The organism is Kitasatospora sp. NBC_01266, from assembly GCF_036242395.1.
Lineage (GTDB): Bacteria > Actinomycetota > Actinomycetes > Streptomycetales > Streptomycetaceae > Kitasatospora.
In genome coordinates, this window is record NZ_CP108458.1 from 5,717,698 (window position 1) to 5,775,368 (window position 57,671).

Below are 57,671 nucleotides of genomic sequence, written 5' to 3' on the forward strand. Positions count from 1 at the left end.
GTCGGCATGCTGGCCCGCCGCGGCTATCCGGAGGGCCTTGCCTTCCGGGTGGTGCGCGAGGTGCTGGACGCCGAGGGGGAGAGCGCCGAGGAGCTGGAGGACTGGTCGCTCGGCAGCGGCTGACGGCGCGCCGCGAGCCGGCGACCGGGCAGCAGCCGACGGCGTGTCAGCCGACGGTGTGCCGCCCGCCGCCCGCCGGCCGGCCTCAGGCCGACTGCTCGGCGCCGGCCAGCGGGGTCGGCCCGCCCCGGGCCCGGTCGGCCAGCGCCAGCAGGTCCTCGGCCTGGCAGCCCTGGGTGATCCCGACCAGATGCCCGTCCGGGCGGACCAGCAGCACGGTGTGCGCCCCGGCGCCCGGGTACTCCTCGGTGATCAGCACCTCGGTCGGCACCGGCAGCGCCGCCGCCACCTCCGCCAGCCGGGGCATCAGCCCCGCGCCCATCCAGCGCTCGGCCGACCAGACCGCCGTGCCCGGTGCGACCAGCAGCAGCAGGAAGGTCGCGCCCAGTCGCGCGTACAGCTGGTCGGGGGCGCCCTCGGTGGTGACCACCGGGAGGTCGGGGACCAGCACCCCGGGCGCGGTGGCCGGCAACTGCTCGCTCAGCGCCGTCCCCCGCCCCGGTCCGCGCTGTACCGGCACCGCGCCGACCCGCCCCGGCACCCCCGAGGGCGCTGCCGGGTAGGCGGGGGCGCCGCCGAACCGCCCGGTGCCGAGCAGCCCGTCGGTGAGCAGCGGCGCGTGCTTGCGGAACGAGCCGGTGAGCAGCGAGCGCCGGGTCTGCTGCCAGCCGCGCAGCGGGCGCAGCAGCGGCATCGCCTGGTCCACCGCGCGCAGCCGGGCGCCGACCGCCCCGCGCCGCTCCGCCTCGTACCCGTCCAGCAGTGAACCGCCGGACTGCGACCCGCCGGAGATCGGGGGAAGGTGCCAGGCGACCGCCAGGCGCCAGGCGAGGTTGTCCACGTCGCGCAGCCCGTCGGCCAGGTTCTGCATGCCGAGCGCGCCGTGCAGGTGGGCGGCGTCGCCGGCCAGGAAGCAGCGACCGCTGCGGAACCGGGCGGCGAGCCGCTGCTGGGCGGTGTGGTCGGCGGCGGCCAGCAGCTCGTAGCGCGGCAGTTGGCCGCACCAGCCGGTCAAGGTCGATTTCACCCGGGTGAGCAGGGTGTCCCCGGTGACCAGACCCGGCCAGGTGGCATGCGGGTCGACCGGCTCGCTGGGCACCGGCCGGCCGAGCGGCAGTCGCCAGTCCAGGCGCCACAGGCCGTCCGGCAGAGGTCGGGCCGAGGCCTCGCGGTCGCCGCGCCAGGGCGGTTCGCGGTGCAGCCGGGCCTCGCCGGGGAACGGCAGATCGACCCGGACGGTGGCGATCGCGTGCCGGTCCACCGCCGGGCGACCGGGGAACCGGATGCCCAGCAGCTTGCGCACCGCCGACCTGGCCCCGTCGCAGCCGACCAGGTGGCTGGCCCGCCACCAGGTGTCCGTGCCGTCCTGCGGGTGCCGGCTGCGCACGCTGACGCCGTCCCGGTCCTGGTCGATCTCCTCCACCCGGGAGTGCGGCACCAGCTGGATCAGCCCGGTCGCGGTGGCCGCGTCCCGCAGGCCGCGCTGCAGCCGGTGCTGCGGCAGGTGCAGCACCGGATGGTCCGTCAGATCGCGCTCCAGCACCTGTTGCCGGCGTCGCCAGACGGTCAGCCGCTCCCAGCGCGCGGCGTCCGAAGCGGCCCGCAGATAGCCCAGCCGCTCGAGGAAGGCGGTGGTATCCGCCCCGAGCACGGTGCTGCGCGGCCCTTCGGGGCAGACTCCGCTGCCCTGGTCGAGCACGATGCTCGGGACCTCGTGGCGGGCCAGGGCCAGCGCCATCGCCAGGCCCACCGGACCGGCGCCCACCACGATCACCGGGTCCACGGACGGCCTCCGCACCGCAGCTGGGGGAAGGTCGCAGGCGAACCGATGGCGAGGGGAGCGTCGCAGGTCCCGGGTGGTGTCACGAAGAGCAATGCAACAGAGTGCCTGGGAGTCCGTCAAGCAGCGGCCGGTGTGCGCCGGTTCGTGCCGCAGCGCCAGGATGGCTCGATCCGGTGGGCGAGCGCGGTGCGGCGGGGGCGCGGCAGGGGTGCGGCAGCGGGGCACGCGGATCCCGGCGGGCCGAATATCGGGGGCTGGGGCCGGCGGAGCCTGCAGCCCCCGACGGGCAGACCCTAAGTCGGCCGGTCGGCGGCCGCCAGGTGATCTGAGCGGAACTTGAGGATCACGAAAGGGCCACGCGCCCCGCGCCCGCCCCCGTGGGGGCTGGCCGCGACGGTGGGCGGTGGGGGAGGATGGCCGCTTCGCCGACAGCCGGGGGCTGCCGGAGGTGGATCTGACCGGGAAGGATGTGGGATGCGGCTGCTCCTCGTCGAGGACGATGACCGGGTCGCGGCGGCGCTGGTCGCCGTCCTCAGCCGGCACGGCTTCCAGGTGCGGCACGCCCGCAGCGGTCATGAGGCACTCGACGCGCTGGTGCCCGACGGCAGCGACCCGTACCGGGTGGTGCTGCTGGACCTGGGCCTGCCCGACCGGGACGGCTTCGAGGTGTGCAGCCGGATCCGGGCCGGCAGCGGCGTGCCGGTGATCATGGTGACCGCCCGGGCCGACATCCGCTCCCGGATCCACGGCCTCAACCTGGGCGCCGACGACTACATCACCAAGCCCTACGACATGGGCGAGCTGCTGGCCCGGATCCACGCGGTGGCCCGGCGCTTCCAGCCCGCGCCGCCCGCGGCGGCGGCCGACGGCCCGGCGGCGCCGGTCGGCCCCGGCTCGCTGGAGTCCTGGGGGGTCAGCATCGACCGAGAGCGCCGCCGGGTCAGCGTGGCCGGCCGCGACGTGCCGCTCACCCGCAAGGAGTTCGACCTGCTGGCGCTGCTCGCGCAGAGCCCCGGCGTGGTCTACCGGCGCGAGCAGATCTTCAGCGAGGTCTGGCGCAGCGGCTGGGAGGGCAACGGACGGACCCTGGAGGTGCACATCGGCTCGCTGCGCACCAAGCTGGCGCTGCCCGGCCTGGTCGAGGCGGTGCGCGGGGTCGGCTACCGGCTGATCCCGCAGTCGCCGACCCAGCAGGGCGGCGCGAGCGGAGCGGGCAGCGCGACCTAGTCATGCGTACCCGCCTGCTCGGCATCCTGCTGGCCCTGATGGTCGCCGTGCTGGCGGCCCTCGGCGTGCCGCTGGCCGCCGCCATGGCCGCGGCCGAGCAGAGCCGCACCGTGGTCGACCGGATGGACGATGTGGCCCGCTTCGCCCAGGAGCTGCCCACCCAGGGCCTGCCCGCGCGCGGCGCGGTCGGCTCCGATCCGGCCGTCCCGACCGATCCGAGCGCCATCCAGCTGCACGAGCTGCAGTTGGAGGCCTCCCGCTACCAGGAGCTCTACGGGGTGCGGATCGGCCTGTTCATGGCCGACGGCCGGATGCTCGCCGTGGCTCCCGCCGACTGGCACCTGCCGACCAGCGGCAACGGTGCCGAGGCGGTCCAGGAGGCCAGGGACGGCCGACGCAGCCACAACCCGCCGCAGGTCTGGCCCTGGACCCCGGACCGCACCCTGACCGTCGCCTCCCCGGTGGTCCGCGACGGCGACGTGGTGGCGCTGGTGGTCACCGAGTCGCCGACCGCCGCGCTGCGCTCGCGGATCCTGCACCGCTGGCTGCTGCTGGGCGGCGGCGAGGCGGTCGCGATGATCGCCGCCGTGCTGCTCGCGGTACGGCTGACGGGGTGGGTGCTGCGTCCGGTGCGCACCCTGGACCGGGCGGCCCACGACATCGCCACCGGACGGATGAACGCGCGGGTCGCGCCGGCCGGCGGCCCGCCGGAGCTGCGGCGGCTGGCCGCCTCGTTCAACGACATGGCCGACCATGTGGTGCTGGCGCTCGACCAGCAGCGGGCCTTCGTCGCCGACGCCTCGCACCAGCTGCGCAACCCGCTGGCCGCGCTGCTGCTGCGGGTCGAGCTGCTCGGCCTGGAGCTGCCCGAGCAGCACGAGACGGAGCTGGCGCAGGTCCGCGAGGAGGGGGTCCGGCTGGCCCGGGTGCTGGACGACCTGCTGGGCCTGGCCACCGCCGAGGGCGCTCGCCCCGAGCCGGAGCCGGTGGACCTGACCGCGCTGGTGCTGGCCAGGGTGGACGCCTGGCAGCCGCTGGCCGCTCGGCGCGGCGTGCGGCTGGCCTGCGGGACGCCGCCGCCGGCCCGTGGCTGGGCGGACCCGATCGGGGTCGGCAGCGCGCTGGACGCGGTGCTCGACAACGCGGTCAAGTTCAGCCCGGCCGACGGCACGGTCGCGGTCACGCTGCAGGTGCGCAAGCACGAGGTGGCGATCACCGTGGCGGACTCCGGGCCGGGGCTGACCGAGGAGGAGCTGGCCCGGGTCGGTGACCGGTTCTGGCGCAGCGCCCGGCACCAGAACGTGGACGGCTCGGGCCTGGGCCTGTCGATCGCGCGCACCCTGCTGCTGGCCGGCGGCGGCTCGCTGGAGTTCGCCGCGGCCGAGCCGACCGGGCTGGCCGTCACCCTGATCGTCCCGCGCGAGCACTGACCAGCCACCGGACGGGCTTCGAGGCTCAGGGCTTGACGGACCGGTAGTACCGTTCGGCGCCCTCGTCCAGCGGCAGCGGGTCGGTGTAGACGGCGGTGCGCAGGTCCACCAGCTGGGCCGCGTGCACCTGGGTGCCGATCGGGTCCCGGCTGTCGATCACGGCCCGGGTGAGCCCTTCGACGAGCCCCGGGTCCACGTCGTCGCGGGTGATCAGCAGATTGGGCACCGCCATGGTGAGCACGGCCTGGGTCTTCGGGTAGACCCCGGCGGGCAGTACCGCGGTGCGCCAGGCGTCGGTGTCGCTGCTCGCCTGGTGCAGCTTGTCGGTGAGGTCGCCCAGCGGCACGATCCGGATCGGGAACCTGGCCGCCAGGCCGGTCAGCGCGGAGGTGGGCAGTCCACCGGACCAGAAGAACGCGTCCAGTTGGCCGTGCGCCAGTTCGGTGCTGGCGTCGCCGACGCCGAGCGGGGCGGGGGTGATGTCGGTGTCCGGGTTGATCCCGGCGGCGAGGAGCAGTTCGCGGGTCACCAGTTCCACCCCGGACTTGGGTTCGCCCACCCCGACCCGCTTGCCCTTGAGGTCGGCCACCGACTGCACCGGGGAGTCGGCCGGGACCACCAGCTGCAGGTAGTCGTCGTAGAGCCGGGCGATCGCCCGCAGCTTGTCCTTGCCGGGGCCGGGGAACTCCGCCACCGCGTCGGCGGTGGCTATCGCGAAGGAGTCCTGGCCGGAGGCGACCCGCTCCAGGTTGTCCACCGAGCCCTGGCTGGGGTCGAGCCGCAGCTCCACGCCGGGCATCGCGGTGTGCAGATAGGACTGCAGCAACTCCCCGTACTGGGTGTAGACCCCCTCGGGTACGCCGGTCGCGAAGCCGTCGACCCCCTTGGGATAGCCGACCGGCCGACCGGCGGTCAGCCACCAGCCGCCGACCGCGCCCACCACCAGCAGCAGCGCGGCCAGCAGCGGCCAGAGCCGCCGCCGGGCGGCGGTGCGCGGCCGGGCCGTGGTCGAGGTCATGCGGGGGATCCTGCCAGGCGAAGCCGTCGGACGGGAGGGGGGTGGGCCCATCTCGCCGCAGCGCGCCACCGGAGCGCGCCGCGCTGCCCTTACCCTTGCTGCTGTGGGTATGGGAGAGAGCTTGCGAACTTACAAGGTCGTCACGCACGGCTGTCAGATGAACGTCCATGACTCCGAGCGGCTGGCCGGGCTGCTGGAGGACGCCGGATACGTGAAGGCCGACCAGGGCGGCGAGCCGGACCTGGTGGTCTTCAACACCTGCGCCGTGCGCGAGAACGCCGACAACAAGCTGTACGGCAACCTCGGTCAGCTGGCCCCGGCCAAGGCGAGCCGGAAGGACATGCAGATCGCCGTCGGCGGCTGCCTGGCCCAGAAGGACCGCGACACCATCGTGCGCCGGGCGCCCTGGGTCGACGTGGTCTTCGGCACCCACAACATCGGCCACCTGCCCGCGCTGCTGGAGCGCGCCCGGATCGAGCAGAGTGCCCAGGTGGAGATCCTGGAGTCGCTGGAGACCTTCCCCTCCACGCTGCCCACCCGCCGTGAGTCGGCCTACGCCGCCTGGGTCGCGATCTCGGTCGGCTGCAACAACACCTGCACCTTCTGCATCGTCCCGGCGCTGCGCGGCAAGGAGGAGGACCGCCGCCCCGGCGATGTGCTCGCCGAGGTCGAGGCGCTGGTCGGCGAGGGCGTCATCGAGGTGACCCTGCTCGGCCAGAACGTCAACGCCTACGGCTCCGACCTGGGCGACCGCGAGGCCTTCTCCAAGCTGCTGCGCGCCTGCGGCCAGATCGAGGGCCTGGAGCGGGTGCGCTTCACCTCCCCGCACCCGCGCGACTTCACCGACGACGTGATCGCCGCGATGGCCGAGACGCCGAACGTGATGCACCAGCTGCACATGCCGCTGCAGTCCGGCTCGGACACCGTGCTGCGCGCGATGAAGCGCTCCTACCGCCAGGAGCGGTTCCTCGGGATCATCAAGAAGGTGCGCGAGGCGATGCCGGACGCCGCGATCTCCACCGACATCATCGTCGGCTTCCCCGGTGAGACCGACGAGGACTTCGAGCAGACCCTGCACGCGGTCCGGGAGGCCCGCTTCACCAACGCCTTCACCTTCCAGTACTCCAAGCGCCCCGGCACCCCGGCTGCCGAGATGGCGGACCAGGTGCCCAAGGCCGTGGTCCAGGAGCGCTACCAGCGGCTGGTCGCCCTCCAGGAGGAGATCTCCTGGGAGGAGAACAAGAAGCAGGTCGGCCGCCGCCTGGAGGTCCTGGTCGCCGAGGGCGAGGGCAAGAAGGACGTCAGCACCGACCGGCTCTCCGGCCGCGCACCCGACAACCGGCTGGTGCATTTCAACCCGAGCATGCGAGGGGTGAACGACCAGCACAGCAGCCGGCCGACCGAGCCGGTGCGCCCGGGCGACATGGTGACCGTCGAGATCACCTACGCCGCCCCGCACCACCTGCTGGCCGAGGGCCCGACGCTGGGCGTGCGGCGCACCCGGGCCGGCGACGCCTGGGAGAAGCGCAACGCCGCCCCGGCCGCCAAGCCGGCCGGTGTGATGCTCGGGCTGCCCGGCATCGGCGCTCCGGTGCCGCTGGCGGCCGCGCCCGGCGACGGCTGCGGCTGCGACTGATCCCGGGCCCGGGGGCAGCCGGTTAGAGTGATCGACATGCTGGTCGCCGCTGCCGTCTGCCCCTGCCCCCCGCTGCTGGTTCCCGAGGTCGCCGCCGGTGCGGCCGCGGAGCTGGACGGTCTGCGGGCGGCCTGTACCGAGGCGGTCGGCGAGCTGCTGGCCGCCGACCTCCAGCTGCTGGTGCTGGTCGGTGACGGCCCGCAGGCCGAGGTCTGGACCGAGGGCGGGGCCGGCTCCTTCCACCGCTACGGCGTGCCGCTCGGCGTGCGGCTGCCCTCCGGCGGGGTCGACGGACCCGAACTCAGCCCCTCGCTCACCGTCGGCGCCTGGCTGCTGGAGCGGGCCGGCGCGGCCCTGCCCACGCACGCCTGCGCGGTGCCCGGCGACGCGCCGGCGGACCGGATGCTGGGCCTGGGCCAGGGGCTGGCGGGACTCGCCGACCGGGTCGGACTGCTGGTGCTCGGCGACGGCAGCGCGCGACGCTCCGTCAAGGCGCCCGGCTACCTGGACGAGCGGGCCGAGGGCTTCGACGCCGAGGTGGCCCGCGCCCTCGGTGCGGCGGACACCGCCGCGCTGGCCGCGCTGGACCCGCGGCTGGGCGCCGAACTGCTGGCCGCGGGCCGGGCCCCGTGGCAGGTGCTGGCGGGGGCGGCCCGGGGAGCGGGGCTCGGCGGGCGGCTGCGCTACCAGGACGCCCCGTACGGGGTCGGCTACTTCGTGGCCTCCTGGAGCTGAGCGGGACACCGGCACACGCGGCGGGGCCGGACGGATGATCCGTCCGACCCCGCCGACCCCGCCGACCGTGCCGATCAGCTCCTGATCAGCCCTGCGCGCGCTGCCCGCTGCCCGGCTCGTCGGCCTCGCCCGGCTCGGCGTGGCCCTGGTCCGGCCGGCCCTTCTCCGCGAAGCCGTCCACCGCGCCCTTGGCCTTCTCGGCGCCGGTGGCGATCCTGTCGCTGTACTTCCCCTTGGTGGCCTTGTCGATCGCGTCGCCGGCCTTGTCGACCAGCTCGTCGATCTTCTCGCTGTGCTGGCCGGCCAGCTGGCCGGCCTTGTCCTTGAGCTCCTCGGCCCTGCCCTTGAGGTTGTCCATCAGGCCCATGCCTTCGTCTCCTGTGTCAGGCCGCTCGGGTCGGCTCTGCGGAAGGGTGTCCCCGGCCGGTTCCGCGCTCTGCGCGGCTGCCGCCAGCGCTGCGGCCAGCAGCTCGGCGACATCCGGCGTGAGGACGCCCGCCGCGTCGAGGAGCGTCGCCCCGACCTCGGCGCTCGGGTCCCCGGCCACCACCTCGCCCCGTTCGGCCTCGGGGGCCGTCCGGGCGGCCGGGACGCCGGGCGGCGACTCCTGTCGCTCTCCGTCGGTCGCCTGCGGCCCCGCCTGCTCGTGCTCCTGCTGCTGCTCCTCCTGCGGAACCAGCACGGCGACCGAACCACCGCCCGCGGCCTGCGGAACCTCGGCGGTGCGGCGACGGAACCAGCTGAAAACACCCATATCTTCTCCCAACCTACGCGGTCTGCGGCGGCCCCGGGGCCGGTTCAGCGCGAGCCGGTGCAGGGTGCCGCCCATCCGGGGAACGAGTCGGCCGGTGGCCGGTCACGTCCCCCGTTCGGGTGGGGGTGCCGCGCTTTGCGAGACTTGACGGTGTGAGCAGCTCTCTTTCCCGTATCCCGGTGGTCTCGGTGGTCGGCGCGACCGCGGCCGGCAAGTCCGATCTGGCCGTCGCGCTGGCCCGCGCGCTCGGCGGCGAGGTGATCAACACCGACTCCATGCAGCTCTACCGGGGCATGGACATCGGCACCGCCAAGCTCACCCTCGACGAGCGTGGCGGCATCCCGCACCACCTGCTGGACATCTGGGAGGTCACCGAGACCGCCAGCGTCGCCGAGTACCAGCGGCTGGCCCGGGCCGAGATCGACCGGCTGCTGGCCGCCGGGCGCCCGCCGGTGCTGGTCGGCGGCTCCGGGCTGTACGTGCGTGCGGCGATCGACGAGATGGAGTTCCCGGGGACCGATCCGGCGGTGCGGGGCCGGCTGGAGGCCGAGCTGGCGGAGCACGGGCCGGCCGTGCTGCACGCCCGGCTGGCCGGGCTGGACCCGGCCGCCGCGGCCGCCATCCTGGTCGGCAACGGGCGGCGGATCGTGCGGGCGCTGGAGGTGATCGAGCTGACCGGGCGTCCGTTCACGGCCAACCTGCCCAGCAACACCGCGGTCTACGACGCGGTGCAGATCGGTGTCGCGGTGCCCCGCCCGGAGCTGGACGAGCGGATCACCCTGCGGGTGGACCGGATGTGGCAGGCGGGGCTGCTGGACGAGGTGCGGGCGCTGGAGGCGCGGGGGTTGCGCGAGGGGCTGACGGCCGGTCGGGCGCTCGGTTACCAACAGGTGCTGGCGCACTTCGCCGACGAGTGCACCGAAGAGGAGGCGCGGGCGGAGACGGTGCGCGCCACCAAGCGGTTCGCGCGCCGTCAGGAGTCCTGGTTCCGCCGGGACGACCGGATCCACTGGCTCGACCGGCCCGCCGGAGCGGACCCGGCCGACCTGCTGGAACGCTCGCTGAAGCTGGTCGAGCAGGCGGGCTGAGCAGCGGATTCCGGCCGGTCGGCGCACCGGATCCGGCCATCTGCCGGTGCACCTGCGCCCGCACGTGCAGGTGCAGAAGGAAGCCGGGATCACGACCGGATCACGTCATGGCCACGGATCACCCGGTGACCCGCGTTACGCGCTGTGAGCGCGTTGGGACATGCCATTATCGAGGCAAGAGGGGCCGGTCGCGCGGGCCGGGCCCATCCGTTCGCGGGCTCCGGCTCGTGTCGAACTGTCAGGGGAGGCCGCGTGTCCACGGGTCCCGGCCCCGAAACCGAGCAGTTCCCGCACCATGCCCTGGACCTGTCCGGGGCGGCGCACGGCCTCGACGAGCCGGAACCCGCCCATGACCCGGTCACCGACCTGGCCGAGGAGGCGTTCGCCCTGCCGCCCGCCGATCTGCTGACGCCGGCCGCACGGCCGATCGAGGACCTGCTGCCGCTGAGCGTGCTGCCGTCCGCCGAGGACCTGCTGCTGGCCGCCGATCCGGACGTCCCGCTCGGCCCGCCGGCCGACCAGGCGGTGCTCGAACGCGAGATCCGACCGCGCCGCCGGCTGCGCTGGTGGCAGCTGCTGCCGATCGTGCTGATCGGGGTGGGCGGCTCGCTGATGTTCGCCTTCCCGCTCGCCTTCGGCTCCGGCAACGGCGGCTCGATGGTGGCCATGCTCGGCCTGCTGCTCACCGCCGCCTCGATGGGCTGGGGCGCGATGGCGGCCCGCAAGGCCGGCTACGCCTGGCCCGGTCTGCCCCGCCGCGGCTCTGGCCGGCGCGCGGCCTGGCAGGCCATCGCCGGCTACACCCTGATCGTCTGCGCGGCCTTCGCCCTCGCCGTCTGGCGGGTCGTCCAGCTGCGCGGCTGATCGCCGCCGCTGCCCGGTCAGTACGATCGCAGCATGAGCACAGCGACCCCGCAGGGCCTGCCTTTCCTCAAGGGCCACGGCACCGAGAACGACTTCGTCATCCTCCCCGACCTGGACGGCGCGCTGCGCCTGGGACCGGCCGAGGTGGCCCGGCTCTGCGACCGCCGGGCCGGGATCGGTGCCGACGGCGTGCTGCGGGTGGTCCGCTCGGCCCGTGACGAGGCCGCGGCGGCGCAGGCCGAGCAGGCCGAGTGGTTCATGGACTACCGCAATGCCGACGGCAGCATCGCCGAGATGTGCGGCAACGGGGTCCGGGTCTTCGCCCGCTACCTGGTGCACGCGGGGCTGGCCGAGCCCGGACCGCTGGTGATCGCCACCCGGGCCGGGCTGCGCCGGGTGCTGATCGCCGAGGACGGGCCGGACGGCACGCCCGGTGACATCACCGTGGACATGGGCCGGGCGGTGCTGCCGCCGACCGAGGGCCTCGAGGTGGCGGTGGGGGAGCGGCGCTGGCCGGCCCGCAACGTCAACATGGGAAATCCGCACGCGGTGGTCTTCGTGGCGGACCTCGCGGAGGCGGGCAACCTGTTCACCGCGCCCGCCGTCAGCCCGGCCGAGGCCTACCCGCACGGTGTCAACGTGGAGTTCGTGGCGGACCGCGGCGAGCGGCAGGTCGCGATGCGGGTGCACGAGCGCGGCTCCGGCGAGACCCGCTCCTGCGGGACGGGCACCTGCGCGGTGGCGGTGGCCGCGGCCCGGCGGGCCGGGATCGACCCGGCGGTCACCGGGGAGCCGGTCACCTTCACCGTGGACGTGCCCGGCGGGCGGCTGGTGATCACCGAACACCCGGACGGGCGGGTCGAGATGACCGGGCCCGCGGTGATCGTGGCCGCCGGGATGATCGAGCCCGGTCTGCTCCGATAGCGCGTCACGGGGTGCGGTGCCGTGCGGGGATGAGGCCGCGTCAAGGGGCGAGCCCCGGGGCGGGCCACCCTTTCCCCGTTCCGCGAGGCGCTGAATCCGCCCGTTCGAGTGATCCCGCTAACAGAGCGGAAGCAGGGCCTCGCGGAACGTGGTGTGCTCGGTAGCATGGACCACCGGGGCAGCCACCGCTCCGGTGCTCGCTGCCGGAGGTTGCCATGACTGTCGAGACCGGCCGGCCAACCGGCCAGGCCCTGTCACCTGGGACATCTGAGGCTCCGTCACCTGTTTCCGATCGGCCCGGGGGGCGGTCGGCGCAGGTGCCGCCGGCCGGTCCGGCCGCGTCGCCCGCGGCACCGCCGTCCGCGCCGACATCACCTGAGTCGCCGTCACCCGGTCGGCGGCTGCTCGGGCGAGCGGCGCTCGGCCGGGCCGGGCGCGCCGCCCTGCTGGCCACCGGGCGCCCTCCGGTGCCGGACGCGATCGAGCCGCTGGTGCAGGCGCACCGCCGCCACCACCCGCAGTCCGACCTCGCGCTGCTCAGTCGCGCCTACCGGACGGCCGAGGAGAGCCACCGGGGGCAGAAGCGCAAGAGCGGCGAGCCGTACATCACCCACCCGCTCGCCGTCACCATGATCCTGGCCCAGCTCGGCGCCGAGACCACCACCCTGGTCGCCTCGCTGCTGCACGACACGGTCGAGGACACCGAGGTGACGCTCGATCAGGTAGCCGCTGCCTACGGCCCCGAGGTCGCCTACCTGGTGGACGGCGTGACCAAGCTGGAGAAGGTGGACTTCGGCGCGGCGGCGGAGGCGGAAACGTTCCGCAAGATGCTGGTCGCCACCGGCGACGACGTGCGGGTCATGGTGATCAAGCTGGCCGACCGGCTGCACAACATGCGGACGATCCGGCACATGAAGCCCGCCAGCCAGATCCGGATCGCCAAGGTCACCCGGGACGTGCTGATCCCGCTGGCCGAGCGGCTGGGCATCCAGGTGGTGAAGACGGAGCTGGAGGACATCGTCTTCGCCACCCTGCACCCCGAGGAGTACGCCAGGACCAGAGCCCTGATCGCCGCCCAGGAGGCGGCCCAGGACGCGCTGCTCAGCCCGTTCGCCGCGGCACTGCGCCGGCAGCTGGCCGAGTCCGGGGTGTCGGCCGAGGTCACCGTGCGGCCCCGGCACTGCGTCTCGGTGCACCGCACGATGCTGCGCCGCGGCCAGGGCGGGCCGACGGGGCGCCCGTACCCGGCCGACCTGGCCCGGCTGCTGGTCGTGGTCGAGGAGACCGCCGACTGCTACGCGGTCCTCGGCGAACTGCACACCTGCTGGACTCCGCTGCCCGGCGAGTTCAAGGACTTCGTGGCCGCGCCCAAGTTCAACCTCTACCAGTCGCTGCACACGGCGGTCTCGGTGGACGGCGTGCTGGTCGAGGTGCTGGTCCGCACGCCCCGGATGCACCAGATCGCGGAGTTCGGGGTGGTCGCGCTCGGCAGCCCGCAGGCCCTGGGCACCCAGCCGGCCGGTGCCGAGCAGGCCGGGCGCGACGAGCTGGACGGCACCGACCCGGCCCGTCCCGGCTGGCTCAGCCGGCTGCTGGAGTGGCAGCAGGAGACGCCGGACCCGGACGCCTTCTGGTCCACGCTGACCGCCGACCTGTCCGATGACGGGGAGATCACCGCCGTCACCGAGGAGGGCGCCACCCTGGTGCTGCCGGTCGGGGCCAGCTGCGTCGACGCCGCCTACCAGCTCGGTGAGGAGATCGGGCACCGATGTATCGGTGCGCGGGTGAACGGGCGCCTGGTGGCGCTGGCCACCGCGCTGGCGGACGGCGATGTGGTGGGCATCCTGACCGAGTCGGGGGGCGGCCCCGGTGGGCCCGAGCCGACCGGGCCGAGCCCGCAGTGGCTGGAGTTCGCGCACACCCCCGGCGCCCGGATCGCGATCGAGCGCTGGCTGGCCGGGCACCCTGGGCCGGGGGTCCCGGCGGGCCACGGTGTCGTGCAGGGGGGCTCGGCCGCACCCCCGGCCGTGCCCGCGCCGCACCGCCCGGCCGCGCGGTCGGCACCCGCGCGGCCGTCGGGTGGCCACGGTCGGCTGGTGATCGCCCCCGGGCACCCGGGAGCGGCCGTGCGGCTGGCCCGCTGCTGCACCCCGGTCCCGCCGGACCAGGTGACCGGTTTCCAGATCCGCGGTGGTTCGATCGCGGTGCACCGGTACGACTGCCCCACCGGCGAGCGGATGCGCGGCTCGGGGCGCGGTCCGGTGCAGCTGGACTGGGCGCCGGAGGCCGGGGCGGCGGCTGCCGCGCCGGCCCCGTTCCGGGTCACCCTGCAGGCCGAGGCGCTGAACCGCAACGGCCTGCTGGCCGACCTGACCGCCGCGATGTCGGCCACCGGGCTCGACATCGTCTCCGCGGTGGTGGAACCGCCCGAGGAGCTGCGGGTGCGGCACACCTACACGGTGGAGCTGCCCGGCGCCGCGACGCTGCCCGTGGTGATGCGTGCCATGCTGCGGGTCTCCGGGGTCTACGACGTGCGCCGCCCCGGCCTGGAGGCCCCGCGCCCGCCCCGGCTGCGGCCCAACGCCCGGCCCGCCCGAAATGATGGTGACCCGGCCCCCGGGCCCGTGCGACCATCGAAGGGAATGCGGGACCGGTCCGCTGCGTTGAGCGCAGTGGACGGGCAGCCCGAAGAGAGCTGATCCGTACCTTGCCGCGAGCCCCGTCGAGACCCTAAGGACACGATGACCTCCACGTTCGAAGACCGCGATTTTTCCAGCGCGACCACCGGCCGCAGCGCCCGCGGTCCCGCTGGCCTCCGGGCCGAAGCCCTGATGGACGAGGACCTCGCGGCGATCGACGAGGACTTCGGCCGGAACTACGACGGTGACCAGTACGACCGCAGCGAGCGCGCCGCACTGCGCCGCGTGGCGGGCCTGTCCACCGAACTCGAGGACGTCACCGAGGTCGAGTACCGCCAGCTGCGCCTGGAGCGCGTGGTGCTGGTGGGCGTCTGGACCGACGGCACCGTCGAGGAGGCCGAGAACTCGCTGGCCGAGCTCGCCGCGCTCGCCGAGACCGCCGGCTCCCAGGTGCTCGACGGGGTGATCCAGCGCCGCGACAAGCCGGATGCCGCCACCTACATCGGCTCCGGCAAGGCCAGGGAACTGCGTGACATCGTCGCCGCCACCGGCGCCGACACCGTGGTCTGCGACGGTGAGCTGACCCCGGGTCAGCTGATCCACCTCGAGGACGTGGTGAAGGTCAAGGTGGTCGACCGGACCGCGCTGATCCTGGACATCTTCGCCCAGCACGCCAAGTCCCGGGAGGGCAAGGCCCAGGTCTCGCTGGCGCAGATGCAGTACATGCTGCCGCGCCTGCGCGGCTGGGGTCAGTCGCTCTCCCGGCAGATGGGTGGCGGTGGCTCCGGCTCCTCGGGCGGCGGGATGGCCACCCGTGGTCCCGGTGAGACCAAGATCGAGACCGACCGGCGGCGGATCCGCGAGAAGATGGCGAAGCTCCGCAGGGAGATCGCCGACATGAAGAAGGGCCGGGACACCAAGCGCCAGGAGCGCAAGCGCCACCAGGTGCCCTCGGTCGCGATTGCCGGCTACACCAACGCCGGCAAGTCCTCGCTGCTCAACCGGCTCACCGGCGCCGGCGTCCTGGTGGAGAACTCGCTGTTCGCCACCCTGGACCCGACCGTGCGGCGGGCCACCACCCCGGGCGGGCGGCTCTACACGCTGGCCGACACGGTCGGCTTCGTCCGGCACCTGCCGCACCACCTGGTCGAGGCCTTCCGCTCGACCATGGAGGAGGTCGCCGACGCTGACCTGATCCTGCACGTGGTGGACGGCTCGCACCCCGAGCCGGAGACCCAGCTGGCGGCCGTCCGCGAGGTGATCGTCTCGGTCGACGCGCAGCACGTGCCGGAGATCGTGGTGATCAACAAGGCCGACGCCGCCGACCCGCACGTGCTGCAGCGGCTGCTGCGCCGCGAGCCGCACGCGATCGTGGTCTCGGCCCGCTCCGGGCAGGGGATCGCGGAGCTGCTGCAGCTGATCGACCAGGAGCTGCCGCGCCCGGCCGTCGAGGTCCAGGCGCTGGTTCCGTACACCCGGGGCGACCTGGTCTCCCGGGTGCACGCGGAGGGCGAGCTGCTGGAGACCGAGCACACCGGTGAGGGCACGCTGCTGCGGGCCAAGGTCGAGGCCGAGCTGGCCGCCGAGCTGGAGCGCTACGCGGTGGCCGTGCAGCACTGAGCGGCTGGACCGAGCGACGAACGGGAAGGGCCCCGGCTGGTGCCGGGGCCCTTCCCGCTGTCCCGGGCCGGCTCAGGGCAGCTGCGTCATGGCGGTGAACATCTGCTTCGCCTGGTCGTCCAGCTCGGGCCCGGCCACCCAGGCCGCCGGGCTCGGGCCGATCGAGGTGTTGCTGACCAGGGTCGGCCTGCCGTCGGGGCCGAGTGCCAACCAGCCGCCGCCGCTGGCGCCGGCGGTCATGGTGCAGCCGATGGTCAGCATGGTCGGCCGGGTCGGGTCGTAGGAGAGCCGGCCCGGCTGGCCGCCGGCGCAGGACTCCAACTGCTGGCCGTCGAACGGCAGGGCGGCCGGGAACCCGTAGGCGGTGACCGAGGTGAGCCGGTCGCGCGGGGCGTCGAACCAGATCGGTACCGAGCCGCCGACCTCCTCCTCCAGTGACCTGCCCGGCAGGTCCGGGTCGGTGACCCGGATGACCCCCGAGTCGTCCTGGTTGACCGCGCCGCCCGAGTCGCCGCCCTGGGCCATCCACTGCGGCGCCACCATGGCGTCGTTCGCCCACCAGCGGCCGTAGGGCGCGACCTGGGCCAGCGTGGCGGCGCGGCCGCCACCGGCCGCGTCCGAGCTGTTGTAGTCCGGGACGAAGGCGATGTTCTTCAGCCAGTCGCCGCCCTTGCCGCTGTGCAGGCAGTGTCCGGCGGTCCACACCAGGTTGCTCCTGCCCGGGTGCTGCGGGTCGCTCACCACGGTGCCGGAGCAGACGTAGGTGCCCCGCGGGCTGGTGGCGAAGATCCTGCCGAAGACCGCCAGGTCGGGCGGGTAGGGATGCGGGGCGGCCTGCGCCGGGACGGCGGCGGGCAGCGGGTCGTTCTGGGGGTCCGCCACCGTCGGGGCGGTGCTGGACGGAATGGCGGTGGGTGCGGCGGTGCCGGCCGAGGCGGTCGGCGCGGGGGTGGTGGGCGTGGCGGTGGGCACGGCGGGCGGCTGCGGAGCGGCGACCGGCGCGGCCGGGGCGGCCGGAGTGGCCGCCTTCATCGCGGCGGGTGACCAGAGGTCCTTGGCGATCTCGTTCTTCAGCAGGTGCTGCCGCGCCCACCGGGACCAGTCGGCGGCGCTCCAGCTCCGCGGGTCGCGCAGCGCGGCGGCGTCGGCCCTGGCCCGGTGCTCACTGCCGCCCGCGCCGCACCCGGCGGTGAGGGCCAGGACGGTGGCCAGGGCGGCGGCCGCCGCCGCCCTGGTGATGGTCCGTCGCACCGTCAACTTTTCTTGCTGATGTAGTCCAGCGCGCTCTGCGCCACGTCGTCCAGGTAGGGGCCGGCCAGCCAGCCGCTCTCCTGGGGGCCGATCGAGGTGTTGCTGACCAGGGCCGGCTTGCCGCCGCGGTCCGCGAACCAGCCGCCGCCGCTGGAGCCGGCGGTCATCCCGCAGCCGATCACGTTCATCGCCGGGCGCGAGGTGTCGAAGGAGATCCGGGAGGCCTGGCCGCCCGCGCAGCGCTCCATCTGGGTGCCGTTGAAGGGCGGGGCGGCCGGGTAGCCGACCGCGGTGATCTTCAGCTGGTCGCGCGGAGCGTTGAACCAGACCGGCACCGAGCCGCCGACCGTCTCCTCCAGCGACTTCCCGTTGCCGTTCTCGTTCTGCACTCGGATGATCGCGAAGTCGCACTGGCTGGCCGGGCCGCCGGTCTCGGAGCCCTCCGCGTACCACTGCGGCGAGGAGATCGCCTGGGTGGCGTCCCAGACGCCGAACGGCGCGAACTGGCTCTGGCTGGTCGGCTGCTGGCCGCCGCTGACCGCGCCGGAGCTGTTGAAGGCCGGGACGAAGGCGAGGTTGCTGTACTGCTGGCCGCTCTTCCCGCTGGTGATGCAGTGCCCGGCGGTCCAGATCAGGTTGCTCTTGCCCGGGTGCTGCGGGTCGGAGATCACGGTGGCCGAGCAGACCGCGTGCTGGGAGGAGCTGATGTCGAAGAAGAGCTTGCCGTCCACCGCGTTCTGCGCGTACGGGTGGGGCACCGCCTCGGCCGCGATCGGGGCGGGCAGCGGGTCGGTGTCGCTGCTGCCGCCAGTGCTGCTGCCGGTGCCGCTGCTGCTGCCGCCGGTGGGCTGCTGCGGCGGGACGACCGGGTCGTTCGGCTTGGCCTGGAGCATCTTCTGCAGGTTCCAGAAGCCCTTGACCGCCTGCGGGATCGCGTGCTGCTTGGCCCAGCTGTCCCAGTCGGAGAGCTTCCAGTGCTTCAGGTCGTTCAGGCTGGGCAGGCCCAGGCCACCGGGCAGCGCGAGCGCGCTCGACGGCGACGCGGTGACCGCGGTCGGGCTCGGGGCGGGCGCCGCCTTCGGGGTGTCGCTCGACCCGCAGGCGGCCGTGGCGAAGAGGGTCAGGGCGGCCACGGCGCCGGCTGCCGCGGTGCGTCGGCGGGTTCCGCCGTTCATCGGTGACATCTGTTCAGTTCCCCCAGGTGGAGTATGGCGGCGGGGCCTGCGGGCCGTCCGCCGGGCACCCATGGAGTTTCCCATGCGGCCAGGACAGGCGGGTCCGCACCCCGGTGGCGACAGGTGATGGGGGGTCATCGATCGGTGACCGCAGGACCGTAGGGCGTGATTACCCGGCGCTCCGCTCGTTGGACCAAGTGGATGTCCTCCGCCGGGGTGTACGCGCCGGCGGTGCCCTCCCCAAGCGCACCGAGGAGCAGTCTTGAGCACCGCCCTGACCGGAGCCCCGGCCACCGTCCCGCGACAGCTGGACCAGTTGGCCGAGTCGGATCCGCTGCTGCACCAGGACCCCTCGGTCGCGGCCGAGCAGGCGGCGATCGAGGGGCTGCTGCGCTGCTGGTGCCGGGAGACCGGGGCCCGCCCGGATCAGGACGGCGTGCTGCGGGTTCCGGTGCTGGGCGGGGCGGCCCGGCTGCTGGCGGGCGTGCGGTACTGGTCGCCGTGCGGCTGGCACCGGTTCGGGCCGGCCGTGCTGGCCGCCGGCCGGGCCGAGACCGGCAACCCGCTGGACGCGGTGACCGCGGCCGCGTTGCTGGCCCGCTCGGCCGACGCGCACCCGGGCGCCGAGCAACTCGCCGACATGGTCGGCAGGGTGGCCGACTCCGTCCGGCGGACCGCCGACGTGCTGCGCCACCGGCGCGGGAACCCGGGCCCGGGGCCGGACTCCGCCTTCCTGCGGGCCGAGCAGTCGCTGCTGCTCGGGCACCCGCTGCAGCCCGACCCGAAGAGCCGCGACGGCCTCGGGCCCGCCCAGAGCGCGGCCTACTCGCCCGAGCTGCGCGGCTCCTTCGCGCTGCACTGGTACGCCGTCGACCGCGACCTGCTCGCCGCCGGCTCGGCGCTGGCGGTGCCCGCCGAGCAGCTGACCGCCGAACTGCTCGGCGCGCCCGAGCTGTTGCCGCCGAACACCGCCGCGCTGCCGCTGCACCCCTGGCAGGCGCAGGAGTTGGAACGCCGACCGCAGATCGCCCGGCTGCTGGCCGACGGCGCGCTGCACGACCTCGGCCGGCACGGCGCCCCCTGGTTCCCGACCTCCTCTGTGCGCACCGTCTACCGCCCGGGCACCGCCTGGATGCTCAAGCTCTCGCTCGGCCTGCGGATCACCAACTCCCGCCGGGAGAACCTGCGCAAGGAACTGCACCGGGGCCTGGAGGTGCACCGGCTGCTGGAGGCCGGGCTGAGCGCCGAGTGGCGGGCCGCGCACCCCGGCTTCGACATCATCCGCGACCCGGCCTGGATCGGGGTGGACCTGCCGGGGCTCGGCGCGCACAGCCCCGGCGGCCTGGACACCGTGCTGCGGCAGCAGCCGTTCGCCGACACCGACCGGGCGATCTGCGTGGCCGCGCTGGTCGCCGAGCGGCCACTGGGCGAGCCGGTCCTCGACGTGCCGTCCGAACTCGGCGACCTGCTGCGCTCGTTGGCCCGGCGCAGCGGTCGGCCGCTGCCGACCGTGGCAGCCGAGTGGTTCCTGCGCTACCTGGACGCCGTGGTGCTGCCGGTGCTCTGGCTGGACGGGCGGGCCGGCATCGCGCTGGAGGCCCACCAGCAGAACAGCCTGGTGCTGCTGGACGCCGACGGCTGGCCGACCGGCGGCCGGTTCCGCGACAACCAGGGGTACTACTTCCGCGCGTCGCACGCCGAGCGGCTGGAGGCCCGGCTGCCCGGTCTCGGCCGGGACAGCGACACCTTCGTCGAGGACGCGGTGGCGGACGAGCGCTTCGCCTACTACCTGGGGATCAACCACGTCCTCGGCCTGATCGGCGCGTTCGGCTCGCAGCGGCTGGCCGACGAGCGGGTGCTGCTCGCGGCGCTGCGCCGGTTCCTGGCCTGCCCGGCCGTCGCCGCCACCGGTTCCACGCTGCCCGCCCACCTGCTGGCCGCCCGCGAACTGCGCTGCAAAGCCAACATGCTCACCCGGCTGCACGGGCTGGACGAGCTGGTCGGCCCGGTGGAGACGCAGTCCGTCTACGTCACCATCCCCAACCCGGTGGCGGCCGGATGACCGCGCTGACCACGCCGGTGGGGGGTTTCCGGCTGCGGATCGTGCGACCCGAGGACCTGCCGCTGATCACCGGCTGGATGAACGACCCGGCGGTGGACGCCTTCTGGGAGCTGGCCGGTCCGCCCGAGCGGACCGAGCGGCACGTGCGGGCCCAACTGGAGGGGGATGGCCGCAGCGTTCCCCAACTCGGCCTGCTGGACGGCGTGCCGATGAGCTACTGGGAGGTCTACCGGGTGGAGCGGGACCGGCTGGCCGAGTACTACCCGGCCGAGCCCGGCGACATCGGCTTGCACCTGCTGCTGGGCCCGCCCGAGAGCCGCGGGCGGGGGCTGGGCGGTGCGCTGCTCGCGGCGATGGCCCAGCACCTGCTGCGGACCAGTCCGCGGGTGGTCGCCGAGCCCGATGTCCGCAACACCGCCTCGGTGCGGGCCTTTCGCCGGGCCGGCTTCAGCACGGTGGGCGAGATCGAGCTGCCGGAGAAGCGCGCGGCACTGATGATGCGTGAGAGGGAGGCCTGATGGATGATCAGCTCGCTGTGCTGGAAACCCCGTTCGACGTGGCGGCCGACGGCCCGCTCGATGTCCTGGGCGTCGGCATCGGCCCGTTCAACCTCTCGCTGGCCGCGCTGGTCGACCGGCAGCCGCGGCTGCGGGCGCTGTTCTGCGACCGCCGGCCCGAGTTCCGCTGGCACCCCGGGATGCTGGTGGACGGGGCCAGGATGCAGGTGCCGTTCCTGGCCGACCTGGTATCGCTGGTCGATCCGACCAACCCCTGGTCCTTCCTCAACTACCTGCGCGCGCACGACCGGCTCTTCCCGTTCTACTTCGCCGAGCGGTTCCAACTGCCGCGCCGGGAGTACGACCACTACTGCCGCTGGGTCGCCGAGGGGCTGGCCGACTGCCGGTTCGGCACCGAGGTCACGGCGGTGGGCTGGGCGGACGGCGCCTTCACCGCCACGCTGCGCGGGCCGGCCGGCCAGCAGCGGGTGCGGGCCCGCAACCTGGTGCTCGGGGTCGGCACCGAGCCGGTCCGCCCGTCGGCCTTCGCCGCGCTGTCCGGGCGGCCCACCGTCTTCCACTCCGGCGAGTACCTGCAGCGCCGGGCGGCGCTGACCGGCGCCCGGGACATCACCGTGGTCGGCTCGGGGCAGTCCGGCGCCGAGGTCTTCCTGGACCTGCTGCGCACCCTGCCGACGGGTGACGGCACCCGGCTGCGCTGGCTCACCCGGAGCAGGGCGCTGGCCCCGATGGAGTACTCCAAGCTCGGCCTGGAGCACTTCACCCCTGACTACACCCGCTACTTCCACGGCCTGCCCGCCCCCGTCCGCGACCGGCTGGTGGCCGAGCAGTGGCAGCTGCACAAGGCGGCGAGCGCCGAGACCCTGGCCGAGATCCACGACCTGCTCTACGAACGCACCATCGGCCGCCCGATCGGTGCCCCCGACGTCGAGATCGTCCCCGGCACCGAGGTGACCGAGGCGCTGCCCGGTCCCTGCGGCGGCCTGGAACTGCGCTGCCTGCACCGGGACTCCGGGCTGCGGCGGGTGGTCCGCACCGATGCCGTGGTGCTGGCCACCGGCTACCGGGCCGGGCGTCCGGCGGCCGTGGAACCGCTGGCCGAGCTGATCGACTGGGACGAGCAGGGCCGGTTCCGGGTCGACCTGGACCACCGGGTGGCCACCGCGGCCGAGCTGACCGGCGGCCTGTACGTGCAGAACGCCGAGCTGCACACCCACGGTGTCGGGACGCCCGACCTCGGTCTCGGCGCCCATCGTGCGGCGGTGATCCTCAACGCGCTCACCGGCCGCACGGTGCACCGGCTGCCCGCCAGGACCGCCTGGACCAGCTTCGCCCCGGCCGCCCTGCCCGCCCAGGGGGCCGCCTTCCCCGAGGAGTGGAACAGTGCCCCGTCCGCCCGCCGATGACCCGCTGCCCCGAGGTCCGCTGCCCCAGGACTCGCTGCCCCAGGACCCGCTGACCCGCCCGCGCTGGCGTGCGGCCTGCCGCGCGCTGCTGGCCAAGCTGCTCGCGGAGTTCAGCTACGAGGAACTGCTGCGGCCCGAACCCGTCCCGGGCGGCTACCGGCTCGCCCTGCCCGACGGGCCCGAGTACCGGTTCGCGGCCCGGCGCGGGGCGTACGGCAGTTGGCAGGTCGACCCGGAGTCGATCCGGGCCGGTGAGCGCCCGGCCGACGACCCGTTCGAGTTCGTGCTGGCGGCCCGCCGGTTACTCGGGCTCGCCGGGGACACCAGCGGCCACCTGGTCCGGGAGCTGACCGCCACGCTGCTGGCCGACGTGCGGCTGGCGGCCGACGCGCTGAGCGCGGCCGAGCTGGCCGAGCTGGACCACACCGCGCTCGAGGGCCGGCAGAGCGGCCACCCGTGGCTGGTGCTCAACAAGGGCCGGCTCGGCTTCTCCGCCACCGATGCCGCCCGCTGGACGCCCGAGGCCCGCACGCCGCAGCCGCTGAGCTGGCTCGCCGTCCACCGCGACCTGGCCCAGTACCGGGGCGTCGGCGACCTGGCCGAGGCCGAGCCGCTCTACCGCGCGGAGCTGGACGGCGAGGTGCTGGCGCGGTACCGGCGGCTGCTGGTCGACCAGGGCCTGGACCCGGCCGGCTACCTGCTGCTGCCGGTGCACCCCTGGCAGTGGGACGAGACGGTCCTGCCGCTCTTCGCGCCCTGGATCGCCGAGGGCCGGATCGTCCTGCTGCCCGCCGACCGCGACCTGCGGCTGCCGCAGCAGTCGATCCGCTCCTTCTTCAACGTCACCAGCCCGCACCGGCACACCGTCAAGCTGCCGCTCTCGGTGCTCAACACCCTGGTCTGGCGCGGGCTGCCGACCGAGCGCACGCTGGCCGCGCCGGCCGTCACCGCCTGGATCCACGGGCTGCGCGACGGCGACCCCTTCCTGCGCGAGGAGTGCCGGGTGGTGCTGCTCGGCGAGGTCGCCTCGGTCACCGTCCAGCACCCCTACTACGCGCGGCTGCCGGAGGCGCCCTACCAGTACAAGGAGCTGCTCGGCGCGATCTGGCGCGAACCACTGGGCGGCTACCTCGCACCGGGGGAGCGCGGGCGCACCCTTGCCGCGCTGCTGCAGGTCGGGACGGACGGCCGGGCCCTGGTCGAGGAGCTGATCGCGCGCTCGGGACTGTCCGCGCGGGACTGGACGGCCCGGCTGCTGCACGTGATGCTGCCGCCGCTGCTGCACTTCCTCTACCGCTACGGCACGGTCTTCTCCCCGCACGGCGAGAACGCGATCCTGCTCTTCGACGAGCGCGACGTCCCGGTCCGGCTCGCGATCAAGGACTTCGTCGACGACGTCAACCTGAGCGACCAGGACCTGCCCGAACTGCGCGAGCTGCCGCCCGCGGTGGCCGAGGTGCTGCTGCGCGCGGAGCCGGCGGGGCTGTGCCAGTTCCTGCACGCGGGCCTGTTCATCGGCGTCTACCGCTACCTGGCCCCGCTGCTGGAACGCCGACTCGCCCTGCCGGAGGCGGAGTTCTGGGGCCTGCTGCGCGCCGAGATCCTGGCCCATCAGGCGCGCTTTCCCGAGCTGGCCGAGCGCTTCGCGCTCTTCGACCTGTTCACCCCGACCATCGACCGGCTCTGCCTCAACCGCAACCGGCTGCTGCTGGACGGCTACCGGGACCGGCCGGCCCGCCCGCACGCGGCGGTGTACGGGCAGGTGGTCAACCCGCTGGCCGCTGCCCGGGTGGGGCTGCCCGGTCCGCGCGAGGGTGTTGTCAGTCCGGCCCCGTAGGCTGGAAGGGCCATGACGAACGACTCCGCACCCCAGCTGCTGCCCGCCGAGGGCGCACCCACTTCGGGCCCCGGCCCCGTGCCGACCGGCCGCATCCCCGAGCTCCTGCACGCCGCGGTCACCGCGGTCGGCGGAGTCGAGCGCCCCGGTCAGCTCCAGATGGCCCAGGCCGTGGCCGAGGCCGTCGACAGCGCCGAACACCTCCTGGTCCAGGCCGGCACCGGCACCGGCAAGTCCCTCGCCTACCTGGTCCCCGCGCTCGCCCACGGCGATCGCGTGGTGGTCGCCACCGCCACCCTGGCACTGCAACGCCAGCTGGTGGAGCGGGACTTGCCCCGCACGGTGGAGGCGCTGCAGCCGATCCTGCGGCGCCGCCCGCTGTTCGCGATGCTCAAGGGCCGCTCCAACTACGTCTGCCTGCACCGGGCCAACGAGGGCACCCCGAGCGAGGAGGGCGAGGGCCTGTTCGACCCGGTGGAGGCGCTCGGCGGCCCGAGCGGCAAGCTCGGTCAGGACGTGCTGCGGCTGCGCGACTGGGCGGGCGAGACCGAGACCGGCGACCGCGACGACATGAGTCCCGGCGTCTCCGACAAGGCCTGGGCCCAACTCTCCGTCAGTTCCCGGGAGTGCCTGGGGGCCAGCCGCTGCGCGTACGGCCAGGAGTGCTTCGCGGAGAAGGCCCGCGAGCGGGCCAAGCTCGCCGACGTGGTGGTCACCAACCACGCGCTGCTGGCGATCGACGCGATCGAGGGCGCTCCGGTGCTGCCCGAGCACGAGCTGCTGATCATCGACGAGGCGCACGAGCTGGTGAACCGGGTGACCGGCGCGGCCACCGCCGAGCTGACCGTCGGCGCGGTCAACCGGGCCGTCAAGCGGGCCGCCCGGCTCGCCAACGAGAAGGCGGTGGACGCGCTGCAGGCCGCCGCCGAGAGCTACCACGGCCTGATGGAGACGGCCCAGCCCGGCAAGGTCGACGAGCTGCCCGAGTACCTCGGCTACGCGGTGGCCGCGATCCGGGACGCCAGCCGCCTGGTGATCACCTCGCTCGGTGAGACCAGGGACAAGGGGCTCTCCGACGAGGACGCGGTGCGCAAGCAGGCGATGGCCGCCGCCGAGACGCTGCACGACACCACCGAGCGGCTGCTCTCCGAGTCGCCCTACGACGTGGTCTGGATCGAGCGCAACGACCGCTACGGGCTGGTCCCCGCCTCGCTGCGGGTGGCGCCGATGAGCGTCTCCGGGCTGCTGCGGGAGAACCTCTACAAGGAGCGCTCGGTGGTGCTCACCTCGGCCACCCTGAAGCTCGGCGGGGACTTCACCGGCGTGGCCGCCTCGGTGGGCCTGCCGGGCGAGGGGCGGCTGCCGGACCAGCGGGCGGCCGGCGAGCCGGAGCGGGCCGAGGGGGAGGACGCCCCGCCGTACTGGCGCGGGCTCGATGTCGGCTCGCCCTTCTCCTATCCGAAGCAGGGCATCCTCTACGTCGCCAAGCACCTGCCGCCGCCCGGCCGGGAGCCGGACCGGCCGCAGATGCTGGACGAGCTGGCCGAGTTGGTCGAGGCGGCCGGCGGGCGCACGCTGGGCCTCTTCTCCTCGATGCGGGCCGCCCAGACGGCCGCCGAGCAGCTGCGCGAGCGGCTGGACTTCCCGATCCTGCTGCAGGGTGAGGACACCCTGGGCGAGTTGATCCGGGCCTTCGCGAGCGATCCGGGGACCTGCCTCTTCGGCACCCTCTCGCTCTGGCAGGGGGTGGACGTGCCGGGTTCCGCCTGCCAGCTGGTGGTGATGGACCGGATCCCGTTCCCGCGTCCGGACGATCCGCTGATGAGCGCGCGGCAGAAGGCGGTCGAGGAGGCCGGCGGCAACGGCTTCATGGCGGTGGCGGCGACCCATGCCGCGCTGCTGATGGCGCAGGGTGCGGGCCGGCTGGTCCGCGCGGCCGACGACCGCGGCGTGGTCGCGGTGCTCGATCCGCGGCTGGCCACGGCCCGGTACGGCGGCTTCTTCCGGTCCTCGATGCCGGACTTCTGGTACACCACCGACCGCAACCAGGTGCGGCGCTCGCTGGCGGCGATCGCGGCGAGCGCGCCGCCGCCCAGGCCGGTCGCCAAGCGCGGCTGAGCACGGTCGCCGCTGGACGGGCGCCACGCGCGAGGGCCCCTGCCGATCTTCGTCGGTAGGGGCCCTCGCGCATGGCGCCGCGGCGTCACAGGCGCCGCAGCACCGCCACGACCTTGCCCAGGATGGTCGCGTTGTCGCCCGGGATGGGCTCGTAGGCGGGGTTGTGCGGCAGCAGCCAGATCCGGCCGTCCTCGCGCTTGAGCCGCTTCACCGTGGCCTCGCCGTCGATCATCGCGGCCACGATGTCGCCGTTCTCGGCGACCGGCTGGCGGCGCACGGTGACCCAGTCGCCGTCGCAGATCGCGGCCTCGATCATCGAGTCACCGCGCACGGTCAGGGCGAACAGCTCGCCCTCGCCGACCAGCTGGCGGGGCAGCGGGAAGACGTCCTCGACGGTCTGCTCGGCCAGGATCGGCCCACCGGCGGCGATCCGGCCCACCAGCGGGACGTAGGAGGTGGACGGACGCCCGGCGGCCTCGGCGGTGTTCGGCCGGGTCACCTCGACACCGCGGACCTCGTAGGCCCGCGGGCGGTGCGGGTCGCGGCGCAGGAAGCCCTTGCGCTCCAGCGCCATCAGCTGGTGCGCCACCGAGGAGGTGGAGGAGAGGCCGACGGCCTGGCCGATCTCCCGCATGCTCGGCGGGTAGCCGCGACGCTGCACGGAGTCCCGGATCACGTCGATCACCCGGCGCTGGCGTTCGGTCAGCCCGGCCTCGTCGGTGCGGATGCCGGGTGGGCGGCCCGGCAGCGAGCGGACCGTGCCGTTCGGCAGGCCGAGCGGCACGTCCTGCACCGAGGCGTGCTCGACGCTCTGGTCGGGGAGGTAGCCCGGGGTGGCTCCGGGGCGACTGTCGCTGCGGTCCATGTTCTGGTCCAAGCTCTGCTGGTCGGTGTGGGGTCGCTCGGTGGCGACCCGGCCCGCGTGCTGCTGGGTGCGGTCCTGCACCGGGATGCCTCGGCTGTCGGCGACGGTGTTCGGGAGGTTCTGGATAGCGGTGGAACTGCTGGTGCTGCTCTGTACGGCGCTCACGGCGGCCCCTCTCGTCGGGCGTTCTCCCTTGCCTGCCCAGCCCAACGGCAGCACCTATCGAAAGGTTGCGCCAAACACACGTTCGAGTGAATTATCGAGGAGTCGGCTGACTTGATCAAGGCATTCGGTGTATGTCGATTAAATGTTCGATCGAGTCGATTCTAGGGGCGCCGGGCGGGTCGATGGGGCAAGGGGGTGATGTCGCCGACAGTCGACCGGAATCCGCTGCTCGGCTGTCCGGGTGAGTCGGGTCCGAGGTCTCCCCGACTGACCAGCGTCGATTGCGGCGGGTGAGCCGAGTGATACCCGAATCGGGTGCGAGTCGGGCGTGTCCGCTCGGGACAGCGGCCTAGATCTAGTGGTTACATAGGTGCTCGCAGCCCACAGGTTGTGGTCCCCGGTTCTTGATCATGGTGGACGTCGCCTAGACTGAACGCTGCTCGCCCGCCAGTCACACCCCAGAAGGGAGCCGGTTCCGTGCACTGTCCCTTCTGCCGGCACTCCGACAGCCGCGTGGTCGACAGCCGCGCCGCCGACGACGGCAGCTCGATCCGTCGCCGCCGGCAGTGCCCCGACTGCGGTCGTCGATTCACCACGGTGGAGACGGCCGCGCTGATGGTGATCAAGCGCAGCGGGGTGACCGAGCCGTTCAGTCGGGAGAAGGTGATCTCCGGAGTCCGCAAGGCCTGCCAGGGCCGACCGGTCACCGAGGACGCTCTCGCGCAGCTCGGCCAGCGGGTCGAGGAGTGTGTGCGGGCCTCCGGCTCGGCCGAGCTCTCCACCCACGACGTGGGACTGGCCATACTCGGCCCGCTCAAGGACCTGGACGTCGTCGCGTACCTGCGGTTCGCCTCGGTCTACCAGGCCTACGACGGCCTGTCGGACTTCGAGGCCGCCATTGCCGAGTTGCGTGGCGCGGAGCAGCCGGCGGCAGCCCGGGACGACGACGGCGCCACGGTCGCCGTCCCCGCCGCGGCACCCTAGGCGACAAGCAGCACCACGGCAGCCCGGCAGGGCTGCGGCGTGCCCGAAAACGGCGCGCGAACCCCCATAAACCGTGCGAACCGGTCGGCGTCCCCGGCCTGCCCGCACACCAGGAGAAGCGAAGAAGCAGCGATACCCCGCTGCGCCGAAAGGCGACAATTGGGGTATTCGGGGCGCAAGCCCAGGAGGAGGAGAAGCAGTGACTGACACGACGAGCGGTTCCGCACGCGGGTCGAAGTCCGAGAAGGCGGCGAAGGGGTCCGGTAAGGCCCCCAAGGGCGGTCTGCGGATCGAGCGCATCTACACCACTCCTGGGGTGCACCCCTACGACGAGGTCAGCTGGGGGCGGCGCGACGTCGTCATGACCAACTGGCGTGACGGCTCGATCAACTTCGAGCAGCGCGGCGTCGAGTTCCCCGACTTCTGGTCGGTCAACGCGGTGAACATCGTCACCTCCAAGTACTTCCGCGGCGCGGTGGGTACCGAGCAGCGCGAGTGGAGCCTCAAGCAGATCATCGACCGCGTGGTGCTCACCTACCGCGCGGCCGGCGAGAAGCACGGCTACTTCGCCTCCCCGGCCGACGCCGAGGTCTTCGAGCACGAGCTGACCCACGCCCTCCTCCACCAGGTGTTCAGCTTCAACTCGCCGGTCTGGTTCAACGTCGGCACCAAGCAGCCCCAGCAGGTCAGCGCCTGCTTCATCCTGGCCGTCGACGACTCCATGGACTCGATCCTCGACTGGTACAAGGAAGAGGGGATGATCTTCAAGGGCGGCTCCGGCGCCGGCCTGAACCTCTCCCGGATCCGCTCCTCCAAGGAGCTGCTCTCCTCCGGCGGCAACGCCTCCGGCCCGGTCTCCTTCATGCGCGGCGCCGACGCCTCGGCCGGCACCATCAAGTCCGGTGGCGCCACCCGCCGCGCGGCCAAGATGGTCGTGCTGGACGTCGACCACCCGGACGTCGAGGCCTTCATCGAGACCAAGGTGAAGGAGGAGGAGAAGATCCGCGCGCTGCGCGACGCGGGCTTCGACATGGACCTCGGCGGGGACGACATCACCTCCGTCCAGTACCAGAACGCCAACAACTCGGTCCGGGTCTCCGACGAGTTCATGACGGCGGTCGAGAACGGCACCGAGTTCGGCCTGCGGGCGCGGATGACCGGCGAGGTCATCGAGACCGTCGACGCCAAGAAGCTGTTCCGCAAGATGGCCGAGGCCGCCTGGGCCTGCGCCGACCCGGGCATCCAGTACGACTCGACCATCAACCACTGGCACACCTGCCCCGAGTCGGGCCGGATCAACGCCTCCAACCCGTGCTCGGAGTACATGCACCTGGACAACTCCAGCTGCAACCTCGCCTCGCTGAACCTGATGAAGTTCCTGCGCGACGACGACACCTTCGATGCCGAGACCTTCGCCAAGGTCGTCGAACTGGTCATCACCGCGATGGACATCTCGATCTGCTTCGCCGACTTCCCGACCGAGAAGATCGGCGAGACCACCCGCGCCTACCGCCAGCTCGGCATCGGCTACGCCAACCTCGGCGCCCTGCTGATGGCCACCGGCCACGCCTACGACTCGGCCGGCGGCCGTGCCCTGGCCGGCGCGATCACCTCGCTGATGACCGGCACCGCCTACCGCCGCGGCGCCGAACTGGCCGGCGTGGTCGGCCCGTACGACGGCTATGCCCGCAACGCCGCCCCGCACCAGCAGGTCATGCGCCAGCACGCGGACGCCAGCAAGGCCGCCGTCGCGCTGGACGACCTGGACGCCCCCGTCTGGGCCGCCGCCACCGAGACCTGGCAGGACGTGCTCCGGCTCGGCGCGCAGAACGGCTTCCGCAACGCCCAGGCCTCGGTGCTCGCCCCCACCGGCACCATCGGCCTGATGATGGACTGCGACACCACCGGCGTCGAACCCGACCTCGCCCTGGTCAAGTTCAAGAAGCTGGTCGGCGGCGGCTCGATGCAGATCGTCAACAACACCGTGCCGCGCGCGCTGGCCCGCCTGGGCTACCACCGCGAGTCGGTCGAGGCGATCGTGGCCCACATCGCCGAGCACGGCAACGTGCTGGACGCTCCGGGCCTGAAGCCCGAGCACTACGAGGTCTTCGACTGCGCGATGGGTGAGCGCTCGATCTCGCCGATGGGGCACGTGCGGATGATGTCGGCGATCCAGCCGTGGATCTCCGGGGCGATCTCGAAGACGGTGAACATGCCGGAGAACGCCACCGTCGAAGAGGTCGAGGAGATCTACTTCGAGGCCTGGAAGCTGGGCGTCAAGGCGCTGGCGATCTACCGCGACAACTGCAAGGTCGGCCAGCCGCTCTCGGCCAAGACCAAGACCCCGGCCGCCGCCGAGGTCGCCGTCGCGCCGGCCGCGGTCGAGAAGGTCGTCGAGTACCGCCCGGTCCGCAAGCGCCTGCCCAAGGGCCGTCCGGGCATCACCACCTCCTTCACGGTGGGTGGCGCCGAAGGCTACATGACCGCCAACTCCTACCCGGACGACGGCCTCGGCGAGGTCTTCCTGAAGATGTCCAAGCAGGGCTCGACCCTCGCGGGCATGATGGACGCCTTCTCCATCGCCGTCTCGGTCGGCATGCAGTACGGCGTCCCGCTGGAGACCTACGTCTCGAAGTTCACCAACATGCGCTTCGAGCCGGCCGGTCTGACCGACGACCCGGACGTGCGGATGGCCCAGTCGATCGTCGACTACATCTTCCGCCGCCTGGCGCTGGACTTCCTGCCCTTCGAGACCCGCTCGGCGCTCGGCATCCACTCCGTCGAGGAGCGCCAGCGCCACCTGGAGACCGGCTCCTACGAGCCGCTCGAGGAGGACGTCGACGTCGAGGGCCTGGCCCAGTCCGCCCCGCGCACCATCGAGCCCGCCGCCGGCAAGCCCGAGCCGGTCGCCAAGCCGACCGCCAAGGCCCCGCACAACTCGACCGAGCTGCTGGAGATCCAGCTCGGCCTGAACGCGGACGCCCCGCTCTGCTTCTCCTGCGGCACCAAGATGCGCCGCGCGGGCAGCTGCTACCTCTGCGAGGGCTGCGGGTCGACCAGCGGCTGCAGCTGATTTCGGCCAACGTTTCTCCCGCCGAGCGGTGAGGAGCGGTGACGCGGGGCGGGAACCCACGGGTTCCCGCCCCGTTCGCGTGCGCGGGCACGGTGGCTTCGGACACATCGCGTCAACTCGCCGTTTGAGCGGCTTATCTGAATCGATATGATCTGGTGACCGCGTCAACTGATCTTGGATCTCCCGGCCGCGGGAGGCTGGTGCGCTGGCGCCTGCCCTAGCTTCGAAGCCCGCCGAGGAATCGCGCCATGACCGCTCGCTCCCGCCTGTCCGGCAGACCGGCTGCGCTGCTCGCCGCCCTGGTGGCGGTGGGGGTGGCGGGCGCCGCCGTGGCCGTGGCCGTGGTGACCGCGCCCGAGCGGGACCGGTCCGTGCTGCTGGCCTGGGGGACGCCGGCGGCGGCCCTGTGGTGTGCGGCGGCACTGGTCGCACTGGCGCAGTGGCGGCGGGCCCGGCAGCTGGCGGCCGAACTGGCCACCAGCCGGAGCAAGGGCGAGGCCGCGCTGGCCGCGGTGCTGCGCGCGGAGGCGGCGACCGGGACGGCCCAGGCCCAGGCCCAGGACTCCCGGGCTCGGGCCAACGCGGCCCACACCGAGGCCGAGGCGGCCCGGGTCGAGATGCTCGCCGCCCGCTCGGAGGCCGTCGAGGCACGGTCCGAGGCGGCCGCCGCCCGGGCCGCGGCCGACGACGAGCGGGCGGAGCTCGTGCTGCTGGCCGAGCGGACGATCCCGGAGGTGGTCCGGCTGCTACGGGCCGGCGCCTCGGTGGAGACCGTCCTGGTGGCACACCGGCAGACCGCGCACGAGGGCCTGCTCACGCTGCTCGCCAAGGAGGTCGCGTACGGCGAGCGGCAGCGGGCGGCGGCCCTCGCGGTCTGCGCGACGGCGGCCGGGCGGGTGCAGGCGCTGGCCACCGGGATGCACGCGGAACTGCGCGAGATGCAGCACCGGCACGGCGAGGAGGTGCTCGGCGACCTGCTCCGGCTGGACCACAGCACCGCCCAGGCCGGCCGCCTGGCCGACAGCATCGCCGTGCTGACCGGAGCCCGCAGCGGTCGGCGGTGGAGTCGGCCGATCCCGATGGAGAGCGTGCTGCGCGGGGCGCTCGGGCGGATCAGCGCCTACCAGCGGGTGCGGCCGCACTCGGCGAGCGGTGCGGCGGTCGTGGGCTACGCGGCCGAGGGCGTGATGCACGCGCTGGCCGAACTGATGGACAACGCCGCCAACTTCTCGGCGCCGCCGGCCGAGGTGCACGTCTACGTCGAGGAGTTGCACACCGGCCTGGCGATCACCGTGGAGGACGGCGGGCTCGGGCTCTCCGAGGTCTGGCTGCGCCGGGCCGAGCAGGCCGTCTCCGGCGAGCCGCTGGACCTCACCACGCTCTCGGCCGGTACCCGGCTGGGCTTCGCGGTGATCGGCGCGCTGGTCCGCAAGCACGGCCTGGCGATCTCGTTCCGGCCGTCCTCGCGCGGCGGGACGGGGGTGGTGATGCTGATCCCCGAGCAGTTGATCGTCCATCAGGAGCAGCTGGCAGCCGACTCGGACGCCGGTTCGAACCCGGCTTCCGCCAGTGCCACCCGTGGACCCGCCGCGGCGCCGACCCGACCCGCGCTCGCCCGGCCTGCCGCCGCGGCCGTGGCCGCGCTGATGGCGGCGGCCGCGCCGACGCCGGAGCCGGTCGCGACTTCGGCCTCGACCGCGGCTTCGGCCTCGGCTGCGCCCTCGACCGTGAGCGAGGACGGCCTGCCCAGACGGCGGCGCGGCCAGACGCTGACGGCAGCCGGCACCCCGGCCAGGACGGCGCCGCCCCGGTCCGCCCCGCCGGCCACGGCCGCGCGGTTCGGCGCCTTCCGCCAGGGCGTGCTGGGCGGCGAGGGCGCCCAGGGCACCCCCGTCCCGCCTGCTCCTGCTTCGCCCACCGACTTCCCGGACAGCCCGGACACCCCGGATCTCCCGAAGGACAACGTCTGATGAGCAGCACCACCGACCGCGATCTCGACTGGCTGCTGGAGAACCTGCTGGCCACCACGCCGGACTCCCGGCACGCCCTGGTGCTGTCGGCGGACGGCCTGAAGCTGTGCCACAGCTCCGGCCTGAGCGCCGATCAGGCCGACCAACTGGCCGCCATCGCCTCCGGTATCCAGAGCCTGGCGCACGGCGCCTCGATCGAGTTCGGCGACGGCAGCGGTGGCGTGCGGCAGTCGATGACCGAGTTCCACGGCGGCATCCTGTGCATCGTGGAGGCCGGTCACGGGGCGCACCTCGCGGTGGTCACCGATCAGAGCGCGGATGTCGGCCTGGTCGGCCACAACATGCACGGCCTGGTCGAGCAGATCGGCGACTTCCTGAGCGCGCCGCCGCGCGGGAACGACACCACCGTGGGCGCGTGACGCCGCCGCTGCGGCCGGACCCGTCGGACGGTCCGGACCGGCTGTACACGGTGACCGGCGGGCGCAGCGCGGCCGGTACGCACGCCTTCGACGTGGTGACCCTGATCGTCACCGAGCAGGAGCCGGTGCCGGGCATGCAGTCCGAGCACGCGCGGATCCTGCGGCTGTGCAAGCGGCCGACCGCCGTGGTGGAGGTGGCGGCCGAACTGGGGCTGCCGATCAGCGTGGTGAAGATCCTGCTGGGCGATCTGCTGGAGGCCGGACGGATCACCGCGCGGCACCCGCGCTTCGCTCCCGCCCAGGCCCGGTTGCCCGATCTCGACACGCTGAAGCAGGTGCTGCATGGACTCCAACGGCTCTGAGGCCGGGCCGGTCTCGACCCGGGCCCCGTTGCGGAGCACCGCCGACAACGCGTGGAAGATCGTCGTGGTCGGCGGTTTCGGCGTGGGCAAGACCACCCTGGTCTCGTCGGTCAGCGAGATCCGGCCGCTCGCCACCGAAGAGGTGATGACCCGGGCCGGGATCGGGATTGACGATCCGTCGGCGGTCCGCGACAAGCGGGCGACCACGGTGGCCTTCGACTTCGGCCGGATCACCCTGTCCGCCGAGAGCGTGCTCTACCTCTTCGGCGCGCCCGGGCAGGAGCGGTTCTGGTTCCTCTGGGACCGGCTGTTCAGCGGTGCGCTCGGCGCGGTGGTGCTGGTGGACGACCGCCGGTTGGCGGACTCCTGGTACGCGATCGACCGGCTGGAGCAGCACGGGATGCCGTTCGTGGTGGCCCGCAACACCTTCGAGCCGCCGAAGCACTCGCTGGAACAGGTTCGCGAGGCGCTCGACCTGTCGCCGCAGGTGCCGCTGCTGGACTGCGACGCGCGCGAGCGCGAGTCCAGCAAGCGGGTGCTGATCGAGCTCGTCCACCACCTCTGCGCCCGCGCCGAAGCCGAAGTCCCGGAAGCCGCAGGTCAGGTAGCCCAGGGTCCCGCAGCCGCAGCCGCAGCCGCAGGTGCCGCGGCCGACGGCCTCGAGGGCGCCCGCGCCGTACCCGAACTCCGTGAGCGTCAGGAAGAGGAGAGCCACTCGTGACCGAGCCGGTGCCCACCCCGCCGCCCGGCTGCCCCGCGCACCGCGCGGCCGCGCAGCTGTACGGTCCGCGGTTCCAGACCGACCCGGCGCAGGTCTACCGCGAGCTGCGGGCCGCGCACGGCCCGGTCGCCCCGGTCGAGCTGGCCGGCGGTGTGCCGGCCTGGCTGGTGATCGGCTACCGCGAGCTGCAGACGGTTACCAGCCAGCCCAAGCTCTTCGGCCGCGACTCCAGCCGCTGGAACGCCTGGCCGGCCATCCCCGAGGACTGGCCGCTGCGGCCGATGATGACCCCGGTGGCCTCGATCCTGTACACCGAGGGCGCCGAGCACCAGCGCCGTTCCCAGGCGGTCACCGACGCGCTGGGCGCGGTGGACCCGTACGAGCTGAAGAAGTACTGCGAGCGGATCGCCGACCGGCTGATCGACGGCTTCGCCGGCCGCGGCGAGGCGGACCTGGTCGCCGACTACGCGCACCGGATGCCGCTGCTGGTGATCTGCTGGCTGCTGGGGCTGGACGAGGCCCAGGTGCCGGTGCTGATCGCGAACCTGCTCGCCATGATGGACGGCGGACCGGACGCGCAGCAGGCCTCGCAGCGGATCGTGACGACGATGCTGGAGCTGGTCGAGGCCAAGCGCGCCGCGCCGGGCGCGGACGTCACCTCGCGGCTGCTGGTCCACCCGGCCACCCTGAGCGACGACGAGGTGGTGCGTGACCTGCGGGTGCTGCTGGCGGCGGGCCACCAGCCGACCGCGTACTGGATCGCCAACGCGCTGCGGCTGATGCTCACCGACGACCGCTTCGCCGCCTCGCTGGTGGGTGGCCGCCGCAGCGTCGGGCAGGCGCTCGGCGAGGCGCTCTGGGAGGACACGCCCACCCAGATCTTCGCGGGCCGCTGGGCGGTTCGGGACACCCAGCTGGGCGGGCAGCGGATCGCGGCCGGTGACCTGGTGCTGCTCGGGCTCGCGGGGGCCAACGCGGACCCGGCCGTGCGGATGGCCGGCGGTGAGGCGGCGGAGGGCAACCGGGCGCACCTGAGCTTCTCGCACGGCGAGCACCGCTGCCCGTTCCCGGCGCAGGAGGCGGCCGAGGTGATCGCCGGCACAGCGGTCGAGGTGCTGCTCGACCGGTTGCCGGACCTGCGGCTGGCGGTGGCCGAGCACGCGTTGGTCTGGCGCCCCTCGGCCTGGGTCCGCGCGCTGGTCGCGCTGCCGGTCGGATTCACCCCCTCGATGACGACCGGAGGAGCCTTCGGATGACCAGCGTGCCGACGTTCAGTGGGCCGATGCCCAGTGCGCCGATGACCGGCGCGGTGGCCCTCGACCCGTTCGCGCGCGACAGCGCGGCGGAAGGGGCGGTGCTGCGCGCGGCCGGGCCGGTGGTGGCGGTGGAGCTGCCGGGTGGGGTGCGGGCCTGGGCCGTCACCCAGCATGCCGCCGCGCGCGCCCTGCTGACGGATCAGCGGCTGGTCAAGAACGCCCGGCACTGGGCGGCCTACCAGCGCGGCGAGATCCCCAGCGACTGGCCGCTGATCGGTGTGGCGGTGTCGGGCCCGAGCATGGTGACCGCGGACGGGGAGGAGCACCGGCGCCTGCGCGCGCTGGTCGCGCAGGCGTTCACGCCCCGCCGGGTCGAGTTGATGCGGCCCCAGGTGGAACTGCTGACCGCGCGGCTGCTGGACGAGCTGGCCGCGGGCGAGCCGGAGGTCGACCTGAAGGCGGCCTTCGCGTTCCCGCTGCCGATGACGGTGATCGGCACCCTGCTGGGGGTCGACCCGGCGGATCATGGCTACCTGCGGGAGCTCTACGAGCGGTTCTTCCGCAGCGTGCCGGACCCGGCGGGGATCCAGTCGATCATCGCGGCGCTGAACGCCTTCGTCGACGATCTGGTGCGGCAGCGCCGCGCCGTGCCGGGCGACGATCTGACCAGCGCGCTGCTGGCCGCCGATCTCGAGGGCAGCGAGCTGTCGGACGCGGAGGCGGCGGCGACCCTGCGGGTGATGATCGCCGCCGGTCACGAGACCACGGTCAACCTGATCACCAACGCGGTGCGGGCCCTGCTGACGCATCCGGACCAGCTGGCCCTGGTGCGTTCGGGCGAGGTGGGATGGTCCGCGGTGGTCGAGGAGTCGCTCCGCTGGACGCCGCCGACCAGCAACTTCCTCTTCCGGTACGCGACCGAGGACATCGAGGTGGGCGGGGTACTGGTACCGCTCGGCGATCCGGTGCTGATCTCGTACAACGCGATCGGCCGGGATCCGGCGCAACACGGGGTGACCGCCGAGCTGTTCGACGTCACCCGGGACCCGAACCGGCACCTGTCCTTCGGTCACGGTCCGCACGTCTGCCCCGGCTCGCCGCTGGCCCGGCTGGAGGCGCAGGTGGCGTTGCCCGCGCTCTTCGAGCGCTTCCCGGCGCTGTCCCTGGCGGTCCCGGACGACGAACTGCGCCCGGCTGCCTCGATCGTGCTCAACAGCCTGCAGGGGTTGCCGGTGCGACTCCACTGACGGTACGTCAGTCATTCTCTGCGAACAGAGTGGTGCGGGAGGTCGGTTGGTCCGGCGTCCCGCACCATCGGCGTTTCGGGGCGGGGCCGGGGGTAGGTATGTGCGGACACCGTCAAGGCTGTGGCGAGCTGTGACGGGAACTCGTCACAGTGAAAGTTGAACGTCTTCTTGGCGTCCGATGAAGGTTGCGTTAGCGTCTTCAAGCCAGTCGCCGTCGACCTGGCCGTGGCTGAACTTGCCATGGCCTCTTACGACTTCCGGTTCAGCGCAGTGTCATGTGGTTCGTCCCCCCGGCCGCAGGAGAACGCTTTGAACATCACGACGAGTGCCCGGTTCAGAAAACGGCTGTTGGTGGCCCCCGCACTGCTGGGCCTCTGCTTCACCGCCGCCTGCTCCAACAGCTCCGGCGGCGGCTCCAGCAGCGCCGGCTCGGCGCCGCCGCTGACCGGCGACTGCGCCAAGTACCAGCCGTACGCTGGGCATTCCGGGACCACGGTGACCATGTTCGCCTCGATCCTGAGCCCGGAGTCGGACTCGCTGGAGAAGTCCTGGGCCGAGTTCAGTTCTTGTACCGGGATCAAGATCTCCTACGAGGGCTCCAACGACTTCGAGTCCCAACTCCCGGTCCGGGTCTCCGGCGGCAACGCCCCGGACCTGGCGGTGATCCCGCAGCCCGGTCTGCTCGACCAGATGGTGAAGACCGGCAAGGTGGTCAAGCCGCCGGCCCAGACGGTGACGAACGAGAACCAGTGGGACCCGATCTGGAAGACCTACGGCTCGGTCGACGGGACCTTCTACGCGGCGCCGATGAGCGCCAACATGAAGTCGCTGGTCTGGTACTCGCCCAAGGCCTTCCAGGCGGCGGGCTACACCGTCCCCAAGACCTGGGCCGACCTGATGGCGCTCAGCGACAGGATCGCCAAGGCCGGCACCAACGGCAGCAAGCCCTGGTGCGGCGGCATCGCCTCCGGGACGGCGACCGGCTGGCCGGCCACCGACTGGCTGGAGGAGGTCGTCCTCGGCGGCCAGGGCGCGAAGGTCTACGACGACTGGGTCAGCCACAAGGTCAAGTTCAGTGATCCGCCGATCATCCAGTCGATGCAGACGGTCGCGGGCTGGATGCAGAACCCGGCCTGGGTCAACGGCGGGATCGGCGACGTGAAGTCGATCGCCACCACCACCTTCCAGGACGCGGGTGCGCCGATCCTCACCGGCAAGTGCTGGATGCTCCAGCAGGCCTCGTTCTACGAGGCGCAGTGGCCCAAGGGCACCAAGGTCGGCCCGGACGGCGACGTCTACGCCTTCGCGCTGCCGCCGGTGAACCCGGCGCTCCCGGCCCCGGTCGAGGGCGGTGGCGAGTTCGTGGCCGCCTTCTCCAACCGGCCCGAGGTGCAGGCGGTGCAGAACTACCTCTCCACGGCGGACTGGGCAGCCAGCCGGGTCAAGGTCGCGCCTGGCTGGGTCTCGGCCAACCACGGCGTGGACCAGAGCCTCTACACCGACCCGATCGACCAGCTCTCCGCCAAGGCGCTGACCGACAGCACCGCCGCCTTCCGGTTCGACGCCTCGGACATGATGCCCGCGGCGGTCGGCTCGGGCGAGGAGTGGACGGCGTTCACCGCCTGGTTCGCGGAGGGCGAGCCGATCCCGAAGGTGGCCGCGGACGTCGACAGCGCCTGGCCGCAGTAGGCAGCGGGCGCGGGTGGGCGCCTGCTTAGGCACCGCCCGTGCCCGCCCGCGCTGGGCCCGCGTGCCAGCCCGTGCTTGTCGCAAGGACGTCCGCTCGTCGGAAGGACCTCGCTCGCATGCCTGTGACCAGTCCTCTCTTCGCCGATTCGGCCTGGAACGACGCCGCGATCAAGCTGGGCAACAGCTTCGGCGCGATCGCCGGCTTCCTGGGCATCCTGCTGGTGGTCTTCTTCGTGGCGGGCCGGGCGACCGGCCGCCTCGGCCGCCCGCTCGCCATCGCGGTCTTCCTCGGCCCGGCGGTGCTGCTGCTCCTGGTGGGCCTGGTGGCACCGCTGGTCCGGACGGTCTACCTCAGCTTCCGCAACGACGACAGCAGCAGGTTCCTCGGATTCAAGAACTACGGCTGGGCCCTCACCACCGACTCGATCCACCAGGTGCTGCTCAACACCGCGCTCTGGCTGGTGGTCGCCCCCGTGGTGGCCACCGGCCTCGGACTGGTGCTGGCACTGCTGGTGGACCGGATGCGCTGGCAGTCGCTCTACAAGTCGCTGATCTTCATGCCGATGGCGATCTCGCTGGTCGGCGCCAGCATCATCTGGAAGTTCGTCTACGACACCCGGGACTCCGCCCAGGCGCAGATCGGCCTGCTCAGCCAAGTGGCGATCTGGCTGGGCTGGCGGAACCCGCCGAACTGGATCCTGTCCCACCCGCTGAACAACTTCCTGCTGATGGTGGTCATGGTCTGGGTGCAGACCGGATTCGCCATGGTGGTCCTCTCGGCGGCGATCAAGGCGATCCCCGACGAGGTGACCGAGGCCGCCCGGCTCGACGGCGCGAGCGGGCTGCGGCTCTTCTGGTACGTCACGGTGCCGATGATCCGCACCACGCTGGTCGTGGTGCTGACCACCGTCATGATCGTCACGCTGAAGGCCTTCGACATCGTCCGCACCATGACCGGGGGCAACTTCGGCACCCAGGTCCTGGCCAACGAGATGTACTCGCAGTCCTTCGTGCAGTTCAACGTCGGCCGGGGCAGCGCGCTCGCGGTGATCCTCTTCATCGCGGTGCTCCCGCTGGTCGGCTACAACATCGTCCAACTGCGCAAGGAGCGGGCCACCCGATGAGCAGTCAGGCGTCCGACCAGCCGGCCCTGTCCACCGCCCGGCCGCTGCCCGCGGTCAAGGCCGTCCGCAAGTCGTTCAGCAGTCCGCTCGGCTCGCTCTTCGTCATCGTGGTCACGATCCTCTGGACGATCCCGACCTTCGGGCTGCTCGCGACCTCGCTGCGGCCGCAGCAGCAGGTGGCCGACAGCGGCTGGTGGAACGTCTTCGCCCACCCGGACCTGGTCCTCTCCAACTACCACACCGTCCTGTTCGACGGCGGATTCGGCGTCCAGGGCGGGCTGCTGCCGTACCTGGTCAACTCGCTGGCGATCACCGTCCCGGCCACCGTCTTCCCGCTGGTGCTGGCCGCGATGGCCGCCTACGCGCTGGCCTGGGTGCGGTTCCGGGGGAGCGACACGCTCTTCTTCCTGATCTTCGCGCTGCAGGTGGTGCCGCTGCAGATGGCCCTGATCCCGCTGCTCCAACTCTTCTCGGGCGGCGCCCATCTGGGCAGGCTGACCATCATCCCGAAGCTCGACCTGAGCGGGACCTACGCGCCGGTCTGGCTGGCGCACACCATGTTCGCGCTGCCGCTGGCCACCTTCCTGCTGCACAACTTCATCTCGCAGCTGCCCCGCGACCTGATGGAGGCGGCGGTGGTCGACGGAGCCTCGCACTTCAAGATCTTCCGGTCCATCGTGCTACCGCTCTGCGCGCCCGCGCTGGCTTCCTTCGCGATCTTCCAGTTCCTCTGGGTCTGGAACGACCTGCTGGTGGCCCTGACCTTCGCCGGCGGAACGCCCGAGGTGGCCCCGATGACCGTCCGGCTGGCCCAGCTCACCGGTTCCTTCGGCGGCCACTGGGAGGTGCTGACGGCGGGGGCGTTCCTGTCGATCATCATCCCGCTGGTGGTCTTCTTCGGACTGCAGCGGTACTTCGTGCGCGGGCTGCTGGCGGGATCGGTCAAGGGCTGAGGAGCACCCGCCGTAGGGTTGGAGTTGCGCGGCCCGCCGGCTGCTCCTCCTGTCGCCCTGGCCGCTCGAGTCGAAACGGACCCCTCCGATGCCCTACCAGCCACCCACCCACAGCGTGGAGCGCTCGCTGCGTCGCACCGGCGCGACGCTCGTCGTCGGTCTGGACGAGGTGGGGCGCGGTGCCTGGGCCGGTCCGGTGACGGTCGGCGCGGCCGTGACCGGACTGCGCCGCCCGCCCGAGGGGCTGACCGACTCCAAGCTGCTGACCCCGCGCCGCCGGGAGGAGTTGGCGCCGTTGCTGGCGGACTGGGTCACGGCCTACGCGCTGGGCCAGGCTTCCTCCGTCGAGTGTGACGAACTGGGCATGACCGCGGCGCTGCGGCTGGCCGCACTGCGGGCGCTGGAGGCGCTCCCGGTCCGCCCCGACGCGGTGATCCTGGACGGCAAGCACGACTACCTCGGCGGCCCGTGGCGGGTGCGGACCGTGATCAAGGGTGACCAGAGCTGTGTCTGCGTCGCGGCCGCCTCCGTCCTCGCCAAGGTGCACCGGGACGGGCAGATGGCCGAGCTGGCGCCGGAGTTCCCGGCCTTCGGCTTCGAGGCCAACGCCGGATATCCCTCACCGGTGCACCGGGCGGCGCTGGAGGAGTTCGGTCCCACCGAACACCACCGGCTCTCCTGGGCGTTCATGGACGCGCTGCCGCGCTGGAGCCACCTCAAGCGCTCGCGAATCACGGACGACGGCGAACAGCTCACTCTTGGCTTCTGACTGTTCATCAGGAATACGCCGCGGCGGCACGTTCCGCTGATCGGGTCGACGGTTCGCCGCCCAACAGGTGGGGCGCCCGTGCGCATCCGACCGGCATTTGATAGATATCCGGGTATGCCTGTCTTCCCCGAGGAGCCGGAGATTCACGAGAGCATCCCGGGCCCCGGCGTTCCCTTCCCCCGCGAGTCGGACGCACAAGCCCCCAGTACGCCTGCCACCGGCAGCGTGTCCCCTGTCACCCCTGTCACCCCTATCGTCCACGGGTCCGCCGTTCCCACCCCGGCGACCGCCGCGGTACCCGGCCCGCGCCCGGGCCCGCCGGGTCCGGCCGTCCCGCGGCCCGGCGCACCCAAACCCGGTCCGCGACCGCGGGTCCCCAAGCCCGGTCCGCGACCGGTTCCGGTCGGCCCTGCCGTCCAGCTGGTGCCGGCCGCCCCGGGCAGTTCCCCGGAAAGCGCCTTGGAAATCGCCTTGGCACAGGCTGACGAGGCGGTGGACCTGCTGCTGGAGTCGGGGCGCGCGCCCGGCGACATCCTCGTGCTGACCGCCGGTCGGCCGCACCCTTGGCAGCAGCACGAGTTGTCCTTCGGCGAGGGCCGGTACTGGGCGCAACTCACCGAGGCCGCCGATGTGTTCTACGCGGACCTGGCGCTGACCCGCCCGGCCCGGCGCGAGGTGGTCGTCCTGGTGCTGGAGGCCGCCGACCGCGATCGCGCGGTGCTCGCGGTCGAGAAGGCGCGGACCCATGCGGTCTCGCTGCTGGTGGTCTGCGGTGCGACCGGGCAGCTGACCGACGCGGACGTCGTCCAGGGGCAGCCGGTCCCGGCCTGAGCACGGTAGCCGCGGTGCGACAGGCCTCCAATGCTGTCGCCGCGGCTCGGCCGGGCCGGGGAGCCGGGTGGGCCGGTCCGGCTCGGCCGACCAGGTCCGGCCTGCCGGCCCTGCCGACCTTTCCGGCCGTCGGTCAGCGGGCGACGTGGCGGATCGGACCTGGGCTTGCCGCGCTGCCGGTCGACCAGGGCAGCGCCGTTCGGGTCCGCTCCGCCGCCGGCCGGACACTCGGGGCGCTGCGCCGCGGTAGTTCGGAGACCGTGTGCACGGTGTGCTCGGACCAGGAGCCCGCATGCGGCGTACGGCCGCAGCGAGCCTCGCCGAGCACCTGCCAGCCGCTCGCGGTCAGCGTGAGGAAGGCTCCGCAGCGCAGGCCGTGCAACGAGGCGGCGTCGCGCAACGCCCACATCCAGGCGCCGTCCTGCTCGGTCCAGCCGGACGCACCGTCACGGCAGCAGAGCAGCACGGCGGTGCGCCGCGGTGCGGACAGCCGTAGGTCGTGTGCGGTCACCCGGCGTAACTGGGTGAGCAGGGCGTTGCGCAGCGGCCAGCCGTCCGTGACCGGGGGGCGCAGCGTGACAGAGGCGGAGGCGACCACGCGATGGTCGATGTCCACGACCGCGACCACGCTGGTTCCGGGTTGCGGCAGATGACGCCGGTGCAGATCGACGACCAGGTCCCGCGGGTCGCGCAGGAGCGGGACGCCCGCGCCCGACCAGGTCTCCAGGTCGATGCGCCGACCCGTGCCGGAGGAGAGCTGGCCGCGGCCGACACCGTGGACCATCGTCCTCCTTCCCGGCGATCGAGCGCCTGGGCACATGAGTACGCCGAATTCCGGTCCTTGGGACCAGTGACTGGGTACGGTGCAATTCTCACGTCAGATGGCCGGAGCGGCAACGATGAACTGGTGAATAGCGCCCTAAAGCAGGGGGTATGCCGGATATATTCCCTGGATGGCTCAAGCCCTGTTCGTCTCTCCAGGACCACCCGAGTCACTGGTTCCCCAGGGCACCCCGCTCGATCACCGCTGTTCGATCACCTCCGCTTGCTCACCTTGATCACCTTGCTCCCCTTGATCGCGTCGGTCGGGTCGGTCGCCTCTGCTCAGTCAGCACGATCAGTCGTGCCCGGTCACCCCTGAACGGCCAGGACGAGTGGCAGTACAGCCTGTGCACCGGCCCGGCGGAGCAGTCGGGCGGCCACCGTCATCGTCCAGCCGCTGTCGACCAGGTCGTCCACGAGCAGCACCGGGCCCGTGGCAGCTGCCAGCGACCGGGCCAGGTCGTCGGACAGCACCAGAGCGCCGGCCAGCGAGTGCAGTCGCTGCGCGCTGTTGCTGCGCGCGCCATGCGGGGGACGGCCGTCGACGTACTCGATCCGGCCGAGCAGCGGCAGCCGGCCGATCTCCGCGATCCGCGCTCCCAACGTGCTCACCAGCTGCGGACGGGAGGCGGATGCCATGGTGACCACACCGACCGGGCGGCCGGTCTCTGGCTCGCTCGCGGCCCAGCCGCCGGGGCCGCGAGCCCAGTCGGCCAGAACCGTGACCAGCGCGTCCAACAGGTCAGCGGGCACCGGGCCGTCCGGTGCGCCCTCGGCCAGCAGGGTCCGCAGTCGCCCGCCCCAGCCGATGTCGGAGAGGCGGCCGAGGGCCCGGCCGACCTGCGCCTGCTCGTCGGCCGGGATCCGGCCCTTGAGCGGCACGCCGAGCGAGTCCATCCCGGTGGGCCACAGTCGGCGCGGCTCGAAGCTGACGCCGGGCCGGCCCAGCGCGGCCCGCGCGGCGTCGAGCGCCTGTGCTGAGACCGCCTCGCTGTGCCGGGGACCGGCACAGACGTCGCAGCGCCCGCACGGCGCGGCCTGCTCGTCGTCAAGCTGACGGCGAAGGAACTCCATCCGGCAGTGGCCGCCGGCGGCGTACTCGCGCATGGCCTGCTGCTCGTCCGCCCTGGCCTGGGCGACCTTGGCGTAGCGTTCGCCGTCGTAGGACCAGGGCTCCCCGGTGGCCAGCCAGCCGCCGCGCACCCGGTGCACCGCGCCGTCCACGTCCAGGACCTTGAGCATGGTCTCCAGCCGGGCCCGGCGCAGGTCGACCCGGGCCTCCAGCGCGGCCGTGGAGAGCGCTCGCCCGGCCTCGGCCAGCGCACCGAGGGTCCGCCTGACCTGCTCCTCGGGAGGGAAGCCGAGCGAGGCGAAGTACCGCCAGATCGCTTCGTCCTCGCGCCCGGGCAGCAGCAGGACCTCGGCGCGGTCCACCCCGCGCCCGGCGCGGCCGACCTGCTGGTAGTAGGCGATCGGCGAGCCGGGGGACCCCAGGTGAACCACGAAACCGAGGTCGGGCTTGTCGAAACCCATGCCCAGCGCCGAGGTGGCCACCAGGGCCTTCACCCGGTTGGCCAGCAGATCGGCCTCGGCCCCGCGGCGCTCGGCGTCCTCGGTCCGGCCCGAATAGGAGGCGACCGCGAAGCCTCGACCGCGCAGGAAGTCGGTCACCTCCTCGGCGGCGGCCACCGTCAGCGTGTAGATGATGCCCGAGCCCGGCAATTCGTCCAGGTGGTCGGCGAGCCAGCCCAGGCGATGGGCCGGATCGGGCAGCGAGAGTACCGAGAGGCTGAGGCTCTCGCGGTCGAGCGGGCCGCGCAGCACCAGCGCGCGACCGTCGGAACCACCGGTGCCCAACTGCTCGGCGACGTCCGCGGTGACCCGGGCGTTGGCCGTGGCGGTGGTCGCCAGCACCGGGACGCCGGGGGAGAGGTCGGCCAGCATGGTGCGCAGTCGGCGGTAGTCGGGCCGGAAGTCATGGCCCCAGTCGGAGATGCAGTGCGCTTCGTCGACCACCAGCAGGCCGGTCGAGGCGGCGAGTTTGGGCAGCACCTGGTCACGGAACTCGGGGTTGTTCAGCCGCTCCGGGCTCACCAGCAGGATGTCCACCGTGCCGGCCGCGACCTCGGCCTGGATCTCCTCCCACTCCTGTGGGTTGGCCGAGTTGATCGTGCGGGCGTGGATCCCGGCCCGCGCGGCCGAATCCACCTGGTTGCGCATGAGCGCGAGCAGGGGCGACACGATCACGGTGGGTCCGGCGCCGCCGGACCGCAGCAGCGCGGTGGCGATGAAGTAGACGGCCGACTTGCCCCAGCCGGTGCGCTGCACGACCAGGGCCCGGCGGTGGTCGACCACCAGGGCCTCGATGGCAAGCCACTGGTCCTCACGCAGCTTGGCCTGCGGCCCGGCGAGCTCGCGCAGCACCGCCTCGGCGCGCTCTCGGGCTGCGCCGCGGTCGACGGCGGCGTGGTCGGTGGCGGCGCGGTCGGAGCCGGGCTGGTCCGGGGTGCGCATCGGCTGGTCCATGGCCTCCATGTAACCCTGTCGGACCGACGCGGGGCGAACCGGAGACCAGATCTGTGGACAACTCGGCTGCCGACAGGCCGGGTTCACTCGGCCGGGGCAATCGGTCTGTCCACAGGGGCCGGGTTGTCCACAGCCGGCGGGAAATTTCCGCTGGACGGTCGCGGACGGACGCACTCTTCCGTCATGACACACGACGACCCGACCACCACCTCCCACCTCCGCCTCCCCGGGCGCCAGCCGGTGCGGATGCGCGGCCCCGCGGACATGGCCGCGATGCTGCCCTACCTGATCGGCTTCTATCCGGACGACAGCATCGTCGCGGTCGGCCTGCACGGCCCGGCCGCCCGGCAGGGCGGGGCGATCCGCCTCGACATCCCCGAGAACCCCGTCGAGTGGCCGCGGATCGCCGGCGAGCTCGTGGAGCTCCTGATCGCCCTCTCCGAGCAGCGGGACGAGCGTCCGGACGCGGTCCTGCTCTACCTGGTCCGAGATCCGGAACCCGGAGCCGACCCGGTCATGGCCCAGCTGCGCCCGCTGGCCGGCCACCTGCTCGAGGCCGCCGGCGCGTTCGGTCTGCAGGTCAGGGAGGCGCTCTGCCTCTCCGGTGGCCGCTGGTGGTCCTTCCTCTGCACGGACCCGGCCTGCTGCGACTTCGACGGCACCGCGGTGTTCACGGGCCGGGATCCGGGTGCGGCGGTCGTCGCCGCCACCTACGCGGGCCTTGCACCGCGTGGCAGCCGCAAGGCCATCGCTGCCGCGCTCGCCCCGATCGACTCAGCGCTCGCCGATCCGCAGCGCCATGCCCTGGAGCGGGAAATGGGCAGGCTGGTCCAGAGTCTGACCGAGCCGCACGGCGAGCGGCGGGAGATGGCGGCCATCGACCGGCTGATCGCCCAGGCCATGGCCGAGTCCCGCTCCGGTCCGCCGAAGCTGGACGACGATCAGACCGCCCGACTGATCGTCGGTCTGCAGAACCGGAACAACCGCGACCGCGGTGCCGAGTACGCCGAGCCGGACGAACTCGTCGCCGCCCAACATCTGTGGCGCTTCCTCGCTCGGCGCTGCGTGCCGCCCTACCACGAGTTCGCGAAGGCACCGCTGACCCTGCTGGCCTGGACGTCGTGGCTGGCCGGAGACAGTGCGACGAGTCGGGTCGCACTGGCCGGCGCACTCGACCTGGACCCCTCTTACACGTTGGCGGACCTGCTCTACCACTCGCTCAACGGCGGGTTGGAGCCGGAGGGCCTGCTTCGAGTTGTCCGTAGGGAGCGCGCCCGCCGGATGGCCGGGAGTGACCGGGGTGCAGAGGCTGACGCATCATCAGAGACTGCTCTTTCCAGTGGTGCTGGCGGTCCGTCTGAGTCGGCCGGGCCACCCGAGGCGGCGCAGCGGCCAACAGCGCCCGCCGCTCCGGTCGGGTCGGCCGGCGGGTCCGGTTCCCCTGCGGTGCCGCGTCGCAAGGCCGGCGGCCGACGGGGGCGCCGGCGCCGGAGCGGGCACGGTGCCGACTCCGCAGCCGGGCCGAGCACCGTGCAGGGGCCGCCGCCGGCCGTCGACCGTGGCCTGATCCCGCCTCAGCGCGGCGCGCACGGTTCTGGCGAGTCCCGCCCGCCCGCCACTGCGGCCCCGCCTCCTGCTCCCGACCAGCCCTCGGGCGGAGCCGCGCCTCCGCCCGAGGCGGCCCGGAGCCGCTTCGCCGGACTCCTGCGGCGCGACGGCCGCCACGGCGTCCGCAAGACCAGCACCAGCACCAGCACGATCGGAGCCTGACATGACCAGTCGCCCGCCCATCCCTCCGTCCGAGACCGGGGCGCGTACCGCCCAGGTCCCCGCGGTCCCCCCGGCGGCCGACGAGGCCGGTACACCGACGGCTCCGCAGAGCGACCCCCAGGCTCCGCCGCGGCTGACGGTCGCCCCTCCGGCCCGCCGCGGTGGGCAGCCGGAGGCGACGCCGACTCGCCCGCCTGGGTCCGGGCGGCCCCGGTTGGCCGCCAGCCCCCGGCCAGTGGCCAGGGCTGCCCCTATGGAAGCGGTCACCGCCTTGCCCGTTGACGCTCCGGCCCAGGCGATCGACCCGGGCGCCCGGCCCCGCAGCGAACCGCCGGGCTCCTGCCAGCCTGCCCAGTCGCAGCCGGTGCCCTTGCCGCTGGGGTCGCTGTCTCGTGGTCGGTCGAGGCAACGCCACCCGGCGCGCGGCCCACGCGGTCCCCGTGCCGTGCGCCGCTCCCGTGGCTGCCGGGCCGGGCAGCCGGGCAGGTGCTGCCGCCGACCGCTACAGCTGGCCGCGGATCATGCGGATCAGCCGATCCAGGACCTGGCCGCCGCTGACCCGCAGGCCGTCGTGCTCCCATTCGTTCGTCACCCAGGTCCGCAGCCCGCGCACCGCGTCGGCGGTCGCCAGCGAGTCCGCGGTGTCCACGTACATGTCGTCGTGGTAGACGGCGGCGGCCACCGGGACCTGATTGGCCGCCAGCGCGTCAGGGGCGTAGAGGTCGGGCCAGTCCGTGCGCTTGGCCAGCAGGTCCGCCGTCTCCTGCAGTGGGCGCAGCGCCGGGTCGGTCTCGAACATCCAGGGGTAGATCATCTCCCCGGTGAACCGCACCGGGCTGCCGTCCTCCAGCGCCCGGGCGGCGTCGAACTCGGGGAACTCCGAGCGGACCTGCTCCGCCGCCCAACCGGTCGCCCCCGGGTCCACCGACAGCTGACCGTAGATGGACTCGTGCAGCACGGCGTAGAGCGGGCCGTCGGCAAACGACAGCTTCGACTGGGCGCCGTTCAGGAAGGTGTCGGACAGTTCGAGCCCCGCGCTGCCTCGGACCCAGGCGTCCTCCAGCAGGTAGTGCAGGGTGTCGGAGCCGCTGCCCGAGCCGAGCAGCAGGCCGAGCGACTGGAACGCCCGCACGGTCAGCTGTCCGCCACCGGGCAGTTCGGCGGGCGCGGCGGACAGGTGCTCGGCGATCCGCCGCACCGCCTCGACGTCCTGCGGGTAGCGCGCGTAGTGCGCGGCGTTCTTGCGGGCCACCCGCGGGTACGCCGCTCGGTACACGTCCACCGCGCTGCTGCGCAGCCCCGCCAGGCCGCCGGTGACCAGGGCCTCGCGCAGTCCCTCGGGGGCCAGCGACAGGTAGGTGAGGGTGCAGAAGCCGCCGAAGCTCTGCCCGAGCAGGCTCCACTGCCCCCGCTCGCCGAGCAGTTGGCGCCGGATCAGCTCGGCGTCGCGGACGATCGAGTCGGCGCGGAAGAAGGAGAGGTATTCGGCCTGCTCGGCCGCACTGCCGCGCAGCGGCAGGGTCTGCCGGGTCGCCGGGGTCGAACGCCCGGTGCCGCGCTGGTCCAGGAGCAGCACCCGGTAGTCGTCCAGGGCCCGGTCCAGCCAGCTGTCCCGGCCCAGCGGCCGGGCGGCCCGGCCGCCCGGGCCGCCCTGGAGGTAGAGCAGCCAGGGCAGGTCGGAGCGCTCCTTGCCCGCTGCGACCATCTCACGGGCGTAGACCTCGATCTGCTCGCCCTGCGGCGCTGTGTGGTCCAGCGGCACCTGGAAGAGATGGTCGGTCAGGACGACGCCAGGCTGTCGGATCACGACGGACATGAGACTCCTCGGTCTGTGCTCGGTGCGGCGAGTGCGCGGGCGGTCCCGCGGGTGCCGACGCCGACGACACCACCCGAACTGCTCGCGGGTGCCGGTCGGCGCCGACCGGTGGGCTTCCCGGTACGGGCGGTGCCACCTCGGCACCGTATCCTGACGCCGAATGAGCGGCACCGGTGCCGTCCGTGCAGGACCGCTCCGCCGTTGGCCGGGCCGCCGCAGGTGCCGCTCGACGCGGCCGGCGCCCCGACCCTCGCGATCCGCTCGGCCCACAGCGTGGTGGGGCGTGACCTGTGCCCCGTGCGCCGCGTTCACTCAGAGGGGCGCCACCGAGCCCGCCGTGGCTGGTGGTCCCGTCGGTGGGGGAAGGCAAGGCCGGTGGAACCGGACCAGGGCTACGGCGATTCCGGCGTTCTGCCGGGCGGCGCTCGGCCGAGCGCGCGCGTGAGAGAGACCACCCACGGCAGTCGTGGCCTGCGGGCCCGCCCTGCCGGTCGACAGGAGGAGACCCCGGTGACGGCCCCCAGGCCAGCACAGAGCGCGATGCCGTCCGAGACGGTCGGCGGCTCCCGGGCGGCTCCCGGGCGGCCCGAGCCGTCTGCGAGCACCTCTGGACGCCCGGCGGCCCAGGCCCGTCGGCTGCCGGCCTCCACCCACGCGGACGTGCTCTGCGTCAGCGCTCCCGCCATGGCCGCCTCCGGCTCCGACGGGCAACTGCGCGGGTCCGGACTGCACGGCTTCTTCCGTTCAGGGGTCCGCGGCTTGAGCCGGATGGAGTTGCGGCTCGGCGGGATGGAGCCGCTCGCGCTCCAGGGCGACCTCTCCTCGGCCTCCCAGGCCCGCTTCCTCGGCGCGGTCCGGGTCCCCGGCGAGTTGGATCCCGACCCGGCGCTCACCGTGGAACGGCTGCGGCATGCCGACGGGGCGGAGACGATCACTGTGCGCAACGCCGGCCTTCGCCCTGCCCGGCTGCCGTTGGAGATCGCGCTCGGCACGGACCTCGGCAGCCTCGCGGAGATCGCGGCCGGTGCCCGGCCGCCGGATGTCCCGGGTCAGGTCCAGTCCGCCGGCCTGCGTTGGATCGGGCGCGGCCACAGTGCGACCGTCAGCGCCAAACCCGCGCCGCACGCGGTGCTGGCCGGCGCCGGCGTGCTCCGCTGGGACCTCGAGGTACAGCCCGGCGGGCGCTGGTCGGTCGAGCTGCGGCTGGAGGTGGAGGCGACCGCCGGGACCACAGCCCGACCGCCGATCGGCCGCGGTGCCGGCGTTCCGGCGCCGTGGAGCGAGATGGCGATCCGCTGCGACGACACCCGCGCCGAACTGCTCGTGCGGCGCTCGCTGGACGCGCTCGGGGGCCTGCTGCTCGCTGACCCGGACCGGCCGGCCGACCTCTACGCGGCGTCAGGCGCGCCATGGCGGTTCGGCCTGGCGCCGGCCGACGCGCTCTGGGCCGCCCGGCTCACCCTGCCGCTGGGCACCCGGCTGGCCGCAGGCACGCTGCGCGCCCTGGCACGCCGTCAGCAGGCGGCACCGACCGGGGCCGCCGTCGCAGGATCCGGCAAGGGCGAGGGGATCATCGCCGGACCGCTTCGCCATGCCGGCCCGGAGCTCCCACCGTCCTGCACGGCCACCGAGGCGACGCTGCTCTTCGTCACCTTGCTCGCCGAGGCCTGGCGCTGGGGTCTGCCCCGGCAGGAGGTCGCGGAACTGCTGCCGGCCGCCGAACGCGCCCTGGCCGCACTGCGGGCGACCAGCGAGAACGGCCTGATCGACGGCTTCGTCACCGATCTCGGTCGGTTGCCCGAGGACCGTACGGCGCAGCCCGCCACGGCCCGCTGTGAGGTTCAGGCACAGGCACATCGAGCTGCACTGCACGGTGCCGAGCTGCTGGAGGCCTTCGGTCGTCCGGGAGCGGCCGACTGGCGTGCGTGGGCCGAGAAGCTGCGCGGCCGCTTCCGCGAGCGGTTCTGGGTGGACGACCTGTCCGGTGGTCGCCCCGCCGCCGCGCTGACGGCAGACGGGCGACCGCTAACCGCCGTCGCCGCCTCCTTCGTCCACCTCCTCGACCTGGGGCTCGCGGCGGATGGCGCTTCCCTGCCCGGCCTGCTCGACCGGGAACAGACCAGACTGCTGGCCCAGCGGCTGGTCGCCCCCGAACTCGACTGCGGCTGGGGCTTGCGCACGCTGAGCGGCAAGTCGGCCCGCTTCAATCCGCTGGGCCACCGCAGCGGCGCGGTCCGCGTCCAGGAGACGGCGATGGCCGTCGCCGGCCTGGCCGGGGCCGGTTTCGAACGTGAGGCCGGTGCCCTGCTGGAGGGGCTGTTGGCGGCCTCCGCCCACTTCGCCGGCCGGCTGCCGGAGATGTACGCGGGGGAGCAGCGGCTCCCGGACTGTCCGCCCGCTCCGCACCCGGCCGCCTGCCGTCCGGCGGCGGGGTCCGCTGCGGGCGCCGCCCACGCGGTGCTGGCGCTGGCCGGTGTCCGCCCCGACGCGCCGGCCAAGCGCGTGGTTGTCCGCCCGGCCAGCACCGCCCCCCTCGGCGAGCTCGAGCTCTCCGGTCTGCGGGTGGCGGGGGAGCCGTTCGCGGTCCGGGTCAGCCGGATCGGGGTGGCAGTGGTGGAGGAGGCCTCCTCCGAGCTGCAGCTGGGAGCAAGCTGACGGCGCCCGAGGCTGTCGCTGTGTCGCTGTGTCGCTGTGTCGCTGTGTCCCCGGTCGCCCTGCGACCGGGGGACCGGCTGACGGGTGCTGATGGCAGCGGCGGGGCACCGGGCCAGGACGAGCCCGCCCGGCTCGGCCCGCTCGCGGTCGTTCCCGCCAGGCGGCAGGGGGCGAGGCGTAGTTGCTGCCGATCTCGTGTTTATCGTCAGAAAGACGACTATGATCGACGCCATGTCGCGCTATGACCCGTCGGCCTTTCCCCCGTTCGCAGTCACGGTCGACCTGGTCGTGCTGACGGTCCGGGAGCACGAGCTCTGCGCACTGCTGGTGCGCCGGGGCGAGCCGCCGTTCCAGGGCTACTGGGCGCTGCCGGGCGGCTTCGTGCGCCCGGACGAGGGTCTCGGGGAGGCGGCCTCCCGGGAGTTGGCCGAGGAGACCGGTCTGCGCGCCCTCTCCGGCGCCGGGCAGACAACGGCCGGTGCGCACCTGGAGCAGCTGGCCACTTACGGCCACCCGCAGCGTGACCCGCGGATGCGTGTGGTCAGTGTGGCCCACCTGGCGCTGGCCCCCGATCTGCCCACCCCCAAGCCGGGCGGTGACGCCCGGGGTGCTCGCTGGGCCCCGGTCAGCGAACTGCTCGGCCCCGGCCCCGCGGATCGCGATCCGCTCGCCTTCGACCACGCGCTGATCCTGGAGGAAGGCGTGGAGCGCGCCCGCTCCAAGATCGAGTACTCCGCGCTGGCCACGGCCTTCTGCGCGGAGGAGTTCACCGTGGGTGAGCTGCGCAGGGTCTACGAGGCGGTTTGGGGCGTGGCCCTGGACCCGCGCAACTTCCATCGCAAGGTCACCGGCACGCCCGGCTTCCTGGTGCCTTCGGGTGGCACGACGACCCGTCAGGGCGGTCGCCCGGCGCAGCTGTTCACGGCCGGTGGCGCCACCGTGCTCAACCCTCCGATGCTGCGCCCCGACTCCTGAGGCTTGCGGCCCCGACCACCGTCTCCCGCCTCCCGCTTCTCGGTTCACCACTGGGCGAACGCCGGTACGGCCGTTGTCCCCTGATCGAGTGAGGTAGGCGGTCGAGTGGCCCGCACGGGCTTCGCAATGCCCGAAATCTCCCGATGTTCGCCCTAGGGTGCTGAATTCGGAGCGGGCGCTGAACCCGAGCGGCCATGCCGCCAGGGCAGCCGGAGCAGGTGGGAGCAGCCAGCGATGATCCAGGTCAATGGACTCACCAAGGTTTACCGCCGGGGTCGTCGCGCGGCGTTGCTCGATCTCGGCTTCGACGTCGGACCCGGCATGGTCACGGCCCTGCTGGGGCCGCAGGGGGCGGGCAAGACCACAGTTCTGCGACTGATGGTGGAACTGGAGCACGGCAAGGGCGTGACGCTCTTCAACGGGCGCCCGTACCGTCGGTTGCGCCACCCCGAGCGTGAGGTCGGGGTGCTGCTGCCGACCGCGCACCGGTGGACCGGCAACCTCGGGCGGACCGCGCGCGGCCACCTCTGGATGCTGGCCGCCCAACTCGGCGTCCCGGCACGGCGCGCGGACGAGCTGCTGGAGCAGACCCGGCTGGCAAACGTCGCCGAGTACCGCCTGCGGGCGTTCTCCCCGGGGATGAACCGCCGCCTGGCCCTCGCGGTCGCCCTGCTGGGCAACCCCGACGCACTGCTGCTGGACGCCCCGACCGAGGGCTTGTCACAGCGCAACGCCGATTGGCTGCACGCTTTCATCCGGGCCTTCCCGGCCGGTGGCGGATCCGTCGTGGTCACCACCCGCAGCCCGCAGGAGGCGGCGCTGCTGGCCGACCGGGTGGTGACCATCGACGAGGGTCGACTGGTCGCGGACCAGCCGGTCGCGGAGTTTCGCCGCACCAGGCTGCAGCCGGAGGTCGTCGTCCGTGGTCCCCAGATGGCCCGGCTCGCCGACCTGTTGCTGGCACAGGGCGCGCAGGTCCGCCAGGACGGCAGCGCCCGGCTGGCGGTGAGCGGCTTCGGCCGCACCGAGATCGGCGAACTCGCCTACCGCAACGGTGTCCTGCTGCACGAGCTGGCCGACCGGGTGGTCGAGCAGCCGGCACCGCGGGCGACGCTGCCGGCCGCCGCTCGACCTGGTGGCGCCCCGGCCATCCAGGTGCGCCGGGTGACCGCGCTGGCCGCGGGCTCGCGGACCGGATCCCGGTCGTCCGGGCGTCCCGAGCCGGCGGGCGCCACCGCCTCCTCGAGTTCTCCCGGTCGGGCCGGTGCCTCCAGCGCCGTCAGCGCTCCCGCATCACTCCACCCACTCCCCGAGTCCGCCACCGCGGGCGATCTCACCGCCTTGCCGCAGCCCGCCACCTCACCCGAGCCCGAGCCGCCCGCGCCCACCGCTCCCGCCCCAGTCACCGCACCCACCCCCGCCCCGACCACGGCCCAGGGCCCGGACCAGACCCTCATCGCCACCGCCCCCATCCGCACCCTCACCCCCGCATCCGGCGCCACCCCCGCCCCCGCACCCCGGCCGCTGACCGGGCCCGACCACTGGAACGGATGATCACGTGCGCGCACTCGCCTACGAAGGGCGCCGCCTGCTGGGCCTTCGCTCGAGCTGGCTGATCCTCGCCGTCACCCTGCTGGCCGGCTCCGGGCTGGCGGCCGTGCTCGCCCACCGAACCGCTCCGGGGCCGCTCTCGGCGCCTGACCTGGCCCGGCTGGCCACCGCGGCCGTCCCGGTGCTCCCGATCCCGTTCGCGGCGTTGGCCGCCGGCCTGCTCGGTGCGCTGGCAGCGGCCCACGAGGTCCGCTGCCCGGGTCTGCCGGCTTCCCAGGTCCGCTACACCGCCCGGCTGCGCCTGCTGCTCGCCAAGCTCGCGGTCATCGGGACCGCCTCCGCGCTGCTCGCGCTGGCGGCACTGCTGCTGAACTCGCTGACGGTCCGGCTGGCCCTGCCGCCCGCCGGCGCACCGGTCCGGCTGCTCACTCCCGAACTGCTGCGCACCGACCATCGGCTGGTGCCACTGCTCGCGACCTTCGTCGCCCTGGTGGTCGCGGCCGGCTGCAGCGGTGTGCTGGCGACGACGCTGACCCGTAGCGCGATCGCCGGGATCCTGCTGCTGTGCGCGCTGCCGACGCTGGTGGAGCAACTCGCGCTACCGACCGTGCTGAACGCGCTGCACCACGAAGGCGTCTCCTGGGCGCCGACCCACCTGGCCCGAGCGGTCGCCGTGGTGCTGCTGCCGGTCCTGGCCCTGCTGGCCGGTGCCCTGCTCGCCCAGACCCGCCGTCGCTCGTTCTGATCGCAAGCCCCACCCGCCTGTCCTGTCGCATTCGTCCCACTGATCAGCCTGATGGCAACCGGTTCTGATCACCTGTCAGCTCGAACAGCCCGACAGGCCTTCCGGGTTCACCTCGCCCATCCGACCGGTATGGCCCTTTCTTCCTGATAAGAAGTCAATTATCCGGCGACGGGCGATCACCCTTTCGTGTGCTTTTCACGAGAATCCTCAAGTCGGGCCCGCCGATCGCCGACAAAGGACGTGTGAGTACCCTTGCGCACCCCGCCATGACCGTCGCCCGCACCGCCGAGTCCCCCGCACCCGGCGCTGCCGAGCTCGACCGTTTCTCCTACGCCGATCGGCCGACTCCGCCCATCCCCCGATGGGACGGAGTGGAGGGTGATCTCGCCCGGGTCGGCCGCAAGACCACCAGCAGCCGCGGCCGTGGGCTGCATGGGCAGCTGGTCCAGCAGCTCGGCCAGATGATCGTCTCCGGTGACCTCGGCGCGGATCGCCCGCTGGTCCCCGAGGAGATCGGCCAGCGCTTCGAGGTCTCCCGCACCGTGGTCCGCGAGTCGCTGCGCGTGCTGGAGGCGAAGGGCCTGGTCAGCGCCCGTCCGAACGTCGGCACCCGGGTCCGCCCGGTCGGCGACTGGAACCTCCTCGACCCCGACATCATCGAGTGGCGCGCCTTCGGCCCGCAGCGCGACGAGCAGCGCCGCGAGCTGTGCGAGATGCGCTGGGCGATCGAGCCGCTGGCCGCCCGCCTCGCTGCCGGGCACGGCCGCGAGGAGATCCAGCAGCGACTGGCCGAGATGACCGAGATCATGAGCCATGCCGCGTCCCAGGGCGATCTGATCACCTTCTCCCGCGCCGACGCCGAGCTGCACGCGCTGATCCTGCAGATGGCGGGCAACCGGATGCTGGAGCACCTCTCCGGCATCGTGGCCTCGGCGCTGCAGGTCAGTGGCGCTCCGGCCACGGCCTGCGAGCGGCCCAGCGACACCTCGGTCAGCGTGCACGCCCGCCTGGTCGACGCGATCGGCACCGGCGACGGCGCCGCCGCCGAGGCGGCCATGCGGGCCCTGCTGACCGTGCACCCGGACGTCGAGCACGCGGTGCCCGCGCCCCGCGAGCACTGAGCGGGCCGGCCACGGAACCATCGGACCTGGGCAGCGCCCTCCGGATGCCCGCGCGCAGTCGCCGCGGCCCACCCGGAGGGCTCGCCGCTGCTCGGGCGGCGGCCCTGGGGGCTCGGTCGGAGAGGCGTGTGACCTGTGCCACGAGCGGCATGCGTAACACTTGAGGAGCGGCAGCGATGTGTACGGAGCGGAAGCAGCTCCGGAATACCCGCGCCATGTCAGAATGCTGTGTTGGTCTGCGGCGCTGCTGCCGTCCCACAAACCCAGCGTCCTGCAAACCCAGTCCTCAAGTCCGAGCCGGTCGGAACCTGTCGTGCCCCGTGGCACGTGCTCCTTCCTCGCCCTCTCGGGCGGTCCGGTACGGGTTCGAGTCCACTCTTCGTCCGAGAGGTTGTTCGTGTCGGCCAGCACATCCCGTTCGCTCCCCCCCGAGATCGCCGAGTCCGCGGCCCTGCTGGCGCTCATCGAGCGGGGCAAGGCCCAGGGGCAGATCGCCGGTGACGACGTGCGTCAGGCCTTCGAGGCGGACCAGATCCCGGTCACCAAGTGGAAGAACGTCATGCGCAGCCTCAACCAGGTACTGATTGAGGAAGGGGTGGACCTGATGGTCAGCGCGGCCGAGCCGTCCGCTGCCAAGCGCAAGAGCGTCGCGGCCAAGAGCACCACCAAGCGCACCGCGACCAAGGCGGTCACCACCCGTACCCCGGGCGCCCCGACCAAGCCGCCGGTGCGGATCGCGCCGGCCGCGACCGTGGCGCCGGCTGCCGTGGCCTCCGTGGTCTCGGTCACCTCGGTCGCCGTCGAGTCCGGGCTGGACGCGTCGGCGGGCCTCGACCCGGCGAAGAAGGCCGCCGCGCCCGCCAAGAAGGCGGTGGCCAAGAAGGCCGCCGCCCCCGCCAAGAAGACGGCGGCGAAGAAGACCGCGGCCAAGGGCGAGAAGGGCGACGAGGAGCTGCTCGGCGACGAGGAGCTGCTCGAGGACGTGGCGCTGCCCGGTGCCAAGACCGAGACCGAGGGCGAGCCGGAGGAGGAGTCGGAGGGCTTCGTCCTCTCCGAC

At 73.3% G+C, this 57,671-nt stretch carries 44 protein-coding genes (2 of these 44 only partly in view); 35 read left to right on the plus strand and 9 right to left on the minus strand.

Going from position 1 to position 57,671, the window contains the following annotated elements; genetic code table 11:
- Positions 1-123: the 3' end of a recombination regulator RecX gene (recX, locus tag OG403_RS24985; RefSeq protein WP_329572532.1), read on the plus strand. It extends 594 nt beyond the left edge of the window; the window shows 123 of its 717 coding nt (coding positions 595-717); its start codon lies off the left edge, out of view; it ends in the stop codon at positions 121-123.
- Between the two features lie 82 nt (positions 124-205).
- On the opposite strand, the gene OG403_RS24990 is transcribed toward recX, so the two are convergent.
- On the minus strand, positions 206-1,903 hold the full coding sequence (locus tag OG403_RS24990; protein WP_329568020.1) for an FAD-dependent monooxygenase: 1,698 nt from the start codon (positions 1,901-1,903) through the stop codon (positions 206-208).
- A gap of 474 nt (positions 1,904-2,377) precedes the next feature.
- Here OG403_RS24990 and OG403_RS24995 point away from each other — a divergent pair, with 474 nt between their 5' ends.
- Together OG403_RS24995 and OG403_RS25000 are read left to right on the plus strand one after the other, a co-directional pair.
- On the plus strand, positions 2,378-3,130 hold the full coding sequence (locus OG403_RS24995) for a response regulator transcription factor (RefSeq protein WP_329568022.1): 753 nt from the start codon (positions 2,378-2,380) through the stop codon (positions 3,128-3,130).
- A 2-nt stretch (positions 3,131-3,132) separates the two neighbouring features.
- Positions 3,133-4,560 carry a sensor histidine kinase gene (locus OG403_RS25000; RefSeq protein WP_329568024.1) on the plus strand — a complete coding sequence of 476 codons (1,428 nt, stop codon included), beginning with the start codon at positions 3,133-3,135 and terminating at the stop codon, positions 4,558-4,560.
- Positions 4,561-4,585: 25 nt separating this feature from the next.
- Here the strand turns inward: OG403_RS25000 and OG403_RS25005 are convergent, their stop codons facing one another.
- Positions 4,586-5,578 (minus strand): TAXI family TRAP transporter solute-binding subunit, encoded by a 993-nt coding sequence (locus OG403_RS25005; RefSeq protein WP_329568026.1) that lies wholly within the window; start codon positions 5,576-5,578, stop codon positions 4,586-4,588.
- Positions 5,579-5,687: 109 nt separating this feature from the next.
- On the opposite strand from OG403_RS25005, the gene miaB reads away from it, so the two are divergent.
- Entirely contained in the window at positions 5,688-7,214 is a 1,527-nt protein-coding gene (gene miaB / locus OG403_RS25010; RefSeq protein WP_329568029.1) for a tRNA (N6-isopentenyl adenosine(37)-C2)-methylthiotransferase MiaB, read from the plus strand.
- Positions 7,215-7,250: 36 nt separating this feature from the next.
- Entirely contained in the window at positions 7,251-7,949 is a 699-nt protein-coding gene (locus OG403_RS25015; RefSeq protein ID WP_329568031.1) for a hypothetical protein, read from the plus strand.
- 85 nt (positions 7,950-8,034) lie between these two features.
- Here OG403_RS25015 and OG403_RS25020 read toward each other — a convergent pair whose 3' ends face one another.
- Complete coding sequence (locus tag OG403_RS25020; RefSeq protein ID WP_329568033.1) at positions 8,035-8,703, minus strand: antitoxin; 669 nt, start codon at positions 8,701-8,703, stop codon at positions 8,035-8,037.
- A gap of 152 nt (positions 8,704-8,855) precedes the next feature.
- On the opposite strand from OG403_RS25020, the gene miaA reads away from it, so the two are divergent.
- The 5 genes from miaA to hflX all read left to right on the plus strand — a co-directional run bounded on the left by miaA (position 8,856) and on the right by hflX (position 15,838).
- Complete coding sequence (miaA, locus tag OG403_RS25025) at positions 8,856-9,791, plus strand: tRNA (adenosine(37)-N6)-dimethylallyltransferase MiaA (protein WP_329568035.1); 936 nt, start codon at positions 8,856-8,858, stop codon at positions 9,789-9,791.
- Between the two features lie 252 nt (positions 9,792-10,043).
- Positions 10,044-10,655: a hypothetical protein gene (locus tag OG403_RS25030; RefSeq protein WP_329568037.1), complete on the plus strand. Its 612-nt coding sequence runs from the start codon at positions 10,044-10,046 to the stop codon at positions 10,653-10,655.
- A 33-nt stretch (positions 10,656-10,688) separates the two neighbouring features.
- On the plus strand, positions 10,689-11,579 hold the full coding sequence (dapF, locus tag OG403_RS25035) for a diaminopimelate epimerase (protein WP_329568039.1): 891 nt from the start codon (positions 10,689-10,691) through the stop codon (positions 11,577-11,579).
- Positions 11,580-11,794: 215 nt separating this feature from the next.
- Positions 11,795-14,278: a RelA/SpoT family protein gene (locus OG403_RS25040; RefSeq protein WP_442910975.1), complete on the plus strand. Its 2,484-nt coding sequence runs from the start codon at positions 11,795-11,797 to the stop codon at positions 14,276-14,278.
- 42 nt (positions 14,279-14,320) lie between these two features.
- On the plus strand, positions 14,321-15,838 hold the full coding sequence (gene hflX / locus OG403_RS25045) for a GTPase HflX (RefSeq protein ID WP_442910976.1): 1,518 nt from the start codon (positions 14,321-14,323) through the stop codon (positions 15,836-15,838).
- A 72-nt stretch (positions 15,839-15,910) separates the two neighbouring features.
- Here hflX and OG403_RS25050 read toward each other — a convergent pair whose 3' ends face one another.
- Both OG403_RS25050 and OG403_RS25055 read right to left on the minus strand, forming a co-directional pair.
- Complete coding sequence (locus OG403_RS25050) at positions 15,911-17,089, minus strand: trypsin-like serine peptidase (RefSeq protein WP_329568041.1); 1,179 nt, start codon at positions 17,087-17,089, stop codon at positions 15,911-15,913.
- Positions 17,090-17,091: 2 nt separating this feature from the next.
- Positions 17,092-18,264, minus strand: coding sequence for a trypsin-like serine peptidase (locus tag OG403_RS25055; protein WP_329568043.1), 1,173 nt, complete (start codon positions 18,262-18,264; stop codon positions 17,092-17,094).
- 262 nt (positions 18,265-18,526) lie between these two features.
- Between OG403_RS25055 and OG403_RS25060 the strand changes: the two genes are divergently transcribed.
- The 5 genes from OG403_RS25060 to OG403_RS25080 are packed head-to-tail and all read left to right on the plus strand — an operon-like array spanning position 18,527 to position 26,205.
- A complete protein-coding gene (locus tag OG403_RS25060) occupies positions 18,527-20,326 on the plus strand; it encodes an IucA/IucC family protein (RefSeq protein WP_442910977.1) in 1,800 nt (599 codons plus the stop codon).
- On the plus strand, positions 20,218-20,844 hold the full coding sequence (locus OG403_RS25065) for a GNAT family N-acetyltransferase (RefSeq protein WP_329572540.1): 627 nt from the start codon (positions 20,218-20,220) through the stop codon (positions 20,842-20,844). The genes OG403_RS25060 and OG403_RS25065 overlap by 109 nt, the downstream gene beginning before the upstream one ends.
- Positions 20,844-22,250 carry a lysine N(6)-hydroxylase/L-ornithine N(5)-oxygenase family protein gene (locus OG403_RS25070; RefSeq protein ID WP_329568045.1) on the plus strand — a complete coding sequence of 469 codons (1,407 nt, stop codon included), beginning with the start codon at positions 20,844-20,846 and terminating at the stop codon, positions 22,248-22,250. Before OG403_RS25065 ends, OG403_RS25070 begins: the two co-directional genes overlap by 1 nt.
- Complete coding sequence (locus tag OG403_RS25075; RefSeq protein ID WP_442910978.1) at positions 22,228-24,087, plus strand: IucA/IucC family protein; 1,860 nt, start codon at positions 22,228-22,230, stop codon at positions 24,085-24,087. Before OG403_RS25070 ends, OG403_RS25075 begins: the two co-directional genes overlap by 23 nt.
- A gap of 12 nt (positions 24,088-24,099) precedes the next feature.
- Positions 24,100-26,205, plus strand: coding sequence for an ATP-dependent DNA helicase (locus tag OG403_RS25080; RefSeq protein ID WP_329568047.1), 2,106 nt, complete (start codon positions 24,100-24,102; stop codon positions 26,203-26,205).
- An 85-nt stretch (positions 26,206-26,290) separates the two neighbouring features.
- Here the strand turns inward: OG403_RS25080 and lexA are convergent, their stop codons facing one another.
- Positions 26,291-26,998 carry a transcriptional repressor LexA gene (gene lexA, locus OG403_RS25085; RefSeq protein WP_442911086.1) on the minus strand — a complete coding sequence of 236 codons (708 nt, stop codon included), beginning with the start codon at positions 26,996-26,998 and terminating at the stop codon, positions 26,291-26,293.
- A 714-nt stretch (positions 26,999-27,712) separates the two neighbouring features.
- Between lexA and nrdR the strand changes: the two genes are divergently transcribed.
- The 13 genes from nrdR to OG403_RS25150 all read left to right on the plus strand — a co-directional run bounded on the left by nrdR (position 27,713) and on the right by OG403_RS25150 (position 42,633).
- Positions 27,713-28,219 (plus strand): transcriptional regulator NrdR, encoded by a 507-nt coding sequence (gene nrdR / locus OG403_RS25090; RefSeq protein ID WP_329568052.1) that lies wholly within the window; start codon positions 27,713-27,715, stop codon positions 28,217-28,219.
- Between the two features lie 199 nt (positions 28,220-28,418).
- The gene (locus tag OG403_RS25095; protein WP_329568054.1) at positions 28,419-31,292 is read left to right on the plus strand and encodes a vitamin B12-dependent ribonucleotide reductase; all 2,874 of its coding nucleotides are present in this window, start codon (positions 28,419-28,421) and stop codon (positions 31,290-31,292) included.
- A gap of 248 nt (positions 31,293-31,540) precedes the next feature.
- Complete coding sequence (locus OG403_RS25100; protein ID WP_329568055.1) at positions 31,541-33,262, plus strand: sensor histidine kinase; 1,722 nt, start codon at positions 31,541-31,543, stop codon at positions 33,260-33,262.
- Entirely contained in the window at positions 33,262-33,681 is a 420-nt protein-coding gene (locus OG403_RS25105) for a roadblock/LC7 domain-containing protein (RefSeq protein ID WP_329568058.1), read from the plus strand. Before OG403_RS25100 ends, OG403_RS25105 begins: the two co-directional genes overlap by 1 nt.
- Complete coding sequence (locus OG403_RS25110; protein WP_329568060.1) at positions 33,678-34,043, plus strand: DUF742 domain-containing protein; 366 nt, start codon at positions 33,678-33,680, stop codon at positions 34,041-34,043. Before OG403_RS25105 ends, OG403_RS25110 begins: the two co-directional genes overlap by 4 nt.
- The gene (locus tag OG403_RS25115; protein ID WP_329568062.1) at positions 34,024-34,764 is read left to right on the plus strand and encodes a GTP-binding protein; all 741 of its coding nucleotides are present in this window, start codon (positions 34,024-34,026) and stop codon (positions 34,762-34,764) included. The genes OG403_RS25110 and OG403_RS25115 overlap by 20 nt, the downstream gene beginning before the upstream one ends.
- The gene (locus tag OG403_RS25120; protein ID WP_329568064.1) at positions 34,761-36,020 is read left to right on the plus strand and encodes a cytochrome P450; all 1,260 of its coding nucleotides are present in this window, start codon (positions 34,761-34,763) and stop codon (positions 36,018-36,020) included. Before OG403_RS25115 ends, OG403_RS25120 begins: the two co-directional genes overlap by 4 nt.
- The gene (locus tag OG403_RS25125) at positions 36,017-37,267 is read left to right on the plus strand and encodes a cytochrome P450 family protein (protein WP_329568066.1); all 1,251 of its coding nucleotides are present in this window, start codon (positions 36,017-36,019) and stop codon (positions 37,265-37,267) included. Before OG403_RS25120 ends, OG403_RS25125 begins: the two co-directional genes overlap by 4 nt.
- A 351-nt stretch (positions 37,268-37,618) precedes the next feature.
- The gene (locus OG403_RS25130; RefSeq protein WP_329572545.1) at positions 37,619-38,956 is read left to right on the plus strand and encodes an ABC transporter substrate-binding protein; all 1,338 of its coding nucleotides are present in this window, start codon (positions 37,619-37,621) and stop codon (positions 38,954-38,956) included.
- 116 nt (positions 38,957-39,072) lie between these two features.
- Positions 39,073-40,080, plus strand: a complete 1,008-nt coding sequence (locus tag OG403_RS25135; RefSeq protein ID WP_329568068.1) for a carbohydrate ABC transporter permease — start codon at positions 39,073-39,075, stop codon at positions 40,078-40,080.
- Positions 40,077-41,033 carry a carbohydrate ABC transporter permease gene (locus tag OG403_RS25140; RefSeq protein ID WP_329568070.1) on the plus strand — a complete coding sequence of 319 codons (957 nt, stop codon included), beginning with the start codon at positions 40,077-40,079 and terminating at the stop codon, positions 41,031-41,033. The genes OG403_RS25135 and OG403_RS25140 overlap by 4 nt, the downstream gene beginning before the upstream one ends.
- An 88-nt stretch (positions 41,034-41,121) precedes the next feature.
- The gene (locus tag OG403_RS25145; RefSeq protein WP_329568072.1) at positions 41,122-41,802 is read left to right on the plus strand and encodes a ribonuclease HII; all 681 of its coding nucleotides are present in this window, start codon (positions 41,122-41,124) and stop codon (positions 41,800-41,802) included.
- A gap of 471 nt (positions 41,803-42,273) precedes the next feature.
- A complete protein-coding gene (locus OG403_RS25150) occupies positions 42,274-42,633 on the plus strand; it encodes a hypothetical protein (protein ID WP_329568074.1) in 360 nt (119 codons plus the stop codon).
- 133 nt (positions 42,634-42,766) lie between these two features.
- Here the strand turns inward: OG403_RS25150 and OG403_RS25155 are convergent, their stop codons facing one another.
- Complete coding sequence (locus OG403_RS25155; RefSeq protein ID WP_329568075.1) at positions 42,767-43,417, minus strand: hypothetical protein; 651 nt, start codon at positions 43,415-43,417, stop codon at positions 42,767-42,769.
- Between the two features lie 347 nt (positions 43,418-43,764).
- Positions 43,765-45,969 (minus strand): DEAD/DEAH box helicase, encoded by a 2,205-nt coding sequence (locus OG403_RS25160; RefSeq protein WP_442911087.1) that lies wholly within the window; start codon positions 45,967-45,969, stop codon positions 43,765-43,767.
- Between the two features lie 195 nt (positions 45,970-46,164).
- On the opposite strand from OG403_RS25160, the gene OG403_RS25165 reads away from it, so the two are divergent.
- Entirely contained in the window at positions 46,165-47,751 is a 1,587-nt protein-coding gene (locus OG403_RS25165) for a DUF4192 domain-containing protein (RefSeq protein ID WP_329568079.1), read from the plus strand.
- 502 nt (positions 47,752-48,253) lie between these two features.
- Here the strand turns inward: OG403_RS25165 and OG403_RS25170 are convergent.
- Positions 48,254-49,567: an alpha/beta fold hydrolase gene (locus tag OG403_RS25170; protein ID WP_329568081.1), complete on the minus strand. Its 1,314-nt coding sequence runs from the start codon at positions 49,565-49,567 to the stop codon at positions 48,254-48,256.
- A gap of 510 nt (positions 49,568-50,077) precedes the next feature.
- On the opposite strand from OG403_RS25170, the gene OG403_RS25175 reads away from it, so the two are divergent.
- From OG403_RS25175 to OG403_RS25200, 6 genes are all read left to right on the plus strand, one after another.
- Positions 50,078-52,222, plus strand: a complete 2,145-nt coding sequence (locus tag OG403_RS25175; RefSeq protein ID WP_329568083.1) for an amylo-alpha-1,6-glucosidase — start codon at positions 50,078-50,080, stop codon at positions 52,220-52,222.
- A 231-nt stretch (positions 52,223-52,453) separates the two neighbouring features.
- Positions 52,454-53,197 (plus strand): NUDIX hydrolase, encoded by a 744-nt coding sequence (locus OG403_RS25180; protein WP_329568085.1) that lies wholly within the window; start codon positions 52,454-52,456, stop codon positions 53,195-53,197.
- A 234-nt stretch (positions 53,198-53,431) separates the two neighbouring features.
- Positions 53,432-54,751: an ABC transporter ATP-binding protein gene (locus OG403_RS25185; RefSeq protein WP_329568087.1), complete on the plus strand. Its 1,320-nt coding sequence runs from the start codon at positions 53,432-53,434 to the stop codon at positions 54,749-54,751.
- Between the two features lie 4 nt (positions 54,752-54,755).
- Positions 54,756-55,493, plus strand: a complete 738-nt coding sequence (locus OG403_RS25190; protein WP_329568089.1) for a hypothetical protein — start codon at positions 54,756-54,758, stop codon at positions 55,491-55,493.
- A 188-nt stretch (positions 55,494-55,681) separates the two neighbouring features.
- Positions 55,682-56,614 (plus strand): FadR/GntR family transcriptional regulator, encoded by a 933-nt coding sequence (locus OG403_RS25195; RefSeq protein WP_329568090.1) that lies wholly within the window; start codon positions 55,682-55,684, stop codon positions 56,612-56,614.
- 391 nt (positions 56,615-57,005) lie between these two features.
- On the plus strand, positions 57,006-57,671 hold the beginning of the coding sequence (locus tag OG403_RS25200) for an RNA polymerase sigma factor (RefSeq protein ID WP_329568092.1). Its footprint extends 954 nt past the window's final position; the window shows 666 of its 1,620 coding nt (coding positions 1-666); the start codon lies at positions 57,006-57,008; its stop codon lies beyond the right edge, outside the window.

What these genes read in the sequence shown, in the direction of transcription:
- OG403_RS25135 (WP_329568068.1), top strand. Translation starts at nt 39,073, where the DNA reads ATGCCTGTGACCAGTCCTCTCTTCGCCGATTCGGCCTGGAACGACGCC.
- OG403_RS25170 (WP_329568081.1), bottom strand. Translation starts at nt 49,567, where the DNA reads ATGTCCGTCGTGATCCGACAGCCTGGCGTCGTCCTGACCGACCATCTC.
- OG403_RS25055 (WP_329568043.1), bottom strand. Translation starts at nt 18,264, where the DNA reads ATGAACGGCGGAACCCGCCGACGCACCGCGGCAGCCGGCGCCGTGGCC.
- OG403_RS25105 (WP_329568058.1), top strand. Translation starts at nt 33,262, where the DNA reads ATGAGCAGCACCACCGACCGCGATCTCGACTGGCTGCTGGAGAACCTG.
- OG403_RS25140 (WP_329568070.1), top strand. Translation starts at nt 40,077, where the DNA reads ATGAGCAGTCAGGCGTCCGACCAGCCGGCCCTGTCCACCGCCCGGCCG.
- OG403_RS25080 (WP_329568047.1), top strand. Translation starts at nt 24,100, where the DNA reads ATGACGAACGACTCCGCACCCCAGCTGCTGCCCGCCGAGGGCGCACCC.
- OG403_RS25005 (WP_329568026.1), bottom strand. Translation starts at nt 5,578, where the DNA reads ATGACCTCGACCACGGCCCGGCCGCGCACCGCCGCCCGGCGGCGGCTC.
- hflX (WP_442910976.1), top strand. Translation starts at nt 14,321, where the DNA reads ATGACCTCCACGTTCGAAGACCGCGATTTTTCCAGCGCGACCACCGGC.
- OG403_RS25145 (WP_329568072.1), top strand. Translation starts at nt 41,122, where the DNA reads ATGCCCTACCAGCCACCCACCCACAGCGTGGAGCGCTCGCTGCGTCGC.
- OG403_RS25155 (WP_329568075.1), bottom strand. Translation starts at nt 43,417, where the DNA reads ATGGTCCACGGTGTCGGCCGCGGCCAGCTCTCCTCCGGCACGGGTCGG.
- OG403_RS25015 (WP_329568031.1), top strand. Translation starts at nt 7,251, where the DNA reads ATGCTGGTCGCCGCTGCCGTCTGCCCCTGCCCCCCGCTGCTGGTTCCC.
- OG403_RS25040 (WP_442910975.1), top strand. Translation starts at nt 11,795, where the DNA reads ATGACTGTCGAGACCGGCCGGCCAACCGGCCAGGCCCTGTCACCTGGG.
- OG403_RS25000 (WP_329568024.1), top strand. Translation starts at nt 3,133, where the DNA reads ATGCGTACCCGCCTGCTCGGCATCCTGCTGGCCCTGATGGTCGCCGTG.
- OG403_RS25185 (WP_329568087.1), top strand. Translation starts at nt 53,432, where the DNA reads ATGATCCAGGTCAATGGACTCACCAAGGTTTACCGCCGGGGTCGTCGC.
- OG403_RS25070 (WP_329568045.1), top strand. Translation starts at nt 20,844, where the DNA reads ATGGATGATCAGCTCGCTGTGCTGGAAACCCCGTTCGACGTGGCGGCC.
- OG403_RS25160 (WP_442911087.1), bottom strand. Translation starts at nt 45,969, where the DNA reads ATGCGCACCCCGGACCAGCCCGGCTCCGACCGCGCCGCCACCGACCAC.
- OG403_RS25165 (WP_329568079.1), top strand. Translation starts at nt 46,165, where the DNA reads ATGACACACGACGACCCGACCACCACCTCCCACCTCCGCCTCCCCGGG.
- miaB (WP_329568029.1), top strand. Translation starts at nt 5,688, where the DNA reads ATGGGAGAGAGCTTGCGAACTTACAAGGTCGTCACGCACGGCTGTCAG.
- OG403_RS25125 (WP_329568066.1), top strand. Translation starts at nt 36,017, where the DNA reads ATGACCAGCGTGCCGACGTTCAGTGGGCCGATGCCCAGTGCGCCGATG.
- OG403_RS25180 (WP_329568085.1), top strand. Translation starts at nt 52,454, where the DNA reads ATGTCGCGCTATGACCCGTCGGCCTTTCCCCCGTTCGCAGTCACGGTC.
- dapF (WP_329568039.1), top strand. Translation starts at nt 10,689, where the DNA reads ATGAGCACAGCGACCCCGCAGGGCCTGCCTTTCCTCAAGGGCCACGGC.
- OG403_RS25100 (WP_329568055.1), top strand. Translation starts at nt 31,541, where the DNA reads ATGACCGCTCGCTCCCGCCTGTCCGGCAGACCGGCTGCGCTGCTCGCC.
- OG403_RS25115 (WP_329568062.1), top strand. Translation starts at nt 34,024, where the DNA reads ATGGACTCCAACGGCTCTGAGGCCGGGCCGGTCTCGACCCGGGCCCCG.
- OG403_RS25020 (WP_329568033.1), bottom strand. Translation starts at nt 8,703, where the DNA reads ATGGGTGTTTTCAGCTGGTTCCGTCGCCGCACCGCCGAGGTTCCGCAG.
- OG403_RS24995 (WP_329568022.1), top strand. Translation starts at nt 2,378, where the DNA reads ATGCGGCTGCTCCTCGTCGAGGACGATGACCGGGTCGCGGCGGCGCTG.